Genomic DNA, 55,969 nt, shown 5'->3' on the forward strand with positions numbered 1-55,969 from the left:
AGGGGCGGACAGCCCGGCACATTTCAACCAATTCATAAAAACAAATCGGTATCAACAAACTTGGCACACTATTGAGTTCTCAAACAACAGACACATTCGAATATTCTCGAAACAATTCAACAAATTGAATTCATATTTCGTATTTCTTCGCTGCGATGTTTCAATCTTATTTCATTCATTCTCGCTTTTGCAAATCCGGTTGTTTTCCCGGAATTCACTCTGTCGGAATAAATCCGCCCAGACAAAAGCGAAGCATTTCTTCAACCCACGCTCTGCGTGACCAAGAATTGCTTCTTATTAGTTGGGGGTTTGTCACCACTCAGCGGCGGCGACTCAGAAAACAATACACGCCCCTCCGCGGCCGTGCAAATCGGCTGCGGAGGGGCGTGCATGTGGCAAAGAGGGGGTGGCGTCTGCCTTGGTTACGGAACCAGGACTTCGACAGTGGCCAGGTTCTTCTTGCCCCGGCGGAGCAGCAGGTACTGCCCGTGCAGGAGCTCGTCCTCGGAAATTACGGCTTCAGGATCCAGCACCTTTTCGTTGTTCACGTAGGCGCCCCCTTCCCCCACAGTGCGCCGGGCAGCAGACTTGCTTTCCGAAAGCCCGGAGGCAACAAGGAGATCGATGATTCCGAGTGCGTCCACCTGGACCGTGGCGGACGGAAGCTCGGACGTCGCCGCCTGGAGCGTGGACTTGTCCAGTGCAGCCAGGTCACCGTTCCCAAAAAGGGCGGCCGAGGCGGCGATGACTTTTTCGGTGGCTTCCACCCCGTGAACGAGGGACGTCACTTCGAAGGCGAGCTTCCGCTGTCCCTCACGGGCAAAGGGGCGCTCGGCAACAGCCGTGGCGATGTCCTCAATCTCCGCGCGGCTGAGGAAGGTGAAGACCTTCAACCGGTCCACCACATCCGCATCGGCAGTGTTGAGCCAGAACTGATAGAAGGCGTAGGGGCTGCACATCCCGGCGTCGAGCCAGATGGCGTTGCCCTCACTCTTGCCGAACTTGGTGCCGTCGGAGTTGGTGATGAGCGGAGTGCCCAGCGCGTGGACGCTCTTGCCCTCCACCTTGCGGATCAGTTCCGTTCCGCTGGTGAGGTTGCCCCACTGGTCCGAACCGCCGGTCTGCAGCACGCAGCCGTAGTCCCGGTAGAGCTGCAAGTAATCCATGCCCTGCAGGATCTGGTAGCTGAACTCCGTGTAGCTGATGCCTTCATCGGAGTTCAGGCGCGAAGCGACGGCGTCCTTGCGCAGCATGGTGCCCACCCGGAAGTGCTTGCCCACCTCACGGAGGAAGTCGATGGCGCTCAGCGGCGCGGTCCAGTCCAGGTTGTTCACCATCCGGGCAGCGTTGTCCCCGTCGAAGCTGAGGAACCGCTGCACCTGGCCCTGAAGGTACCCCACCCACTCAGCCACCGTTTCCTTGGTGTTGAGCGTACGTTCCGCCGTGGGACGGGGATCGCCGATCATGCCGGTGGAGCCGCCCACGAGTCCCAGCGGTTTGTGCCCGGCCAGCTGCAGCCGCCGCATCACGAGCAGCTGGACCAGGTTGCCCAGGTGGAGGCTTGGCGCGGTGGGATCGAAACCGCAATAGTATGTGACCGGTCCACCGGCGAGGAGCTTTTCCAGCTCTGCTTCGTCGGTGGAGACGTGGACCAGGCCACGCCATTTCAGCTCCTGCCAGATGTTGGCAAAAGTGGGGTCGTTCTGCTGCGATTCGACGCTGTTGATTTCTGACACGCTTTCTAAGTTAGCAGTACCGGATCAGCGGACGATGCCGGCGGGTACCGGTTCTCCGGCTATCAGCCGCAGCCGCTGGGTGGCACGGGTCATGGCCACGTAGAGGTCGCCCACCTTGCCGTGCTCGTGATTGAGCATCCTGGCAGGCTCCAGGACCACCACGCCGTCGAACTCCAGGCCCTTCGCGTCCCGCGGACTGATGACCACGATGTCCTGTTCATAGCTGCCGGCGCCCGTGCCGATGCGCCGCCCATAGGCCGCGCGCAGGGCTGCGGTGGCTTCCGGCAAAAGGTCACCTTCGGCAATGACAGCCAGCAGGCCGCCGTCGAGCGCTGCAAGTTCCTCCGGCAGGACCTCCACGAGCCGGTCGACCAGGGTGCCCGGCTCCACTTCGTCAATGATGGGCGACCAGCGCCCTTCCCGGACTGCCTTCGGCGCAGACACCACCAGGCCGGCGGCGTTGGCCATCCGCACCGCGGCCTCGGCGATCTGGGACGGGGTGCGGTAGTTGACCGTCAGCTCCTCCAGCTGCCACCGGTCGCCGAACATCGGGGCAAGGGCACCCTGCCAGGAATTGGCACCGGCCACAGAGCTGGTCTGGGCAATGTCCCCCACAATGGTGAAGGACTTCAGTGGGCAGCGCCGGACCAGGAGCCGCCACTGCATGGGCGAAAGCTCCTGGGCCTCGTCCACCACGATGTGCCCGAAAGCCCAGGTGCGGTCGCTGGTGGCACGCTCCGCAGCCGTCAGCCTGGCCTCGCGTTCCTGGTTCTGCTCCACCAGGTCTTCGGCCGTCATCAGGGCGTCCACCCCGGCAGTTTCCATGTTGACGAGCGTCTGCTTGGCGTTCGCCAGGTCGCGGGCACGGTCGTGCTCCTGCTGTGCCAGCCCCCGTCCCGCCGCAGGATCCAGCTCGCCGAGCAGTTCGGCGGCCTCGTCCAGCAGGGGCACGTCGGATTCGGTCCACGGCGCATCCACGGGACGCAGCAGCAGTGCCCGTTCCGCCGACGAAAGCTTGGGAGTGCAGAACTCCAGGATCGCCGGCTTGCTGAACAGCTCGGAGATCAACTTCTCCGGCGTCATGGGCATCCAGCACAGGTTCAAGGCGATCCGCACGTCGCGCGCCGTCCGGACGTCCTCGGCCAGGTAGGAGCGGTCGGCGTTGTTGCCGATGTTGCCTGCCTCGACGAGGTCGGTCAGCTGTTCGGTCAGCTCCCGGAGCAGGATTTTGACGAAGGTCACCCGTGCCTCGTTGTGCGGCTTCCCGGTGGACCGGGCGCGTTCGCGGGCGCGGCGGACCTGCCGGGGGGTCAGCACCAGCTTCCGTCCGTCCACCTGCAGGATCATGTTCTCGCCGGGAATCCGCTGCCTGTTGGACACGGCATTGGCCACGATGTCCACCATGTCCAGGCGACCCTTGATGGCTGCGACGGCGGCGTCCGGTTCCGGGACGGCCTGGATGCCGGGCATCAGGCGGCCGAGGCTGGCCATGACCACGCCGGTCTCACCCAGCGATGGCAGCACGCGTTCGATGTACTTCATGAACGACGACGACGGGCCCACCAGCAGCACGCCTGCGCTCTTGAGCCGGTCGCGGTGGGTGTAGAGCAGGTAGGCGGCGCGGTGCAGCGCCACGGCCGTCTTGCCCGTGCCGGGCCCGCCCTGGACCACCAGGGCACCGGAGATGGAGGAACGGATGATGCGGTCCTGCTCCGACTGGATGGTGCTGACGATGTCCGACATCCGGCCGGTCCGCTTGGAGTTCAGCGCCGCGAGCAGTGCACCCTCGCCCTGCAGCGATTCGTTGTCCGCCAGCATCCCGGCGTCCAGGACGTCGTCCTCGATGGCCTTGACCTCGCGGCCCTGCAGGATCAGGTGCCGGCGGCGGCGCACTCCCTGCCGGTCGAAGGCGGTGGCCTGGTAGAAGTGCCCGGCTTCGGGCGCGCGCCAGTCCACCATAAGCCGCTGAAGGTCCTCGGTGGTGAGGCCGATGCGGCCGATGTACTGCGCTTCGCCCGAGTCCAGGTCCAGGCGTCCGAAGACCAGCCGGTCATCCACCGCATCCAGCTGTGCCAGGCGGTCCTCATACAGGGCGGCGAACGCGTCACGTTCAGAAACGTTCTGCATGGTGCCTACGGCCCCGGCCCGGCGGACCTGCGCCAACTGCCGGCGCTTTTCCTCGCGGAGCTCTTCCAGCCGGGCATACAGGCCGGCTACATACTCCCGTTCGTGGGCCAAATCGGCGTCAAGCATTTAACGTTCCCCTATCGCAAAAGACAGACCGTCCATTCTACAACCATTTCCGTTAACGCTGGTGAAACTTGGCTGCGGCGGCCGCCCGGGGCCCGTTTTTCGGTTTCCTGGGCTGGGCGGCCTTGTATTTGGAGACCGTGGGGTCCCCGGTGATCCAGAAGCGCCACGAGTACTCATCAGAGCCGCCTGCTCCTGCCACACCCACCCGGGGGCCGGAACTGACGTGCACGGCCGGCCCGGACGGAAGCACCAGCCCGAACGGTGGTGCCAGGGCATCCCGCCCGCTGTCCGCCGTCGTTAAGCCCAAGGCTTTGGCGAGCCGCGCGGGACCGCTGGCGAGGTCCGCCGCGTTCTTTGACGTGGGCCGGCGCCGTTGCGCCAGCTCTACCCCGTCGACGATCTCCCCGGCACGCAGGAGCAGGGCCGAGGCTACCCCGTCCGGCCCGCACACGATGTTGGTGCAGTGGTGCATCCCGTAGGTGAAGTAGACGTACAGATGCCCGGCGGGGCCGAACATCGGCGCGTTGCGGGGCGTGGGGCCGCGGTACGTGTGCGATCCAGGATCAGGGTGCAGGGAATCCTCCGGCCCCAGATAGGCTTCCACCTCGGTCAGCCGGACGGAGACGGGTCCCTCGCGCGAATCGTGCGTGAGCACAGCACCGAGCAGCTTCGGGGCCAGCTCGCGGGCGTCGCCCGCGAGCTTTTCCCGCAGCGGCGGACCGGCCGGTAAGGGATTTTCGCTCATGGCCAGACCTTACCCATATCCGCGCAATCCAGCCGCAATGCACTGCCGGGCGGGCCACGGCCGTGTCCGATTTCCGCTAGTAGGGGCGTCCGGCGGCTGGCAGGATGGAGTAATGGACTTCTGGCAGCGCTACCGGGCAATCGATGCCCGGGACACCCGTTTCGACGGGCAGTTCTACACTGCCGTGCGGACCACGGGCATTTATTGCCGTCCCTCGTGCCCGGCCCGGACGCCCAAGGCCGCCAACGTCACCTTCTACGAGACGTCCGCTGCAGCGCACGACGCCGGCTACAGGGCATGCAAGCGGTGCCTTCCGGAGGCGGTTCCCGGGACCCCCGCCTGGAACCTTCGCCAGGACGTCGCCGGCCGCGCCATGCGCCTGATCAACGACGGCGTGATCAACCGGGACGGCGTGGAAGGCCTCGCTGCCCGGCTGGGCTATTCCTCCCGCCAGCTCAACCGGATCCTCGTGCAGGAACTGGGTGCCGGGCCGCTGTCCCTTGCCCGGGCCGGACGGGCCCAGACAGCCCGCACCCTGCTGGTTTCCACGTCCATGAAGCTCGCCGACATCGCATTCGCTGCCGGCTTCAGCAGCGTCCGGCAGTTCAACGAAACCATGCTGGACGTTTTCGACATGACCCCTACGGCCTTGCGCCTGACCGGGCGGACCACAAAATCCGCGATGGGGTCCACCGCGCTGACCCTCAGCCTCCCCTACCGCAAGCCGTTCGATCCCGGCATTTTCACGTTCCTGGCGGTGCGTGCCATCCCGGGAATCGAGGCAGGGACGGCTGCGTCCTACGCCCGGACCCTGCGGCTGCCGCACGGCGACGCCCGCTTCCGGGTGGAGTACGACGCCGGCGCCCTGGAGCGGCCCCTGACCCTCACCATCGGCGCGGTGGACCTTCGCGACCTGCCGGCGCTGCTGAGCCGCGTCCGCAGGTTGTTCGACCTTGACGCCGATCCCGAAGCCATCGACGGCGCCCTCGCGGAGGACAGCCGGCTCGCCAACGCAGTGGCGGAAGCGCCGGGCATCCGGATGCCCGGCGCGCTGGATCCGCAGGAACTGCTGGTGCGGGCGATGGTGGGGCAACAGATCACCGTGGCTGCCGCCCGCACCGCCTTGACCCAGCTGTCCGCAGCGGGCCGCCCCAGCACCGTCCCCGGCGACGGACTGGACCGGCTGTTCCCCACGCCGTCGGAAATTGCGGAGGCGGGACACCTGCTGCGCGGCCCCCGGCGGAGGACGGAATCACTCCTCAACGCCGCCGCCGCCATGGCAGAAGGCAGGATCGACCCGGGCTACGGCAACGACCTTCCCGGCCTCACCGCCATGCTGCTTCCGCTGCCCGGTGTGGGACCGTGGACAGTGGGCTATGTGGCAATGCGGGTGATTGGCGCCCCCGACATTTTCCTTGCCAACGACGCCGCCGTCCGGAACGGGATCCGGGCCCTGTCCACCGGCAACACCGGACTGAGCCCGGACTTCCAGGAACTCAGCCCCTGGCGCTCCTACGCCACCATGCACCTGTGGCGGGCTGCCGCCGCACCCAAAAGCCTTGTTCTGAATAACGTTTCCCTGAAAGTGATGCCATGAAAGCCCAGCTGCTCGAGATGCCCACGCCGGACGGCCCCTTCACCATCCTGGCCCGGGACGGCGTGGTTCTGGCCTCCGGCTGGACTGCCGATGTCACCGAACTGACGGGGCAGATCCACCCGGCCCTGCTGCCGTCATCCATGGAGGCGGTTTCGGGGCTGGGTGCAGTTTCGCTTGCGGTGGAGGCCTTCTACGACGGCGATCCGGGCCCCGCCATGGACGTGCCGGTCCTGCAGCAATCGGGGCCGTTCCGGGCCCACGCCTGGGATGTCCTCCGGCAGGTCAAACCAGGTTTTCCGGTGACGTATAGGGAGTACGCCGCCTTGGCGGGCAATCCCAAAGCTGTCCGGGCCGCCGCCAGCGCCTGCGCCTTCAACGCCGCTGCACTGTTTGTTCCCTGCCACCGCGTCATTCGGACTGACGGCTCGCTTGGCGGGTTCCGCTGGGGCCTGCGGGTGAAGGAAAGCCTTCTGGCCCGCGAAGCGGTTTGAGCTATTTGGGGGCGGGTGTGCCTGCCGGCCAGGGCAGCAGCCCGGGCAGGTCGGTGCCGTCGGCCGCGGCAGAAGCCCGCAGGCTGCCCAGGGATGGCTCGCGGCCGGCCAGCCACGCGGCAATGTCCGTGAGCATGCCGCTGATCACGATGGAGCGGTTGCCGCTCCCGATGCTGACGGGCGGCAGGCCCAACGGCTGCAGCACCAGCTTGTCCTCCGGCGGTACCCGGGCCGCGAGGAAGTCGAACAGGTGGTCGCAGAACTGCCGGCTCCACGTTTCCGGTCCCCTGCCGGTGTCCAGGTCCGAGGCATGGATGACGAGTTCGCGCCAGAGCGCCAGGCCGCCGTCGAGCACCACTCCCCCGCGGTAGGTGATGGGGGCCCACCACCCGATGCGGTGGGCCGAGGAATCCTTGACGTCCGGCAGCGCGTCAAAGGCCTTGAGCGCCCGTTCCAGGGCGCCGGCCAGGTCCGCGAGGTGGGTGGCGGCGTCATGTCCGGCAGCCATCTCGATGGCCCTGTTCCGGCCCTCCATGCCGCCGTCGTACAGCTCGATGGTTTCGCCGCGGGCTGCATACTCGAGTTGCCGGGCCATGGCATTCGAGATCCCGGTGAGGTGGGCCAGGACATGCCCCCGTGTCCAATTAGGAAGGGCGGAGGGAGCCCGCACGTCCTCGTCAGTGAACTTTGCAGCATCAGCGGCCACGGTGTCGGCGGCCTTGTGGAGCCATGCGAGCAGGTCATCGGGTACGGGAGCTGTCATGGCGCCCATCCTAGCCCGGACGGTTGCCGTCGGGACCGAGGCGGTGCCGCACGTGCTCGCCGTCGTTGCTGGCCTGCCAGAACTCGTACTCCGTGGGCTGGACCGCGTAGAGCTGCCAGTGCGGGTTGGTACTGCCGTCGGCTCGTGGCCGCTCTGCCCAGTCAACGGCGGACGCCTCCGCCGACAGTTCCACGACGGGACCCGCCACCCGGACCTGCCGGCCCTGGGAGGGCCAGTAGAAGTTCATGGCCGCCCGCGGTGCCTCCGCAAGCTCCCGGCCCTTCCGGGACGTGCGGGACGTGGCGAAGTGCCAGCCGTCGTCGTCAATGTTTTTCAGGATCAGCATCCGGGAGGACGGTTGTTGCCCATCCACCGTGGCGAGGCTGAATGCGTGCGGCTGCTGCTCCCCCGCGGCCAATGCCCCGTCCAGCCACTGCTTGAACAGCTCCACGGGATCTGCCGGCGCGTTCTCCGGGTCAAAGCCTGGAAGTGACTCCGGAAAGTCGGGAAGCGTGCGGAGGAACTTTCGGAACGTTTCGCTCATGTGCTCAGCTTAAACGCCGCGAGATGGCACTTCACGGCAGTGTTTATGAAAAACATTGCCGCGAAGTGCCATCTCGCGGGGTGGTTAGCCTGCGTACTCCCGGACGCCCGCGAGCTCCGCTTCGAGGGCAACCAGCTGGCGCTCGACGGCGGCCGGTGCGGTGCCGCCCTGGGAGTTGCGGCTGTTGAGCGACCCCTCCGTGGACAGGACCGTCCGGACCTCAGGCGTCAGGTGCTCCGAGATGGCAGCGTATTCCTCATCGGTCAGGTCCCACAGTTCCACGCCGCGGCTTTCAGCCTGCTTGACGGCAGCTCCGGACAGCTCGTGCGCCTCGCGGAACGGAACGCCCTGCCGGACGAGCCATTCGGCAATGTCAGTGGCCAGCGCGAAGCCCTGGGGTGCCAGGGACTCCATCCGCTCAGTATTGAACTTCAGCGTCGCGATCATGCCCGAGACGGCCGGGAGCAGCAGCTCCAGGGTGTCGGCGGCATCGAAAACCGGCTCCTTGTCCTCCTGCAGGTCGCGGTTGTACGCCAGCGGCAGGCCCTTGAGCGTGGCCAGCAGCCCGGTCAGGTTGCCGATCAGGCGCCCTGCCTTGCCGCGCGCCAGTTCGGCTACGTCAGGGTTCTTCTTCTGCGGCATGATCGAGGACCCCGTGGAGTACGAATCATGCAGCGTGACGAAGGAGAACTCCTTCGTGGCCCAGAAGATCACTTCCTCGGAGATCCTGGACAGGTCCACGCCGATCATGGAGCACACCCAGGCGAACTCCGCGAAGACGTCGCGCGATGCGGTGCCGTCGATCGAGTTGTGGGCTGCCGAGTAGAAGCCAAGGTCCGCCGCCACGGCTTCGGGATCCAGGCCCAGCGAGGACCCTGCCAGCGCGCCCGAACCGTACGGGGACACACCGGCCCGCTTGTCCCAGTCCTGGAGCCGCTGCACATCGCGCAGCAGTGCCCAGGCGTGGGCCAGCAGGTGGTGGCTGAGCAGGACCGGCTGGGCGTGCTGCAGGTGGGTGCGGCCCGGCATGGCCACGCCGTGGTGGGCCTTGGCCTGGTCCACGAGGGCGTCCACCGTTGCGAGCACACCGCGGGCGATGATCCGGGCATGGTCGCGCAGGAACATCCGGCCCAGGGTGGCCACCTGGTCGTTGCGGGACCGGCCGGCGCGGAGCTTGCCGCCCAGCTGGACCCCGGCCCGCTCGATGAGGCCGCGCTCCAGGGAACCGTGGACGTCCTCGTCAGACTCCGCCGGCAGGTAGGCGCCCGAAGCAACGTCCTCGTCCAGCTGCGTCAAGGCCGAGAGCATGCCCTCAAGCTCGCCGTCGTCCAGCAGCCCTGCCTTGTGCAGCACGCGGGCATGCGCCTTGGAACCGGCGATGTCGTAGCGCGCCAGCCGCCAGTCGAAGTGCGTGGACTTGCTCAACGCGGCCAGGGCATCCGCGGGGCCGCCGGCGAACCGGCCGCCCCACAGTGCGCCTTCATTTGTTGCGCTGGTCACTGACCTGCGACCCGGATGTCGCGGCCGGAGGCTACCTTGGCGGACATGCCCCACAGCTCGATGAAGCCCTTGGCCATGGACTGGTCGAAGGTGTCACCGGTGTCGTAGGTGGCCAGCGAGAAGTCGTACAGGGAGGTGTCGGAGCGGCGGCCGTTGACGATCGCCTGGCCACCGTGCAGGGTCATGCGGATGTCGCCGGAGACGTACTTCTGGGTGTCCTCGATGAAAGCGTCCAGGGAGCGCTTCAGCGGGGAGAACCACTGTCCGTCGTACACCAGCTCTGCCCAGCGCTGGCCAACCGTGGCCTTGAAGCGGGCCTGCTCGCGCTCGATGGTGATGTCCTCGAGGTGCTTGTGCGCAGTGATCAGTGCCATGGCGCCGGGGGCTTCGTAGATTTCGCGGGACTTGATGCCCACCAGGCGGTCCTCGACGACGTCGATGCGGCCCACGCCCTGGGCGCCGGCACGGCGGTTGAGTTCCTTGATGGCCTGCAGCGGGGTGACCCGGACGCCGTCGATCGCTACCGGCACGCCGGCTTCGAAGGAGATGGTGACCTCATCCGGTGCCGGCGGGAACTCCGGGGTGGCGGTGTAGTCGTAGATGTCCTTGGTGGGCGCGTTCCAGATGTCCTCGAGGTAGCCGGTTTCGACGGCGCGGCCCCAGACGTTCTGGTCGATCGAGTACGGGTTCTTCTTGGTGGTCTCGATGGGCAGGCCCTTTTCCTCTGCGAAGGCGATGGCCTTGTCGCGGGTCAGGGCGAGGTCGCGGACCGGGGCGATGCACTTCAGGTCCGGACCGAGGGTCTGGATGCCGACCTCGAAGCGGACCTGGTCGTTGCCCTTGCCGGTGCAGCCGTGGGCAACGGTGGTGGCGCCGAACTCGCGGGCGGCCTTGACCAGGTGCTTCACGATCACGGGGCGGGAGATGGCGGAGACCAGTGGGTAGTGGCCCTGGTAGAGGGCGTTGGCCTTCAGGGTGGGGACGCAGTATTCGTTGGCGAACTCGTCCGAGGCGTCGGCCACGTAGGCTTCGACGGCGCCGCAGCCCAGGGCGCGCTGGCGGATGGTCTCGAGGGACTCGCCGCCCTGTCCGACGTCCACCGCCACGGCGATGACCTCAGCGCCGGTGGCTTCACCGATCCAGCCGATGGCTACGGACGTGTCCAGGCCGCCGGAATAGGCCAGCACAATGCGTTCAGTCACTTTAAATGCTCCTTGTTGGGGGTTTGTTGGTTGTTGCCTTCAAGCTTATTGCCCGGCTTCCTCTGCCAGTTGCAGGAAGCGGGCGGCGAGGTCGGGACCTCCGAGCGGGTCACGGGAGACCAGCAGGACCGTATCGTCCCCGGCAATGGTGCCCAGGATGGACGGCATCACCGAATGGTCGATGGCCAGGGCCAGGAAGTTGGCTGCACCGGGCGGGGTCCGGAGCACCACGATGTTGGCCGAAGCTTCGGCCGTCACCAGCAGTTCACTGCACAGCCGGGCGAGCCTCGCGTCCAGGATTTCCTGGCTGACGCCGCTCTTCGCGGCCCGCTCGCCCCCTTCGCCGGGGACTGCATACACCAGGACGCCCTCTTTCCCGCGGACGCGGACCGCTCCCAGTTCCACCAGGTCCCGCGACAGCGTTGCCTGGGTGACCTGCACGCCGTCGTCCGCCAACAAGGCGGCCAGCTCGGCCTGGGAACGCACCGATTCACCCGTCAGGATGGCGGTGATGCGCGCCTGGCGGGCGGTTTTGGTGGCCGGGCTGGAGCCCGGCACCGAGGGGCCGGTGGACACTAGAACGTGCTCTCCCCGGTGCCTTCAACGGGTGCAAGACCGTCGACGAATGCCAGGCCGGAGCGGTGCATCAGCCAGGCCATCAGCGCTTTCTGGGCGTGCAGGCGGTTTTCCGCCTCGTCCCACACGATGGACTGGGGACCGTCAATGACGCCTGCCGAAATCTCGTAGCCGCGGTAGGCGGGCAGGCAGTGAAGCACGACGGCGTCTTCCGCAGCCTGTGCCATGGCCGCCTCGTCCACGGAGTACTCCCGGAACAGCTGCAGCCGGGCTTCCTTTTCCGTTTCCTGGCCCATGGACACCCAGGTGTCCGTGGCCACCACGTCGGCGCCCTTGAGCGCTTCTGCTGCATCCGTGGTGATCAGGACCGAGCCGCCCGTCTGGGCGGCGCGCTCCTCGGCAGCGGCCACGATGTCCGCGGCGGGCAGGTACCCTTCGGGCCCGGCGATACGGACGTGCATTCCAGCCGTCACCCCGGCCAGCAGGTAGGAGTTGGCCATGTTGTTGGCGGCATCACCCAGGTAGCTCATGGTGAGGCCCTTGAGTTCGCCCTTGTGCTCCTTGACGGCCAGCAGGTCGGCCAGGAGCTGGCACGGGTGGTAGTCGTCGCACAACGCGTTGATGACGGGGACCTTCGAGTTTTCCGCCATGGCCACCAGGCCCGAGTGTGCACCGGTACGCCACACGATGGTGGAGACCATCCGTTCCAGGACCTTGGCGGTGTCCTCCACGGATTCCTTGTGGCCGATCTGCGCCTCGCCGGGGTTAATGATCAGGGCGTTGCCGCCCATGTCCGCGATCCCCGTGGCGAAGGAGACGCGGGTCCGGGTGGAGGTCTTGTCGAAGATCACGGCGACGGTCTTGCGGCCGTTGCCCTCCGCCGCGAAGGGCTGGACGCTGTAGGGCGCAGCCTTCATGCGCGCGGCAAGCTCCAGGACCTCAGCCTGTTCGGCCGGGCTGAGGTCGGTGTCCTTGAGGAAGTGCCGGGTGGTGTTCTTCGCAGGGGCTGCGCTGGTGGAAACGGCAGAAGTCACTGGGCGTCCTTAGCTTTCTGGAGGATTGCCGGCAAGGCGGCGAGGAAGGAGTCGGCCTGTGCCGTGGTGAGGACCAGCGGCGGTGCCAGGCGGATGGTGCGCGGTCCCGGGCTGTTGACGATGAAGCCGGCATCCAGCCCGGCCTGCACCACGGCCGGCGCCACGTCGGCGTCAAGGTCGAAGCCAATCAGCAGGCCTTCGCCGCGGACTTCGGTGACGCCCGGGACGGCCGCCAGCGCGGAGCGGAGGTGCTCCCCCACCAGGCGCACGTTGTCCAGCACATGCTGGTTTTCGATGGCGTGCAGCGTGGCGAGGGCCGCCGCGGTTGCCACGGGGTTCCCGCCAAAGGTGGTGCCGTGCTGGCCCGCGGACAGCAACGACGACGTCTGCTCGCCCATCGTCACCAGGGCACCGATGGGGAAACCGCCGCCCAGGCCCTTGGCCAGAGTGACTGCATCGGGCATGATCCCGGCGTCCTCGCTGGCAAGCCACTTGCCGGTCCGGCCGATGCCGGTCTGCACCTCGTCCAGGATCAGCAACGCTCCTACCCTGGCGGTCAGCTCGCGGGCTGCCCGGAGATATCCGGGCGGCAGGGGGCGCACGCCCGCCTCGCCCTGGATCGGCTCCAGGAAGACTGCTGCCACGGTTTCGTCTACAGCATCCTTCAGCGCCTCGACGTCGCCGAACGGAATGTGGACCACGCCGCCGGGCAGCGGCTCGAACGGCGTCCGGTACGCTTCCTTGGCGGTGAGGGCCAGCGCTCCCATGGTCCGGCCGTGGAAGGCCCCCTCAAGGGCAATGATTTTAGTCCGCTTCGCCTCGCTGCCACCCCTGTTGCGGCGGGCAAGCTTAAAGGCGGCTTCATTGGCTTCGGTTCCGGAGTTGGTGAAGAACACCTTGGACCCGGCAGGAGCGTTGGTGAGGGCCAGGAGCTTTTCGGCCAGCGCGATCTGGGTGGGGCTGGTGAAGAAGTTGGAGACGTGCCCCAGCGTGGCCAGTTGGCTGGCGATAACCGAGGTGACGAACGGGTGGGCGTGGCCTAAGGCGTTGACGGCGATGCCGCCCAGCAAGTCCAGGTATTCCTTGCCGTCCGCGTCCCAGACCAGGCAGCCGGCACCGCGGACCAGGACGCGCTGCGGGGTGCCGAAGACGCCCATCAGGGAGGTGGAGTAGCGGGCCAGCCACTCCGAACCGGCGTGGCCGCTGGTTTCCACCAGGTCGGTCAACGGGGTTTCGGCCAGCTCAGCCACCGGGGCCTTCTGATTCTGGTTCATGCGTTGGTCTCCTCGTCCGGAACCACCTGGGTACCGATTCCGGCGGTCGTGAAAGTCTCAAGAAGCATGGAGTGTGGCAGGCGGCCGTCCACGATGTGCGCCCGTTCCACTCCCTCGTCAATGGCCTTGAGGCACGCTGCCATTTTGGGAATCATGCCTGATTCGAGTTTCGGCAGCATCCCCCGCAGCTCGGTGGCCGTGATGGAGGAGATCAGCGAGGACTTGTCCGGCCAGTTGGCATAGAGTCCCTCGACGTCGGTCAGGATCACCAGCTTGGACGCACCCAGCGCGGAGGCCACCGCAGCGGCGGCGGTATCGGCGTTGACGTTCAGCACCTGGCCGGTGGGCTGGAACCTGGCGGCACCGGGGACGCCGTCGCCGCCGTCGACAATTTCCGGGGCGACGGTGGAGATCACGGGGATGCGCCCGGCGTCGAGGATGTCTTTGATCCCGGCGGGGTCGACGCCGACCACCTCGCCGACCAGTCCAAGGTCCACTTCTTCGCCATCCACCACTGTCCCGGTGCGGACGGCGCGCAGCAGGCCGCCGTCCTCCCCGGACATGCCGACGGCGTAGGGCCCGTGGGAGTTGATAAGCCCCACCAGTTCCCGTCCCACCTGTCCGGTGAGCACCATGCGGACCACGTCCATGGCTTCAGGGGTGGTGACGCGGAGCCCGCCCTTGAATTCGGATTCGATGCCAAGCCGGCCCAGCATGGAGTTGATCTGCGGCCCGCCGCCGTGAACCACCACGGGGTGGATCCCCACGTGGTGGAGGAACACGATGTCCTCGGCGAAGGCGCGGCGCAGGTCATCGTTGACCATGGCGTTGCCGCCGTACTTGATCACCATGGTGGTGCCGGCAAAGCGCTGGATCCAGGGCAGTGCCTCGATCAACGTTCCGGCCTTTGCCTGGGCGTCGGACATGCTGGTGGTCTCGCGCGTCTGGGTGTTCATGCTGTCGCTTCCGCAGAGGTTCCGGTGATGGGCCAGTGCACCTAGCTGGAGTAGGCGCTGTTCTCGTGCACGTAGTCGTGGGTGAGGTCATTCGTCCAGATCGTGGCTTCGGCGTCGCCGGCCTGCAGGTCGATCTCCACCAGGACCTCGCGCGGCTCAAGGTCCACCAGGCCGCGGTCGTCGCCGATGCTGCCGTTGCGGCAGATCTGGACGCCGTTCATGGCCACGTTGAGCTGGTCCGGTTCGAAGACGGCGTCAGTGGTGCCGACCGCGGAGAGCACGCGGCCCCAGTTGGGATCCTTGCCGAAGATCGCGGCTTTGAAGAGGTTGGACCTGGCAACGGAGCGGGATACTGTCTCGGCATCCGCTTCACTTGCCGCGTTGAAGGTCCGGATGGCGATGTCATGGCTGGCGCCTTCGGCGTCGGCGATGAGCTTCCGCGCCAGCTCGGCGCAGACCTGCGTGAGACCGGCGGTGAAAACCTCGGCCGAGGGCACGGCCCCGGAGGCGCCGGAGGCCAGCAGGACCACGGTGTCGTTGGTGGACATGCAGCCGTCCGAGTCGGCCCGGTCGAACGTGACGCGGGTGGCGTCGCGGAGGACGACGTCGAGGAGTTCCGGCTGCACCACCGCGTCCGTGGTGAGGACCACCAGCATGGTGGCCAGGCCGGGAGCAAGCATGCCGGCTCCCTTGGCGATGCCGCCGATGGTGAACTCCTGGCCGTCGGAGTCCGTGCCAATGAACAGCGCGGACTTGGGGACGGAGTCCGTGGTCATGATGGCGGTGCCGGCGGCCGGGCCGCCGTCGGTGCTGAGGGCCGCGGCCGCAGCCTCAACCCCGGGGAGGATCTTGTCCATGGGAAGCTGCTCGCCGATCAGGCCGGTGGAGCAGACAAAGACGTCGGTGGCGGAAATGCCCAGTACTTCTGCCACCTTTTCGGCCGTGCTGTGCGTGTTCTGGAAGCCGGTGGGCCCGGTGCAGGCGTTGGCGCCGCCGGAGTTGAGGACCACGGCGTCCACCCGGCCATCGGAGACCACCTGGCGGGACCAGTGGACGGGCGCTGCAGCCACCCGGTTGCTGGTGAACACGGCGGCAGCGGCTTTTTCGGGCCCGTCGTTGACCACCAGGGCCAGGTCAGGCTTGCCGGAGGCCTTCAATCCGGCGGTAACGCCGGCGGCCCGGAATCCCTGGGGTGCGGTGATGGTCACGGGGCTACTCCCTGCAGGTTGAGGCCGGCGGTTTCCTGCAGGCCGAGTGCGATGTTCATGGATTGGACGGCGCCGCCGGCCGTTCCCTTGGTGAGGTTGTCGATGACGCAGGTGACGATCACGCGGCCGGTGTGGGCGTCGAAGGCCAGCTGCATCGCGGCATGGTTGGATCCCTGCACGGACTTGGTGGTGGGCCACTGGCCCTCGGAAAGGACGTGCACGAACGGTTCGTCGTCGTACGCGTCAGTCCACGCCTGCCGCAACTGCGCTGCCGTGGTACCGGCTTTCACGCGGGCTGTTGCGGTGGTAAGGATGCCGCGGCTCATGGGGGCCAGCGTGGGGGTAAAGGAGACGGTCACCCGCCCGCCTGCAGCATTGGACAGGCCCTGCTCGATCTCGGGAGTATGGCGGTGTCCGCCACCCACGCCGTAGGGGCTCATGGAACCCATGACTTCGGAACCGATCAGGTTTACCTTGGCTGCCTTGCCGGCACCCGAGGTGCCGGACGCGGAAACGATGACGACGTCGTCGGGCTCCAGAAGGCGGGCCGCGAACCCGGGCGTCAGGGCCAGCAGGGCCGACGTCGGGTAGCAGCCTGGAACGGCGATGCGGGTGGCGCCCTTAAGCGCCTCGCGCTGGCCCGGAAGCTCCGGGAGTCCGTAGGGCCACGTTCCGGCGTGGGCCGAGCCGTAGAACTTTTCCCACGCTGCGGGGTCCTCCAGGCGGTGGTCGGCGCCGGCGTCGATCACCACCGTCCCTTCGGGCAGGCGCGCGGCGATTTCGGCGGAGGCACCGTGCGGCAGGGCCAGGAAAACCACGTCATGCCCTGACAGGTTCTCCACGCTGGTGTCTTCGAGGATGCGGCTGGCAAGTCCGTGCAAGTGGGGCTGCAGTTCGCCGAGCCGGGAGCCGGCGTTGCTGTGGGCCGTGATGGCGCCAATGGTGACGTCCGGATGGCCGGCCAGGAGGCGGAGGACCTCTCCCCCGGCGTAGCCGCTGGCGCCCGACACTGCAACAGAAATAGTCATGACCCCGACTATACAGCAATAGTTATGCATGAGCACCGATATTTATGCATGGCATATTTATGGATGGCTTGTCGGCTGAGGGAGAAGTGTCCCTAGGATGGTTCCGGCAGCCGGGGCCGGAAAAGCCGGGCCCGGGGAAGGAGAGCAATGACGCATGCAATCGTCGCACGGCAGGCAGGCGGCCCGGAAGTCCTTGAGTATGCGGATGTTGAGCGGCCCGTCCCTGGTCCGGGCCAGCTGCTGGTGAAGGTGGCAGCGGTCGGAGTCAATTTCATCGAAACCTACCAGCGGGGCGGCATGTACCAGGTGCCCTTCCCTTTCACGCCCGGATCAGAAGCCGCGGGAACGGTCGAGGAGGTGGGTGAGGGGGTCGAATCCTTCACCATAGGCAGCCGGGTGGCCACGGCGGAAGGCTCGCGGTGTTATGCCGGATACACCCTGATCGACGAAGCCAAAGCCCTCCCGGTGCCGGACGGGGTGGATGACCTCACCGCCGCAGCACTGCCGCTCCAGGGCATGACCGCCCACTACCTGATCAACTCCTCCTTCAGGGTGGAGCCCGGACACACGGTGCTGACGCACGCGGGCGCCGGCGGCGTGGGCCTGCTGCTGACCCAACTGCTGAAGGAAAGGGGCGCCCGGGTCATCACTACTGTTTCCTCCGGCGCCAAGGAAGAACTTGCCCGGGCTGCCGGGGCAGACCATGTGCTCCGGTACGACGGATTTCCCCACCACGTCCGCGAGCTGACCAACGGGCAAGGTGTTGATGTGGTGTACGACGGCGTTGGCCGCAACACCTTTGACGGTTCCCTGTCCTGCCTGCGGACGCGCGGAATGCTGGTCCTGTTCGGGGCCGCCTCCGGAGCGGTTCCCCCGGTGGATCCGCAGCGCCTTAACGCCGGCGGATCGCTGACGCTGACCCGGCCGACCCTGGGCCACTTCCTGCTCAACCAGCAGGAACGGCGCTGGCGGTCCGGGGAGATCTTCGCCGCCGCAGCCAACGGAAGCCTGAAGGTCCGCATCGGTGCACGCTACCCGTTGTCCCAGGCCGCCCAGGCGCACCGCGACCTGGAAGCACGGAACACCACCGGCAAAGTGATCCTGATCCCGTAGTGGCTGCCGCCACAGAAAAGGTGAACAAAAAGGTGAACGCAAGGCCTGCAGGAATGGAAGGTTCGGTCATCCCGGACATCTTCTGTTCATCTGGCACGGGCAGAATGCCGGGGTGACTCAGCAGCAGGTCCCCCTTGAGGACGTCCATCCCTCCCGTGACGTCCCGCCCGGCGGACAGCCCTCAGGGGAAGCCCCAAGGTACGCTCCCCAGCTGCCGGGGTCCCTGGCTGCGCCCCCGGAGCGGACCCTCATCGACATCCTGCAGGACAGTGCAGCCCGGCATCCCGACGCTTCAGCCCTGGACGACGGCCACCGCTCGCTCAGCTACTCGCAGTTGATGGGAGAAGTCCGGGCGGCGGCCAGGCGGCTGCACCAGGCCGGCCTGGGTGCCGGCGACAGGATCGGCGTGCGGATTCCGTCCGGCACCAATGAACTCTACGTTTCCATTCTCGCGGTACTCCTGGTGGGCGCGGCCTACGTTCCCGTCGACGCGGACGATCCCGACGAACGTGCCCGGCTGGTCTTCGGCGAGGCCCGGGTGGCGGGCGTCCTGGAGGCCGGCGGCGTACTCCGGGAATCCACCCTGGACGGTCCCGCCCGCACAGTTCCTTTTGCCGGCGCCCGCCCCCCTGTCCCTGATGATGACGCCTGGGTCATCTTCACGTCCGGTTCCACCGGCACCCCGAAGGGCGCGGCCGTCAGCCACCGGTCAGCGGCAGCCTTCGTGGATGCCGAAGCGCGGATCTTCCTGCAGGATGAACCGCTGGGACCGCAGGACCGGGTCCTGGCGGGCCTTTCGGTGGCGTTCGACGCCTCCTGCGAAGAGATGTGGCTGGCGTGGCGGCACGGGGCCTGCCTGGTCCCTGCCCCGCGGGCGCTGGTGCGGACCGGCATGGACCTGGGCCCGTGGCTGATCAACCACGGGATCACCGCCGTCTCCACAGTCCCCACGCTTGCAGCGCTGTGGCCCGCCGAAGCGCTGGAGAACGTCCGCCTGCTGATCTTCGGCGGCGAAGCGTGTCCGCCTGAGCTGGCCACGCGCCTGGCAGTGGCGGGGCGTGAAGTCTGGAACACGTACGGCCCCACGGAAGCAACCGTGGTGGCGTGCGCGGCCCCCCTGGGCGGGCCGGGTCCTGTGCGGATCGGCCTGCCGCTGGACGGCTGGGACCTGGCGGTGGTTGACGGAAACGGCGTGCCGGTGGCCGAGGGCGAGGTGGGTGAGCTGATCATCGGCGGAGTGGGCCTGGCCCGCTACCTGGACCCGGCCAAGGACGCAGAGAAATATGCACCGATGCCGGGCCTGGGCTGGTCGCGTGCCTACCGGTCAGGAGACCTGGTGCGTTATGAGCAGGCAGGCCTGATATTCCAGGGCCGGGCGGACGAACAGGTGAAGCTGGGCGGGCGCAGGATTGAGCTTGGCGAAATTGACGCAGCCCTGCAGTCCCTCCCGCAGGTGGCCGGAGCTGCCGCGGCAGTCCAGACGACGGCGGCCGGCAACCAGATCCTGGTGGGCTACCTCGCGCCCGTCGCCGGGCAGGACCTTGATCTGGCCGCTGCCCGGGACCAGCTCTCGGCCAGCCTGCCCGCCGCGCTGGTCCCCCTGCTCACCCTGGTGGAATCGCTGCCCACAAAGACCAGCGGGAAAGTGAACCGGCATGCCCTGCCCTGGCCCCTTGCCGGGGCCGGCGCAGCAGAGGCCGATGCGGCATCCCTGAACCTGCCCGACGATGCCGCCTGGATCGTGGAGCAGTGGAGCGCAGTGCTGGGCAGCCCGGTCACGTCCCTCGACGCCGATTTCTTCGCCTACGGGGGAGGATCATTGTCGGCGGCCCAGCTCGTGTCCGCCCTCCGCGTCCGCTACCCCACCGTCACCGTGGCGGACATTTACGCGACGCCCCGGGTGGGTGCCCTGATCGAGGTGGCACGGCAGTCCCGGCCGGAGGGAGACGCAGGCCCTGCTCCCGAGCGTGCAGTACGGCCAACAGCCCGGAAATCCCAGGTTTTCCAAACCCTCATGGGCGTTCCGCTGCACGTGCTTGTGGGCATGCGCTGGCTGACGTATGTCATGGCCATCAACAACCTGCTCGCCGTGCTCGCAGGATTCGCCGCTGCTCCCACCGTTTCGTGGTGGTGGGTGGGCGTCTCCTGGCTGGTGTTTGTGAGCCCTGCCGGGCGGATGATGATTTCTGTCGGTTCGGCACGGTACCTGCTGCGCGGAGTCAAGCCCGGAACATACCCGCGCTCCGGGAAGGTCCATCTGCGCCTCTGGCTCGCCGAACAAATCCAGGACCTGGCCGGTGCCATCAGCCTCGCCAGCGCACCCTGGGTTCCCCACTACGCCAGGGCGCTGGGCGCAAAAATCGGCAAGGACGTCCAGCTCCACTCGCTGCCGCCCGTCACCGGGCTGCTGTCGCTGGGCAACGGAGCCAACGTGGAACCGGAGGTTGACCTCTCCGGCTGGTGGATCGACGGCGACAGCGTCCACATTGGTGCCATCCGCATCGGATCCGGGGCCACGGTGGGGGCCCGCAGCACCCTGATGCCCGGCGCCTCCGTGGGAGCTGGCGCCCAGGTGGAGGCCGGGTCCGCAGTACTGGGCAAGGTCAAGGCAGGCCAGCTGGTAGCCGGCTCCCCCGCCCGGCGGCAGGGCAAGGCAAAACATGCGGTGCCCGATGCCCCGTCCCCGGGCCCCTTCGCGGCGCGGCTGTGGTTTGCCGGCTTCGCCGCAGCGTCGGCCGCCCTGGCGGTGATCCCCTATGTGTCAGCGGCCGCCGCGCTCTGGGTGGCTTTCCTCTTCATCCGGGGCAGCGCCTCGCTGTCGGATGCCCTGCCGCAGCTGCTGCCGGCCCTTCCGCTGGCCTCCCTGGCATGGTTCCTCACCAATGCCGTGCTGATCCTGGCCGTCACGCGGCTGCTGAGCATCGGCCTTACCGAGGGGTATCACCGGGTGCGCAGCCGCGTCGGCTGGCAGGTCTGGGCTACCGAGCGCGTCCTGGACCTGGCCCGGGACCTGCTGTTTCCCATCTACGCAAGCCTTTTCACGCCCGTGTGGCTGAGGCTGCTCGGGGCCAAGATCGGCAGGAATGTGGAAGCGTCCACCGTCCTGCTGATTCCCGCAATGACCACGGTGGGCGAGGGTGCGTTCCTGGCCGATGACACCATGGTTGCCTCCTACGAACTGGACAGCGGCTGGCTCCGGGTGGCTCCGGCCAAAATCGGCAAACGTTCCTTCCTGGGCAATTCCGGAATGACGGCCGCAGGACGCAGCGTCCCCAAGAATTCCCTGGTGGCTGTCCTCTCGGCGACCCCCGCGAAGGCGAAGTCGGGCACCTCCTGGCTGGGCAGCCCGCCCGTCCGGCTGCGGCGGACAGCCATCGCCTCCGACGACTCCCGCACGTTCCAGCCACCGCTGAAACTCAAACTGGCCCGGTCCCTGTGGGAACTGGGCAGGTTCGTGCCGGTGGTGCTCACGGTGGGAATCGCCGTCGGCACCATGCTTGCCTTTGACTGGCTGGCCGCAACCTTCAGCTATGGTGCGGCTGCCATCCTCAGCGGCGTTGTGATGCTCCTGGCCGGGGCTGTGGCGGCCGCTGCGTCCGTCATCGCCAAATGGATCCTGGTGGGACGGATCCGTGCCGGCGAGCACCCGCTGTGGAGTTCCTTCATCTGGCGCAACGAGGTGGTGGACACCTTCATCGAACTGGTCAGCGCACCCTGGTTTGCCCGCGCCGCAACCGGCACCCCCGCCCTGGTCTGGTGGCTGCGTTCCCTGGGCGCGAAAATCGGCTCCGGCACTTGGTGCGAGAGCTATTGGCTGCCGGAAGCCGACCTGGTGACGCTGGGCAGGAACGCCACGGTGAACCGCGGATGCGTGGTGCAGACGCACCTTTTCCACGACAGGGTGATGAGCATAGACGCTGTTACGCTCGAAGACGGGGCCACCATGGGCCCGCACGGCGTCATCCTCCCGCAGGCAAGTGTTGGCGCAGGCGGAACCGTGGGACCGGCGTCCCTGGTGATGCGCGGCGAAACAGTCCCGGCCGCAACTTACTGGATGGGCAACCCGGTCAGTCCGTGGCGCGGGCCCGCAGCACCCCCTGCCTAAAGCAAGCAAAGGTTATCCATGAGTTCTCCAGTATCAGCCGCCGGCGGCCAGGTCCCCGTGTACAGGGACGCTGCCCCCGACCCTTACCTGCCCGGCTCCGGCACCGATGCCTTCACCGTGGACCGCTACGAACTGGAGCTTGACTACAGGGTCAGCACCAACCGGCTCAGCGGCAGGGCTGTGGTGCACGGCGTGACCCGGGTGCCGACGTCGGCCATCGTCCTGGACTTCACCGGCCTGCGGGCCACGAAGGTGCAGCTGGACGGCCGGAAGGCGGCCAGGTTCAGCCAGCGGCCGGAACAACTGGTGGTGGCCGCGCCTTCCCCGCTGCAGCCGGGGCAACAGTTCACGCTTGAGGTCCGTTACGAGGGCAATCCGTCACCGCGCAGGGGCCTGTGGGGCGAGGTGGGCTGGGAGGAGCTGTCCGACGGTGTCCTGGTGGCCGGGCAGCCGAACGGAGCGCCCTCCTGGTTCCCGTGCAACGATCACCCCAAGGACAAGGCCAGCTACCGGCTCACCGTGACCACCGACGCCGGTTACCGCGCCGTATGCAACGGCGTCCTGCAGTCGCGCACCACCCGCTCCAGCCGCGAGACGTGGGTTTATGAGCAGGCCGAACCGATGCCCACCTACCTGGCGACGGTGCAGATCGGCCGCTACGGCGTCCTCGAACTCGATACGGGCAGGCATGCTGCCCCGGTGCCCCAGCTCGTTGCCGTACCCGCCGCTTTGGCCGGCCGTGCACGGGCCGGACTGACACTGCAGCCGGCCATGATGCGGACCTTCATCGACTGTTTCGGACCGTACCCGTTCCCCGGTTACACCGTGGTGGTGACGGAGGACGAGCTGGAAATCCCGCTCGAAGCCCAGGGCATGTCCATCCTCGGCCCCAACCACCTGGACCGGGACTGGGAATCGCAGCGGCTGATCGCCCATGAACTGTCGCACCAGTGGTTCGGCAACTCCTTGACGGCGGCCTCATGGCAGGACATTTGGCTGCACGAGGGCTTTGCCTGCTATGCGGAATGGATCTGGTCGGAGGAAGCCGGGGTCATGCCCGTCGCCGCCCGCGCCGAAGCTGCATGGCGCCGCCTGGCGGCGGACGCCCAGGACCTCCTGGTCGGTGATCCGGGACCGCAGCACATGTTCGATGACCGCGTCTACAAGCGGGGAGCGCTGGCCGTGCACGCCGTACGGCTCGCATGCGGCGACCTCGCATTCTTCGCCCTGCTCCAGGAGTGGACCGCCCGGCACCGCCACGGGTCCGTCTCCACCCATGACTTCATCCTCGCAGTGGACCGGGCCACCGCCCTGGACACGGAGGCTTTGCTGCACCCGTGGCTGTATGAAGAAGTCCTGCCGCCCCTGCCGGTGCGCTGACGCCACCTACGGGGAAAGCGCGACGGCGGCCGCCAGGCGGGCGGGCAGCCCGGTCCCGGCCGGGTCCAGGTCCCGTACCTCCGGGCGCGCCAGGACGTCCACCGACGACGGTGCGGTGCGCAGCCCGTCCCCCGTCATTTTCAGCCAGGCTTCCTTGCGCGCCCACAGCCGCGCCCTCGCCGCAAGCAGGTCCCCGCCGGCGAGGGCGCGTAAGCTGTGCTGCTCGGCGGCGCTGAGTGCCAGTGCCGGGAACCCGTCGAAGCCGGTGCGGGCCGGATCCTCCACGTCCGTTCCCACCCGGAGTCCGGGTTCAGGGTCAACCACAGCGGCGAGCAGTGTCCAGCCCGCCGCCCGGGACAGGCTGAGGGCCAGCGGTGCCGGCACGCCGCCCAGCAGGTAACCCGGGCGGCCGTGGCTGACGTCGGGTCCCGCGCCGCAGCAGGGGCAACTGTAGGAGGCCGCCAGCTGCGTCGCGTGCACGGCCAGCAGTTCGGCCGCGAACAGCCGCTGCGCGAGCCGCCCCGCCAGGAAGCAGTCCCCGGCTGCCGGCTCCATGGCCCGGGCCCTTGCCAGCTCGGAACCATCGAGCATGGATTCAGCGTCACGGCGGGCTTTCCCGGCTTCCCCGGGCAGCAGAAAGGGCGGGATGGCCCGCACCACAAGCTGCGACACCATGCACCGCCCTTTCAGGAGCTCTCCGCCGGAACGGCTGCTACCGCTGGACTGCCCCGAACCGTTCGCCGGCCAGAGCTACGGCACTTTCCCGGGCGGCGGAGGCTTCGTCCGCCGTGAGGGTCCGGTCCGCAGCACGGAACCGCAGCCCGAAGGCCAGCGACTTCATGCCGTCCTCAATGCCCTTGCCTGCGTAGACGTCGAAGAGTGCAACGTCCTCCAGCAGTTCACCGGCGCCTTCGCGGAGCGCAGCCAGGACCTCGTCCGCCGGCACATCCGCCGGAACCACAAGGGCAACATCCTGGGTGGCTACCGGGAAGGCCGAGATGTGGCGGGCCACAATCACGTCCGGCGCGGCCTCGAACAGGGCATCGGCGTTGATCTCGAGTGCCACCGAGCGGGCAGGCATGTCCGCGGAAGCGAGCAACTTGGGGTGCAGTTCGCCTGCGTACCCCACCACGTCCCCCGTGCGCAGCGACAACTGGGCCGCACGGCCTGGATGGAACGCCTGGTGGCTGCCCTGGGTGACAACGAGCTCAACACCCAGGACGTCGCCGGCAAGCCGTGCGATGTCCAGGGCGTCAGCCCAGTCCCACGCACGCGGGGCGTGCTCCGCGGCGGCCGGCGAATCATGGCCGGTCAGGACGGCGGCGAGGTGGAAGGGCTGCGCCGGGACGCCGTCGTACAGCGCATCCAGCACCTCATCGGCGGGCTTGGCACCAAGCGGCGGGATGGAGGCGGTTCCCAGGTTCTCGCCGGGCAGGAACACCAGCCCGGATTCGAACAGAGCCAGGTCGCGGAAGCCCCGCGAATGGTTGCGCTTGGCCACCTCGATCAGGCCGGGCAGGATGGACGTCCGCAGGAAGCCCTGTTCCTCGCTGATCGGGTTGGCAAGCTTGACGGCGCTGCGGGCAGCACCCCCTTCAGCCACACCGAAGGTGTCGTTGGCCGCCTTGGAAACGAACGGGTAGGACAGGACCTCGGTGAGGCCGGCGTCCGCCAGTGCCTGGATCAGGCGGCGGCGCTGCTGCTGCACGCGGGTCAGGCCCCGGCCGGGAGGGGCCACCGGCAGGGTGGCAGGAATGTTGTCGTAACCCACCAGGCGCGCAATTTCCTCGGAAAGGTCTTCCTTGGTCTCAAGGTCGTTCCGCCAACTCGGGGCCGTAACGGTCCAGCCGCCGTCGTGCTTCACCACTGCCGCGCCCAGGTCCTCGAGGGACGTGACAATCTGTTCTTCCGTGAAGTCGATGCCGATCCTCGCGGCAGCGAAGGCAGCGGGCAGCTCTATGGTCACGGTGTCCGGAGCGGTTCCGACGTCAGTGCCGGTTTCGTCGGCGATGCCGTCGCCCAGTTCCACCAGGAGGTCCACCACACGCTGCGCGGCGATGCCGGCAACCTGCCAGTCCACCCCGCGTTCGAACCGCTTCGAGGCTTCGGAGGGCAGCTTGTGCCGGCGCCGCGACCGGGCGATGGACACCTCGTCGAAGTGCGCCGCCTCCACGAGGATGTTCGACGTCGAGTCGCTCACCTCGGTGGCCGCCCCGCCCATGACGCCGGCGATGCCGATGGCGCCGGAGTCGTCCGTGATGAGCAGGTCCTCGGCGTCAAGGGTGCGTTCCTTGCTGTCCAGGGTGGTGATTTTCTCGCCGGCTGCGGCACGGCGGACCACGATGTCGCCGGACAGCGTGTCCAGGTCGTAGCAGTGCGTGGGCTGGCCGAGCTCGAACATGACGTAGTTGGAGATGTCCACCGGCAGGGAGATGGACCGCACGCCGGCCAGCCGCAACCGGGAAACCATCCACGGCGGGGTGGGCCGCGTGGCGTCCACGCCGCGGACTGTGCGTGCCACAAAGCGGTCGCAGCCCGGCTTGCCGTAGATGGGTGCGTCATCGTTGATCTTGACGCCGTAGCCGCCGGAAAGTTCAGCCGGGGCCTGGACCTTGCCGGCCGGGTCCGTGAACGTTGTTCCGGTGGCATGCGCGTACTCGCGGGCCACACCACGGATGGAGAAGGCGTAGCCGCGGTCCGGGGTGACGTTGATTTCCGCGGCCTGGTCGTAGAGGCCCAGGAGCTCCATGGCATCGGTGCCGATTTCCGGGTCCAGTCCGATGCGGGACAGGACCAGGATGCCGTCGTGGTCCTCGCCGATGCCCAGCTCGCGCACCGAAGCGATCATGCCGGCGGACAGGTGGCCGTACGTCTTGCGGGCAGAGATGTGGAAGTTTCCGGGCAGCACGGCGCCGGGAAGGGTGACCACCACTTTGTCGCCTTCCACGAAATTGTGGGCGCCGCAGATGATGCCCTGCACGCCGGACGGGTCAATGCCGTCTCCGGTGAGGGTCTGTTCCTTGCCCTCGGGGACAACCCGGACCTGGCACCAGTTGATGGTCTTGCCGTTGGTCTGCGGTTCCTTGACCAGGCTCAGGACCTGGCCCACCACGATGGGCCCCTGCAGGGTGTCTGTGGGACGGTGGACGTCCTCTTCTTCGAAACCGACCTTGACCAGCTCGGCCATCACGTCTTCGGCCGTTGCCCCGGCCGGTACCTCTGCGAATTCACGCAGCCAGGAAAGTGGGATACGCACTGTTAGATCTCCATCCCGAAGTGCTCGCTGAAACGTACATCGCCTTCGATCATGTCGCGCATGTCGCCCACCTCGTTGCGGAACATGAGGGTGCGTTCGATGCCCATGCCGAAGGCAAAACCTGAATAGACGTCCGGGTCGATGCCGGCCGCCCGGAGGACGTTGGGGTTGACCATGCCGCAGCCGCCCCACTCGATCCAGCGCGGACCGCCCTTCGCACCCGGGTGCCAGATGTCCAGCTCGGCGGACGGCTCGGTGAACGGAAAGTAGTTGGGGCGCAGCCGGATGGAGGCTTCGTCGCCGAACATCTGCCGGGCGAAGTGCTCCAGGGTGCCGCGCAGGTCCGCCATGCTCAGGTTCCTGTCGATGGCCAGGCCCTCGAACTGGTGGAACACCGGGGTGTGGGTGGCGTCCAGCTCGTCGGTGCGGAACACCTTGCCGGGGCACAGCACATAGATGGGCAGCTCGCGTTCCAGCATGGAGCGGACCTGCACCGGTGAGGTGTGCGTGCGCATGAGCAGGTGGGCCTCCGGGGGCTCCACGAAGAAGGTGTCCTGCATCTCGCGCGCGGGATGGTCCGGCTTGAAGTTCAGGGCGTCGAAGTTGAACCATTCCGATTCCACCTCGGGGCCTTCGGCGATTTCCCAGCCCATGCCCACGAAGATGTCCGCAACGCGGTCCTGGAGCGTGGAGAGCGGGTGCCGGGCACCGGCACGACGGCGGCGCGGAGCCGCCGTGACGTCCACGGTCTCCTCCAGGAGGATGCGTGCGTCATTCTCGGCCTCGAGGACTTCGGTGCGGCCGGCGAGCGCCTTGTTGACCCGCCCGCGGGATGCGCCCATGAGTTTTCCGGCGAGCGCCTTCTGGTCTTTGGGCAGCTTGCCGATTTCACGGTTGGCAAGGCTCAGTGGGGACTTCTCCCCCGTGTGCGCCAGCCTCACCGCCTTCAGCTCGTCAAGGGTGGCCGCACCGGCAATGGCGGTGATGGCCTGGTCTACAGCGGCGTTGATGGCGGCTTCATCCGTGGGGTTCGGAATGGCGGCGCCCGGCAAAGTTTCAGTCATCTACTGTTCTTAGCTACGAGTCGTGGCTGCCGGCGAGCGGAGCAGCCCTGCGCGGTCTCCCGGCGGCGCGTCCGTCACTGGCAGGTCATGGATGAATGCCCTCAAATTCAGTTCATTCAATGACCAGGTCAGGGCACACCGGCAAAACCGGCGGCCACTGCCCTCCAGTCTAATTGAACCCTCCGGCTACCATGGCCTCATGACACTGCGGCAGCGCCCGGGCTCCCTGCCACCCCTGACCGCTGCCCAGCGGTTGAGGCAGGCCGCGAACCTCATCAACGGCAGTACGGTGCTGGGTGTGGCCGTCGCAGCTGCCGCCCGCACCCGCCTCAGCAGGGGTCCGCGCGGCCTCATCCTCGCCGCGGGCTATCGGTGGCGGCTGCCCTTTGCACGGGCGTTCACGTTGGGAAACGTGGTTCTCTGCAGGGACCCGGCGAACGATCTGCTGTCCTTGCCTGACCTGTTGGGCCATGAGGAAAGGCACTGCAACCAGTACGCCTGGTGCCTGGGGGTTCCGTTCATCCCGCTGTATCTCGCCGCCGCCGGGTGGTCCGTCCTGCGGACCGGGAATCCCGGGACGGCCAATATCTTTGAGCGGCACGCCGGACTGGTTGCGGGAGGCTACCCCTCCGCCGGTTCCACCCGCTCCCTTCTTCCAATCAGGTTGCTCGAATCTGCCCGGCACACCTTTCCGCGGGGACGGGGCTGGCCGTCCAGGCTCCGCCGACGGCCCGCCCGCTTACCGGAAAGCGGGGCCTGATCATGGGCAGGGAGAACCATGAGCGGCAGGGCGGCGCCGGCACTATCACGGTGACGGGCACCGGCTGGGCAGAAGCAGCCCCGGACCTGATGCTGGTCTCCATCGGCGTGGAGTGCCGCGCCGATTCGGTCGCGGCCGCCTACTCCGGCGCAGGGGAAGCCCTGGCTGCAGTGACCGGCGTCTTCCGCAGTGCCGGCGTTGCTGCCGCCGACACCCGGTCAACCGGGCTTACCGTGCGCGCCGACCTCGTCTGGCGCGAGGGCGAAGGCCAGCAGGTTGCCGGTTACGTTGCCGGCAGCACTTTAAGCATCCGGCTTCGGGACCTGGCGTCCGCATCCGGCACCATATCTGAAGCTGTCCGCGCGGGCGGCAACGACGCCAGGCTTAACGGCCTGCAGTTGACCCTCTCTGACGATTCAGCCGTCAGGGAGCAGGCGCGCGCGGCGGCGTGGCAGGATGCGCTCCGGGCCGCCAGGCAGTTTGCCGCCCTGGCGTCTGCCACTTTGGGACCTGTGGTTTCGGTAACTGAACACAATCCGGCACAGGGCCCGGTGCCGCTGGCCGGGATCCAGCGGGCCAGCGCCGTGGAAAGCCTGGCTATTGAACCCGGGGAAAGCCGGGTGGAAACAGCGGTGACTGTGGTCTGGGAACTGCACGCTGACGATCCGCCAAGCCAGGTATGGCCTTGACTTTTATTCGAACATGTTTTCGAATAGGTGGCATGAGATGGGACGCACAAGCACTGGTGCCGGCACCGGCGGAGGAAACCAGCGGACCCGCTCCGGCGCTCCTCCCGCTCGCCGGGCTGGTCCGATCGGTGACCACTCCCGAGTTTGCCGGCATCACTTTCCATGAGGTCACTGCGAAATCGGTGCTCAACAAAGTACCGGCGGGGTCCCGCATGCCGTTCGAGTGGACGGTCAACCCATACCGCGGCTGCAGCCACGCCTGCGTCTACTGCTTCGCACGCAAGAGCCACACCTACCTGGACTTCGACGCCGGCCTGGACTTCGACAGCCAGGTGGTGGTCAAGGTCAATGCCGCAGAAGTACTCCGCAAGGAACTTGCCAAACCGTCCTGGGGCCGCCATCAGGTGGCACTCGGCACCAACACGGATCCATACCAGCGTGCGGAGGGCCGGTACCGGCTCATGCCGGGGATCATCTCCGCCCTTGCGGATTCCGGTACACCCCTGTCCATCCTGACCAAGGGCACACTGCTGGCGCGGGACATCCCGCTGCTGAAAAGCGCTGCCACCCAGGTTCCAGTGGGCCTGGGAATCTCGCTGGCCATGACCAATGAAGCCCTGTCCGAGGCTATTGAACCGGGCACGCCGGGTCCCCGGGCACGGCTGAAGCTGGTTTCCCGGCTTCGCGAGGCCGGCCTTCCCTGCGGCGTGATGGCCATGCCCATCCTCCCGTGGCTCTCGGACAGCGACGAAGCGCTGGATGCGCTCTTCGCTTCCCTGGCTGCCGCGGGGGCTACGGGGGTCACCGCAGGTGCGTTGTACTTGAAGCCCGGCACCCGGGAATGGTTCATGAAGTGGATTGCGGCCAACCATCCTGAGCTGGCAGGCCGCTACCGTCGCCTTTACGAATCGGGCTCCTACGCGTCCAAGGAGTACCGCACCTGGCTTGCCGGGAAAGTCCGCTATTTCAAGGCACGGCACGGCTTCTCCCATTCGTCGGGATTCAGCCACCGGGACCTGGACGATCCACGCGTTGAGGAAGCTGAATACCCCGCAGGCATCATTCCGGAAGCTCCGGCCGGCAGCCTTCTCCAGGGGCCAGGCCGGGCTCAGGGACAAGCAGGACAGGCAAACCAGGAAGCTTTGTTCTAGCTGCCGCTCCAGCCGGCTGTCCGGCCGGCAGGAACGGCCAGCGTTGCCAGCAGCGCCCGGACAATCGGGAAGTCCGCAGGAATCCAGGGCAAGCCCAGGACCGTGTCCGGATCCGCCAGCGGCACCCAGCGCAGTTCATCGTGGTCTTCCAGGGGCGTGGGCTCCCCATGCGTGACTTCCGCGAACCAGACCCGCATGGCAGCGCGGTCATTCAGCGGCCATCCAAAGGCGTCCTCCCCCGGAAGTTCGGACCCCAGCCGGACAGCGACGCCCAGCTCCTCGGACAGCTCCCGTATCAGGGCCGCTTCCGGGTCCTCGCCCGGCTCCACCTTGCCGCCCGGAAACTCCCAGAGGCCAGCGAGCTTCTCCGGTGCGCTGCGCCGGGCCACCAGCAACATGGCCGGTTCCGCCAAGCGGTCCACCACGGCTCCGCCCACCACCTGTATCAGTCCAGTCACCGCATCATTCTATGGGGGACAATGGGAGCAGCCGGGCAACTCATCCCGGCACTGGGAATACTCCTCACCGGTCAGGGGTTTCCGAACAGGGGTCCAGGTCCCTCCGCCCCATCGCCGTGGCAACACTCCTTCCAGCAGAATTCCTCCTCGAAATGCAGGCACATGAGCAGCGCCCTCCAAACGTCCACGGCAGCCCCCACCACCTCCCGCAACCTGGCGATGGCCATTATTGCCCTTGCCATGGGCGGCGTGGGCATCGGTGTCACCGAGTTCACCATGATGGGCCTGCTGAAAGAGGTGGAGCAGGGTTTGGGGATCAGTACGCCGGAGGCGGGGCACCTCATTTCCGCCTACGCCCTGGGGGTGGTGGTTGGAGCGCCCCTGCTTGCCGCGGTGGGTGCCAGGCTCCCCCGCAAGCACCTTGCGCTCGGCCTCATGGTGTTTTTCACCGTGGCCAACCTGGCGTCGTTCATCGCCCCCGACTACGGGACCATGCTGGTTTCCAGGTTTGCCGCCGGACTGCCGCACGGGGCCTTCTTCGGAGTGGCGGCCGTCATCGCCGCTTCCCTGGTTCCGCCCTCCAAGCGCGGCTGGGCCATCTCCATGGTGATGGCGGGCCTCAGCATCTCCAACGTTATTGGTGTGCCGTTCGCCACCTGGCTGGGCCAGACCTACGGCTGGCGGCTGCTCTTTGTCCTGGTGGGCTTCATCGGCCTGCTGACTTTGGCATTGGTGTGGCGGTTCGTCCCCTTCCAGCCAGCCCATCCGGACGCGAGCATCGTCAGGGAGCTGGGTGCGCTGAAACGGCTGCAGGTGTGGCTGGCCATCCTGATCGGCGTTGTGGGCTTCGGCGGTTTCTTCGCCACCTACACCTATATCGCCCACACCATGACCCTGGTAGCAGGGATCCCATCGTCGCTGATTCCCGTGGTGGTGGCCCTCTACGGCCTGGGCATGGTGGCCGGAAACATCGTGGGCGGACGGATCGCCGACAAGTCGGTCATGGGAACCCTGTACAAGGTGCTCCCGGCCATTGCGGTGGCGCTGGTGGTCTACGCCGTGGCAGTCCAGTGGCCGTGGTCAGCCTTCGTGATGGTGTTTGTGGTGGGTGCGTCCGGCTCCATGCTGATTCCTGCGCTGCAGACCAGGCTGCTGGACGCCTCACCGGATGCCCCTTCGCTGGCGTCGTCACTGAACCACGCGGCGCTGAACGTGGCGAACGCCCTGGGTGCTTTCCTCGGCGGGCTCGTGATCGCGCTGGGCTGGGGATACGTTGCCCCGGCGCTGGTAGGTGCCGTCCTTGCCATCCTCGGCTTCGGCGTCGCCGTCGTCAGCGGAGTCCTGGAACGCAGGAAGCCGCTGGCCGCGTAATTCAGAGCCAACCCGTTACCAAACGGGAGCTCACCCAGGCGGCCCGACATGTTATTTTGCCGCCCGCTGCCAGCAGGATCTGGTTGCCCGAGGCGCTTTCGCAGAGGTCATGGGCAGGCCGTAAGCCTGCTGACATTAAGGTGCCGTTATGTTAGCTTGAGGCTCATCGGGACTATTAAATCCCGGTAACCATAAGGAGGAGACATGGGTTTTCTTGCGTGGATTATTCTCGGCCTCATTGTAGGGGCCATCGTTAAAGCGGTCATGCCCGGGCGGGTCGGCGGCGGTTGGGTCACCAGCCTGGTTCTGGGTGTGGTGGGCGCCATCGTTGGCGGCTGGATCGGCAGCCTCCTGTTCAACAGGGGCGATCTTGCCTTCTTTGACCTCGGCACCTGGATTCTCGCTATCGTCGGCGGCCTGGTCGTTGCCGGCATCTACGGAGCCATCACCGGACGCGGAAAAGCCACCCGCGCACCCTGATGCTTTCCGTTATCTGAAATTTCATGGCACCAAGGCCCCGGACAATCCGGGGCCTTTATTCATGCCACCGCACGCCCGGCGAAAGGCCTAGGCGGTGGCGTCAGCAGGCAAGTGCTGGGAACGCGCACTCGCGTAGAGGCAAACGGTGGCAGCAGTGCCAAGATTAAGGCTTTCAGCGGCCCCGTACACCGGGACGGCGACCCGATGGTCGGCCAGCGCAAGCTCATCCGCGGAGAGCCCTTGCGCCTCGTTGCCGAACAGCCAGGCGGTGGGTGCCGCCAGGTCATAGGTGGATTCGGGGCCGGCGCCGGTCAGGCGGCGGCGGGCGTTTTCGTCCTGCAGCGCATCCAGGTTCAGCGGCCCGTAACCGTCAGCGGCCAGGACACCGATTCCCCGGGCCTTGCAGGCTGCCACGAGCCCGGCAACGTCAGCGCCCAGCACCACAGGGAGGTGGAACAGGGAGCCCGCTGTCGACCGCACGGCCTTGGGGTTGTAAATGTCCACGCTGGAAGAAGTCAGGACCACGGCATCAGCCCCTGCGGAGTCCGCGGCGCGCAGAACGGTGCCCGCGTTTCCTGGGTCCCGCACCTGGCAAAGCACCGCGATCAGGCGGGGCCCGGCGTCGAGCACTTCCTCCAGCGCCACATCGACGAAGCCGCACACCGCGATGATGCCCTGCGGGTTGACGGTGTCCGCCATGGCCGCGAGGACCTCGTCAGTGGCCAGCCGGGCGTTGGTTCCTTCTGCGAGTTCCTCGAACTCCGGAAACCGGTCAAGGCAGGCCTCGCTGGCGAAAACTTCCGTGACAATTCCCGGGGCCCCCGCGGCGAGGCGCTCCTGGTGAAGCTTTAACGCCTCCCGCACGGCCTGGGGCCCCTCCGCAAGGAACTGTCCACGCTTTAAACGGGCCGGGCGCCCTGCAAGTTTCGCCACATCCCGGACCCGATCAGCTCGGGGATTGGAGAGTGGAAAATCTTGCGGGCGCCCGGTTTCGTTCATATAAGAACTGTAGTGGCTGGTGCCACCCGTTCCTGAACTTGCCCCTCACGGGGAGCATCGTTGCTAGGCAACAACCTTCTTGGCGGAGGTGTCGGCCGGCAGCGAGTCCTTGGCAACCTGGACCAGCGCGGCGAAAGCGTTGGCGTCGGAGACGGCCAGCTCGGCCAGCATGCGGCGGTCAACCTCAACCTCAGCGGCCTTCAGGCCCTGGATGAGGCGGTTGTAGGTCAGGCCGTTGGCGCGGGAAGCCGCGTTGATGCGCTGGATCCACAGGCGGCGGAAGTCGCCCTTCTTCTTCTTGCGGTCACCGTAGCTGTACACAAACGAGTGCAGCAGCTGCTCTTTGGCCTTGCGGTACAGGCGTGAACGCTGTCCACGGTAGCCCTTTGCGCGTTCAAGGATAACCCGGCGCTTCTTGTGGGCGTTGACCGCCCTCTTCACACGTGCCACGTGCGTACTCCTTCGAAAATCTGATCCCAAGCATCTACTGCCGGTTTCCCGGCGGCCTGAGAAGGCTGTTTGGCAGGTGACTGACAACCAGGCGGCTGTCAGTCAAAGGACTTGGAAATTAGATGCCGAGCATCTTCCGGATGACCTTGGCGTCGCCCTTGAAGACGATCTTGTCGCCGGCAAGGCGACGGGTCAGCCGGGAGGACTTGTGCTCCAGGTAGTGGCGGCGGTTGGCCTGCTGGCGGCGCAGCTTGCCGCTGCCGGTCAGCTTGAAGCGCTTCTTAGCACCGCTGTGGGTCTTCATCTTCGGCATGGGAACCGATCTCCTTACGTATCCGCAGGCTATGCCTGCAGCTTCATCGCGCAGCCGCCCCTGCGGGCGGCATGCTGGTTGCTGACTGCCGGAGGGCGGAACCTCCGGCAGCTGTGAACTAAGTGGTCTTCTTACCTGCCGGCTTCGGCACTGCCTTGGGGGCAGGACGCGCTGCGGGCTTCGGCGCAGCAGGCCTGGCCACCGGCTTCGGCGGAGCAGGAACTGCTGCAGGCTTGGGCGCCGCAGTTGCCGGGGCAGCTGCGGGCTTATCCGCCACAGGCTTGGGAGCCGGCGCGGCAGCCTTGGGGGCTTCCTGCTTGGGAGCTTCCTGCTTCGGGGCTTCCTGCTTGGGAGCCGGCGCGGCAGCCTTGGGAGCTTCCTGCTTGGGAGCTTCGGCGACCTTCGCGGGGGCTTCGGCTGCGGCAGGCTCGACGGCGGGTGCCGGCGTCTGCTCGGGGGCCTCGGCCGGTGCTTCGGGTTCCGTGGAGACGGTGAAACCCTCAGGCAGCAGGTCCGCCAGGGACTGCGTCAGGGGGGCCTGCTCGTCACCGGAAACATCGATGCGTCCGGACGCCTTGGCTTCGTTCTGCGCCTTCGCTTCGGCACGCTGCGTTGCACGGCGTGCCTCGGCCTTGGCTTCAGCCTTGTTCTTCAGCGGGCCCACCACCATGACCATGTTGCGGCCGTCGATGCGGGGGCTGGACTCCACCACACCAACTTCGGCGACGTCGTCGGCGAAGCGCTGGAGCAGGCGGATGCCCATTTCCGGACGCTGCTGCTCACGGCCGCGGAACTGGATCATGGCCTTGACCTTGTCCCCGGCGCCGAGGAAGCGCAGTGCATGTCCGCGCTTGGTCTCGTAGTCGTGGGTATCGATTTTCAGGCGGAAGCGGATTTCCTTCAGAACGGTGTTCGTCTGGTTCTTCCGGGCTTCACGTGCCTTGACCGCGGCCTCGTACTTGTACTTGCCGAAGTCCATCAGCTTGCACACCGGAGGCTTCGCCTGAGGTGCAACTTCAACGAGATCAAGGTCGGACTCGGCAGCCAGACGCAGGGCATCCTCAATACGGACGATGCCTACCTGTTCACCTGCAGGGCCGACCAGCCGCACCTCGGGGACGCGGATACGCTCATTGATTCTTGGCTCGCTAATGTTAAAGCTCCTGTTTTTGTTGTGGAATCCGGCAAATAGAGAAGGCCCCCAACTGCCGGAGCAATCGAAGGCCTCTGAACGGTTGGTGATGCCGGTCCCGCGAAAGGACAGCATGCAAGGTCCCCGGCGAACGCCGGCGCCTTGCCCAACCAGGTACCCGGCAACCTTGCGTCCCGGAGATGTTCAAGGAGAACACTCGGAACAGCGGCTGACGCGGGTGGGAGAGAACTCCGCTTGCAAACTGCATGCCATTCTACAGAAAAAATTCCCGTCAACGCAGCGAAGCGCCGGTGGGAACCTTGTCTCTGAAATAACGACATCCAGTTGGTCTGTGTCAAGCTTACCAGTATGAGCACCCCAGACAGTAATTCATACGTTTTCGAGTCCGCCGACGCCAGCGGCGATGTCTCCCAGCAGATCCGCGACATTTCCGAGGTACCGGCCATTGAGGTCATCACCACCGCCGCCGTCCACCTGATGAGCGCCGCAGCCGTCAAGCTCGGGCTTGCCGCGGAGGACAACGCCGAGGAACTGAAGGACCTGGACGAGGCCCGGAAACTGATCACTGCGCTGGCAGGCCTGGTGACCGCAGCTGCGCCCGAGATCGGCTCCCAGCATGCAGGACCCTTGCGCGACGGACTGCGTTCGCTCCAGCTTGCCTTCCGCGAAGAATCCCTGATCCCGGATGCCCCCGGGAAGGGCCCGGGCGAGAAGTACACCGGCGCCGTCAACTGATATCAACGTAATGACACCGGCTGACTGACGCCTTAAGGCCGAAGCAGCCACGACGACGGCGGGCCGACCTCGAGGGGTCGGCCCGCCGTCGTCGTTGGCACAGGCCTACTGCCCCACTTCCGGTGAGGCGGAACTCCATCCGTTGACCCACAGCAGCCGTGGGCTGGGAAGGTCAGGCGGCCACCCTGCGGCGGCGGAGCTGGAGAACCAGGCCAACGAGGCACAGCAGGACGCCCGCAACCCCCACGGACACGAACCCGCCGGACGGACCCATGCCGTCGATGAAGATCCCGGCGAGCGGCGCGCCCAGGGCAACCCCGGCGGTCAGCGCCGAGCCATACCAGCCCATGGCCTCCCCGCGGCGCTCCTCGGATACCAGGTCCGCCACTTTCTCGGAGGCTGAGGACAGCACCGGAGCACACAGGAGTCCCGGCAGGATCGAGAACAGGGCCAGCGTCCAGGTGTCGTGGGCGAATCCCATGGGGATGGTCAGCGCCGCCATGCCGAGCAGCAGGACAATCGGCGCGACGGGCCGGTGCATGGCGCCGTAGACAAGCCCGCCCACCACTGACGCGGCGCACCAGAACAGGAAGACAATGCCGATTTCGCTCTGGCGCCCGCCGGTTTCCAGGGCTGCCACGATACCCACGTCGGTGCCGCTGAGCACCATTCCGGCGCCAGCCGCCACGGCAAAAAGCGCGGCCACGGTGGCGGTGAACCAGGCGAAGTTGCGGGCCACCTTGCTGCGGAGTCCGGGCGTCGCCGTGGCTCCGGCCGGTACCAGCTCGGCTGCCGCCTCCTGCACGTGGGCCGGGGCGGAGGACACGACGACGACTTCCGCGGCATGGCGCTGGTCAGCGGCACACTCCGCGCTCTGTTCCGGGCTGCGGGTGGGCGGATTGAACCAGATCAGGAAGAGTCCGGCCAGTGACGTGGAGACGCCCACCACCGTCAGGCCTGCGGTGGTGTAGCCGCTGGTGGCGACCACTGCGCCCGCGGCCGGGCCGATCATGAACACCATCTCGGTGGTGATGGCGTCGAGGGCGAACGCGGTACGCCGCTGGTCGCCGTCGGCCAGCACCCCCAAGGACTGCCGGACCACGCTGAAGATGGGCAGGGTGAGCAGGCCGCCCACGAATACCAGCGGCAGGAGCCACTGGTAGGACACGTGCGGAACGATGGACCAGATCACCGTCTCAGAGATGACGGACGGAATCAGGGCCCGTCGCAGGCCGGCGGTGTCCACGCGCCGGCCCCGCCAGGGGGCACCAAGGGCGATGCCGATGGTCATGACGGCCGCTGCCGCGCCGGCGGCGGCATATCCCTCGCCGAGGGTCAGGACAATGTGGAGGGTCAGCAGGACTCCGGCAGCTGAATGCGGGATACGGGCAACCATGCCCACAAGGAGCAAACGCCGGATGGGCCGGACGGCGAGCAACTCCCGGTAGAGAGCGAAATTCACGAGGTGATCCTTACGTCTGCCGCAGCGGACCGGGGGTCACCCCGCACGGCTGCCGGCTACTGTGCTGCGCGCCGCAACTTGATCTCGATTGAGTCGACCCGCTCCCCAAACAATACATTCCGTGCCCACTGGGCCTGGAGTCCCGCCACCAATTGCTGAACCCCTGCCGCGTCCAGGCCGTCTTCGAGGTAAAGCACCACCTGCAGCTCGGGTCCGGCTCCTCCGCCCGGCATGACGGACCCACCGGCCGCACGGGACGCCACTCCCCCGCCGGGCAACAGCTCGATGCGCCGGACAGCGGGAAAATCCGCCGCGGCCCGGCCCATTTCCGCCGCAAGTTCCCCATCCATGTAGGAGGGAGTCCAGTCCTGCTGCTGGGCAAGGGCCCACACCGCAGGCCGGCGGACCACAAAGGTGACCTCGGCCCCGGGATCCAAAACCAGGAGTTCGGCGCCCTCAGCCACCGCAGACAAGGCAGCACGGGCTGCATAGACGGCTACCGGCCGGGCGTCCGGATGCCAGCTGGCCAGCGCCGCAGCCGAGGTGAACGCGGGCATGGCGGTCCGGCCGTCTGCGGCTTTCAGGGTGACCAAAGCCATGTCCGCCTGCTTGTCCGCGTGCAGGCCGTGGACGGATTCCCCTTCTTCGGCGAGCTGGGCAACGATGGGAATGAAGACCCGAGCCGTGGCCAGGGAAGCGACGACGGCTGCTTCGTCCGCTGTTCCTGCCCGGAGGTCCGCGAGGGCGGCGAGGTAACGGGCGTCGGCCGTTCCGTCGTCGTCCTCGAAGTTGTGGATCTTGGCGTCGTCGCCCGCGAGGCTGCGGCCCGCCCATGGTTGGCCCGCGGAGTCAGTGGCACCTCCCGCTCCTGCCAGTGCTGCCGCGATGTGCCCCGGAAGTTGGCGCGGTGCGGGTGCTTCGTGGTTGGCCATGCTGCGACTGATTCCTTAGGGAGGGCCCTAGCGGCGGCCGGCGACGTCGAGGGCTTCGGGAAGTGTGAAGGCCCCGGCGTACAGCGCCTTGCCTACGATTGCGCCTTCGACCCCGAGCGGCACGAGCGAACGCAGGACCTTCAGGTCGTCCAGGCTGGAGATGCCGCCGGAGGCCACGACGGGCTTGCCCGTCTTCTCCACCATCTGGCGCAGGAGTTCGACGTTGGGACCCTGGAGCGTGCCGTCCTTGGTAACGTCGGTGACGACATACCTGGAGCAGCCTGCCTCTTCAAGGCGGCCCAGGACCTCCCAGAGGTCCCCGCCTTCCTTGGTCCAGCCGCGGCCGGCAAGGGTGGTCCCGCGGACGTCCAGGCCGACGGCGATCTTGTCGCCGAAGCGGTCGATGGCCCGGCGGGTCCAGTCAGGATTTTCCAGGGCGGCGGTGCCCAGGTTTACGCGGGCAACGCCGAGGTCCAGGGCAGCTTCGAGGGTTTCGTCATCGCGCAGCCCTCCGGAGAGTTCCACGTTGATGTCCAGCCGGCCCACCACTTCCCGGAGCAGTTCAGCGTTGGATCCCCGGCCAAAAGCGGCATCCAGATCCACCAGGTGCACCCATTCCGCGCCCTGCTGCTGCCAGTTCAACGCGGCCTCCAGCGGAGTGCCGTAACTCGTTTCGCTGCCTGCTTCGCCCTGGACCAGCCGGACGGCCTGCCCGTTCACGACGTCGACGGCGGGCAGCAGTTCAAGAACCGGCAGATCGTTAGCGGTGGTCATCTTCATCCTTCAGGGTTGGGGCAGGGCGGGCCGGGCCGTCAGTTGGCCGGCAGCGTCAGCAGGTAGGCGGCAAGCAAAGCCATGCCTGCCAGGACGTAAAACGATATTTGGGTCCAGAGTGGCTTGTGCTGCTGCCGGAAGGACAGGGCACCGCCCACCAGCAGGCCGGCGAGGGCCATCAGGACAACGGACCACAGCATCTAGGCGTTGCCGCCGGCCGGCTCTGAAGTGTCGCCGGTGGCCGGATTCTCCGCAGCCGGGGCATTGCCGCCGGCAGCGGGTCGGTGCAGGGCCTCCACCCAGTTCCGCAGCAGCCGGGAACCGGCATCGCCGGACTTCTCCGGGTGGAACTGCGTGGCACAGAGCGGGCCGTTTTCGACCGCCGCGATGAACGGGGCGCCATGCTCCGACCAGGTGACCAAGGGCGCCGCCATCCGCGGCTGGATGACGTCGAAGTTCCATTCCTGCACTCCATAGGAGTGCACAAAGTAAAACCGCTCGTTTTCAACCCCGGCGAAGAGCTTGGAGCCCTCCGGCACCTTCACCGTGTTCCAGCCCATGTGCGGCACCACGTCCGCCGGCAGGAGCTCGACTTTCCCGGGCCACTCCCCGATTCCTTCGGCCTCGGTGCCATGTTCGACGCCGGCCTCGAAAAGCACCTGGAGGCCAACGCAGATACCGAGGACCGGGCGGCCGCCGGCAACCCGCCTGCCGATAAGGCGGATGCCGTCCACGGCCTTGAGTTCCCGCATGACGGTTTCAAAGGCGCCGACGCCGGGGACCACCAGGCCGTCGGCGTTCAGGACATCCTCGGGCTTCGCGCTGAGGACCACCTCGGCACCGGCCCGTTCCAGGGCGCGCACGGCCGACCGGACGTTGCCCGAGCCATAGTCCAGGACGGTGACCGTGGGCTTTCCCTCCGGCGAGGGCAGCTTCCGGGACGCAGAGGGATCGATGATGGCCCCGTCTTTCAGGACCTGGCCGCTCACAGCGCGCCCTTGGTGGACGGGATGCCTTCAACGCGGGGATCCGGCTCCACGGCAGCGCGCAGCGCCCGGGCGAACGCCTTGAACTGCGCTTCCACGATGTGGTGCGGGTCGCGGCCCGCGATCACGTTCATGTGCAGGCAGATCCCTGCGTGCAGCGTGATGGCTTCGAAGACGTGCCGGGTCAGGGAGCCTGTGAAGTGGCCGCCGATGAGGTGGTACTCCTGACCGGCCGGCTCGCCGCCGTGCACCAGGTAGGGCCGCCCGGAAACGTCCACGACGGCATGGGCCAGCGCTTCGTCCAGGGGAACGGTGGCTTCGCCGAACCGGCGGATCCCGGCCTTGTTGCCCAGGGCGGTCCGCAGCACCTCACCGAAGGTGATGGCGACGTCTTCCACGGTGTGGTGGACATCGATGTGGATGTCGCCGGTGGCCTTCACCGTCATGTCGATGAGCGAGTGCTTGCACAGCGCCGTGAGCATGTGGTCGTAGAACGGCACGGACGTGTCGATGTCCGAGATGCCGGTGCCGTCGAGGTTGATTTCCACGAGCACGGACGACTCGCTGGTGGCACGCTCCATGCGCGCAGTCCGGGAGGCGGCCGCGTTCGAACCGGTGGAACTCATGGTCAGGTGTCCTTTAAGGCAGAAGGTTTGATTCGGGGGCGCCCAGCGCCCGGTACGTCAAGTCTAGGCTGGAAGGGCAGCCTGGCTTGCAAGGATGCTTTCCAGGGACGTGAGGAAGGCTGTGGTTTCGGTCTCAGTCCCGGCGGTCACGCGCAGGTGGCCGGGGATTCCGACGTCCCGGATGAGCACACCGGCGTCCAGCAGCTGCTGCCAGACGTCGTGGGGCCGATCCAGTCCGCCGAAGAAGACGAAGTTGGAGTCCGAGGCAGCGGGCTTGAGGCCCATCCTGGTCAGTTCCGAGACGATCCGGTCACGCTGCCGCTTGATGTCATCAACATCGGCCATCAGTGCCTCGCGGTGCTGCAGGGCGGCCAGGGCCGTGGCCTGGGTGACGGCGGACAGGTGGTAGGGCAGCCGGACGAGGCGCAGGGCGTCCGTGACCTCGGGTGCTGCGGCCATGTAGCCCAGCCGGGCACCGGCCAGGGCAAAAGCCTTGCTCATGGTCCGGGTGACAATGAGCCGCTCGCGCCCCGGCAGCAGGGTCAGGGCACTCGGCGTGCCGTCGTGGGCAAATTCGTGGTAAGCCTCGTCCACGATCACGATTGTCTGGCTGGCCTCACCGGCGGAATAGACGCCCTCCACAACATCCAGTCCCAAACCCGTGCCGGTGGGGTTGTTGGGCGAGCTCAGGAAAACGATGTTTGGCTGCAGTTCCTTGACTTGGCGTGCTGCGGATTCGGCACTGAGGCCGTACCCTTCGGCGCGTTCGCCTGTGATGTATTCAGTGTCGGTGCCGCTGGCGAGCAGCGGGTACATCGAATACGTGGGAGGGAAGCCCAGCGCCGTACGGCCCGGACCGCCGAATGCCTGCAGGATCTGCTGGAGCACCTCGTTGGAACCGTTGGCCGCCCAGAGATTGGTCTCATCCAGTCCATGCCCCAGGTACTCGGCCAACGCCTGCCGAAGCTCGGTGAACTCCCGGTCCGGGTAGCGGTTGAGCCCGGCGGCGGCCTCCGTTACCGCGGCGGTGATGGCGGCCCGTACGTCCGCGGGAACACCATGGGTGTTTTCGTTGACGTTGAGAAGGATGGGGACATCCAGCTGAGGCGCCCCATAGGGGGTCAGCCCGCGGAGGTTGCTGCGGAGGGGAAGCCGGTTCAGACGCTCAAGCTGGTCATTCACCTGAACAGTTTAGTGGCCGTTCCGGAGACCGGAAAATGTGACGGCCCCCTGTTCGCGCTCAGCGTGCACGGACCTCTGCGGCTTCAGCGGGTGGGGACGTAGAGCTGCTGCCCGGGGAGGACTGCTCCGGCCGGGAGGTTGTTGAGCTGGACGATGTCCGCAATCACATCGCGGGCGTCCCGGTCAGGGGCAACAGTGCCAGCGATGGCCCACAGCGACTCACCGGGCTGGACGGTCACAGTGACGGTGGGGGTCACCGACAGGTCCTCCGGCGCATCGGACGCCTTGGCGGGCGAGTTGAAGAATCCCGCCAGGGAAAGCAGCAGGGCAGCCAACAGCACCAAGGGAATCCCAATCAGGACAATCTTGCCCCGGCGCGTCAGGCGCAACGGCGGCAGGGGCGCCGGCTTGCCCGGAGACTCCGGCGTACCCGCCGGCACCTGCGCGGACCGGGACCTGTCCCGCTGCGACAGAAGCTGGTGTGCTGGCTGATGGGAATGAACGCGCGGACCCTTGGCCTGCGAAGCGGATATAGCTGACATGAACTGAGCCCTCCTGGACCGTACTGTGCTGCCCGACCTTGCTGCTTCTATGTCCCGCTCCGCTGCTGCACCGCCGGCACTCCGGCTGGTTCTTCGAAAAACGCACGCTGTATTCGAATGATGCAAGCTTCGAGTAGAACACATGTTCGAACTTTGCTCCTTCAGTTTTAGCACCTATCAACGAACAATGTCGAGACTCGCTAGAACAAATGTTTGAAAAAGCAATGTGGCTGGCCTAGTTTTGAAGGAAAGAACAACCACCCTTGAAGTTGATCAGCAGGGTCTGACATTGAGGGAAGCTCACCCAGTCCGGCGCAGCGACAAGCCCGGTGGCAACCGAAAGGCATTGGCGAATATGGCAGCAGCAGCCACCGGGGGCAGGGCAGCCCCGCAGCCGAAGAAGACCGCCAAAGGGTTGACCCCCCGGCAGAAAAAAATCCTCGAAACCATCCAGCGCTCCGTCAATGACAACGGCTATCCGCCGTCCATGCGTGAAATCGGCGATACGGTGGGGCTCGCAAGCCTCTCAAGCGTGACGCACCAGCTCTCGCAGCTGGAGAAACTGGGATATCTCCGCCGGGATCCGAAGCGGCCGCGCGCCATGGAGGTGCTGATGCCCCTCACGTTAGACGGCGGGGCGGCCAAGACGGCGAACCAGCCTGCGGCCGCTTCGGCGCCTGGCGCCGGCGCAACAGTCACCGCGCTGCCCACGGCACTGGATACGGCAATGGTTCCCCTGGTTGGCCGCATTGCTGCCGGCGGCCCCATCCTGGCGGACCAGCTGGTGGAGGATGTCATGCCGCTGCCCCGCCAACTGGTGGGCCAGGGCGAGCTCTTTATGCTCAAAGTGGCTGGTGACTCCATGGTGGACGCAGCCATCTGCGACGGCGACTGGGTGGTGGTCCGCCGCCAGGCGGACGCCGCCAACGGCGACATCGTGGCCGCGCTCCTGGACGATGAAGCCACCGTCAAGACCTTCCGCCAGCGTGACGGCCACACATGGCTGCTCCCGCAGAACACGCAGTACGAACCCATTCTTGGCGATCACGCCACCATCATGGGCAAAGTGGTCTCGGTCCTGCGCTCACTCTAGGAACAACAAGGCCTGTTACAGCCAAAAATCCAAAAGACGGCACCTTCCCGGGTTTGAACTGGTCCCGGGGAGCAGTTCAGTTCAGGGAAGGTGCCGTCTTTTCAGTTGGAATCGCCTCAGTTGGACTCCCCTGCCAGCCTCTCAAGGGCCGCCACCGCGGTCTTCCGGTCCGTGGTGGCCCAGAACGGCGGCAGGGCAGCCCGCAGGAATCCTGCATACCGCTCCGTGGCCAGCCGGGAATCCAGAACTGCCACTACTCCCTTGTCGCCGGTGGACCGGATCAGCCGGCCGGCTCCCTGCGCCAGCCGAATGGCGGCGTGGGTTGCCGAGACCGACATAAAGCCGTTTCCGCCGGCTTGGGCCACCGCCCGGGAACGTGCTGTCATGAGGGGATCATCCGGCCGCGGGAACGGAATCCGGTCGATGACCACCAGCCGGCAGGACCCGCCCGGCACATCCACTCCCTGCCAGAGGGACATAGTGCCGAACAGGCAGGTGTCGGGCTCGTCGGCGAACTGCTTGACCAGGGCCGTCATGGTGGAGTCGCCCTGGCAGAGGACGGTCATGCCCAGCTTGGGCCGGAGGGCCTCGGCGGCTTCTTCCGCGGCGCGCCTGGAGGAGAAGAGGCAGAGCGCTCCGCCGCCCGATGCACGGATGAGCGCCTCCAGCTCAGCCAGGGATTCAGGGGACGCACCCCTGCCGGGTTTGGGCAGGTGCCCGGCCACATAGAGGATGCCCTGTTTCGGGTAGTCGAAGGGCGATCCCACGTCCACGCCGGTCCAGCTGGGAGCACCCTCGCCCACCAGGCCCAGCCCGCCGGCGGCCGGTTCGAAAGCGGAACCGATGGCAAGCGTGGCAGACGTCAAAACCACGGTGTGGCCGGCGAAAAGCCCCTCCCGCAACCGTCCGGCGACGGACAGCGGTGCGATGTTGATCAGGGCCGGCGCTGTTTCGTCCGGCTGTGAATAGCCCTGGGCGGGATCAAAGGAGCTGGCGCGTGAAAACCACACCACCTCCCGGTTCTCGCGGGCAGCGAGGAGCCGTTCGCAAAGTTCCAGGATGAGCATCAGGCGGGACCGCGCAAGCTGCCTGCCGCCGTCGGCCGTGGTGCTGCTGTCCCCCTTGGAGTCGGACAGCGCCGCGCGGCAGGCCTCACGCAGCTGGTCGATGCAGTCCAGCTGTTCGTCATTCAGCCCGTTCGGAAGCAGCCCGTTGGGCACGCCCGCGAGGGCGAGCTCAAGATTCGCGGCTGCGGCGTTGAGCGCATCCACCGTGATGGCCGTATGCTTCCGCGCCCCGGAAGCTGCCGCGTGGATCATGGCCACCGAAAGCTGGCCCGACACCGCACCCGTGACCCTGTCCTGGAGTTCATGGGCTTCATCCACCACCACGACGTCGTATTCGGGAAGGACCGCCAGGCCCTCGAAAGCGCTGACAGCCAGCATGGCGTGGTTGGTGACCACAACGTCGGCTTCCGCGGCGTCCTGCCGGGCAAGCTCGCTGAAACACTCCGCAGCCATCGGGCACTTCTGGGCGCCCAGGCATTCCATGGACGTCACCGACACCTGCCGCCACGCCCGGTCCGTTACGCCGGGCAGGAGTTCGTCACGGTCGCCGGTTGCGGTCTTCTCCGCCCATTCACGCAGGCGCACCACTTCTTTTCCGAGCTGGGACGCCGGTCCGCCCACCGTCGCTGCGAAGTGGGGAACGCTGGTGTCCTCCCCCAGCGAAAAGAGCTGGCCCTCGGAAGGTTCCTCGGACGGGAACCCGCCCTCCAGCTTGTGCCGGCAGACGTAATTGGACCGGCCCTTCACCAGGGCCACTTTGACGGGCCGGTCAAGGGCAGGCGTGATGGCTTTGAGGAGCCGGGGCAGGTCCCTGCCCACGATCTGCGTCTGCAGTGCCAACGTTGCCGTGGAGACCAGGGCGGGTTTGTTGCTCTCCAGGGCGTGCGCGATCAGGGGTATCAGGTAGGCCAGCGACTTACCGGTACCCGTTCCTGCCTGGACGAGCAGGTGGTTGCCCGTTTCGATGGCCCGGGCAACCTGTTTGGCCATCTCGTGCTGCCCCGCGCGGCTCTGGCCGCCCATGGCGGCCACGGCCCGGTCGAGCAGTTCGATAACGAACTGCCCGCCGGCCGTGTCCGTGGCTTCGCCGGCCACGGCGTCAGTCATTGCTGATGAATGATTCCAGTTCGGCCGCGAGGCCTTCCCGCACCATCACCACGGCACGGGTACCAGCCTCAACGTGGTCCACGCTGATGATCTCGGCGTCAGACTCGTGGAGCTTGCTGATCAGGTCACCGCGGTTGTACGGAATGAGCAGTTCCAGCTTGACGCTGGGCCGTGGAATGGCGTCGCTGATCGCTTTCAGCAGCTCTGCGATTCCTTCACCGGTGCGTGCCGACACCACCACGTGGCGCGGTTCGCGCTGCTTCAGCCGTTCCACCACGAAGGGGTCCGCCGCATCGGCCTTGTTCAGGACGATGATTTCGGGAACCTTGCGGGCATCCACTTCGCTGAAGACCTTGCGGACTGCGGCGATCTGCCCTTCCGGGTCCGGGTGCGACACGTCCACCACGTGCAGGATCAGGTCGGCGTCGGCGACCTCCTCCAGGGTGGAGCGGAATGCCTCCACGAGCTGGGTGGGCAGCGACCGGACAAAACCCACGGTGTCGGCCAGGGTGTATCCCAGGCCGTCCGCCGTCTCCGCCTTGCGGACTGTGGGGTCCAGCGTGGCGAACAGGGCGTTCTCCACCAGGACGCCGGCGTCCGTCAGCCGGTTGAGCAGCGAGGACTTGCCGGCGTTTGTGTACCCGGCGATGGCCACGGACGGGACGGCATTACGACGGCGGTTGGCGCGTTTGGTTTCGCGGGCAGGCTTCATCGCGGCGATCTCGCGCCGCAGCTTGGCCATGCGCGTGCGGATCCGCCGGCGGTCCAGTTCGATCTTCGTCTCACCGGGACCGCGGGAACCCATACCGGCCGCTGCGCCGCCCACCTGGCCACCGGCCTGGCGGGACATGGACTCGCCCCAGCCGCGGAGGCGGGGAAGCAGGTATTCGAGCTGGGCAAGCTCAACCTGCGCCTTGCCTTCGCGGCTCTTGGCGTGCTGGGCGAAGATGTCCAAAATCAGTGCCGTGCGGTCAATGACCTTGACCTTGACGATGTCTTCAAGCCCGCGCCGCTGGGACGGGGCAAGCTCGGCGTCCACCACCACGGTGTCCGCACCGGTGGACATCACGATGTCCTTGAGTTCCAGGGCTTTTCCGGAGCCCAGGAACGTTCCGGGGTCCGGCTTGGCCCGGCGCTGCACCAGGCCGTCCAGGACCTCGGAGCCCGCCGTTTCCGCGAGGGCTGCAAGCTCCCGCAGGGAGTTCTCGGCGTCGGCGAGGGTTCCGTCGGACCAGAGACCGGCGAGGACCACGCGCTCCAGGCGGAGCTGGCGGTACTCGACCTCGGTGACGTCTTCAAGTTCGGTGGAAAGACCTGCCGTACGGCGCAGGGCGCGGCGTTCCTCGAGGTCCTGCTGGTCGCCGTCGAACGTGGTGTGTTCTTCATCCAGGCGGGAAATGGCCTGGGCCTTGCCCAGCACCTTCCCGTCTCCGCGTTCGTCGGTGGGGGGCGTGCTGAGGTTTTTGGCCGGTACGTCCTTGGAGAGAATCCGGTCGATAACAGCCTGGATTTCCTCAGGACTCATGTCCTGGGCGGCAGAATCGGATCCGGTGTTGGGCTGGCTGGTCATGGTCTCCTTTGAAGGTTCGGCATTTCCAGAATAGTGCCGATTGCTGGTCTGTGGGGAAGTATTCGCGCTGGGCTGACGGCCTGCGGTCATGCGGTTCTCCTGGGAAGTTTTTGCGCCGGCGCCCGGGAAGGGACGGCGGCGGACGTGCCGCACCAAAGACGGGCGGCGGAACGGAACGGTCCGGAAAAACGGCGAGAGGACCAGCGGAATGCTGACTTTCGAGTGTTGTCCGGCTGCCGGAGCAAACGGGGATGCGTCTGGTCCGGTGCACAAGCGGAAGGAAAAACCTGCATCGCTGCGGGACAGGCTGTCGCGGAAGGACAGGCTTCGGGACGGGCTTTGCCCGTGCCGGCTACTCGAAGATCAGGAACATGCCTCCCAGATTAGCAGAGCGTGGTTGGGGGCAGTTTCCCATTACGCTGCAAGTGGAACTACTCTGGCCAGTTATGGAGTCCGCACACTATTTCAGCGCATCGCCCGCCGGCCCCTTTACCCGCAAGCCCCTCGCTGTTGAACTGGCCGGTGAAACGCGCAGGCTGCAGACTTCCACCGGCATCTTCAGCCCGGACGGGATCGACAAGGGAACGGCCATCCTCCTGGCCGAAGTTCCGGCGCCCGCCCCCACGGGAAACCTGCTGGACATTGGCTGCGGCTGGGGCCCCATCGCCCTCACCATGGCCCTGCGGGCACCGCACGCCCAGGTTTACGCCGTGGACGTCAATGAGCGGTGCATCGCGCTGACCAACGAAAACGCCGCCGCGTTGGGCCTGTCCAACGTTGTTGCCAGCACCCCGGAGGCAGTGGACCCGGACGTCCGCTTCGACACCATCTGGTCCAATCCCCCCATTAGGATCGGCAAGGATGAGCTGCACAGCCTGCTGACCCTGTGGCTGCCACGGTTGGCGCCGGGCGGTACCGCCTGGCTGGTGGTGCAGAAGAACCTGGGATCGGATTCCCTTCAGCGCTGGCTGGCGGCCGAACTCGGCAGCGCCTTCACCGTGACCCGGGAATCAACGTCAAAGTCCTTCCGGATCCTGAAGGTCAGGAAAGCGTCCCGGTTGCCACAATAACGGCCGGGCCGCTGAGCTCGACATGCTCGTGCCCTCCGGGGCCGGCGAAGAACTTGACGCCCACCACTCCTCCGGGGACGTGGACGCGCCAGGTGTCAGGTGCTTCGGCACCGGCCCAGTGCCGGATGGCGACGGCGGCGGCGCAGGCTCCGGTACCGCAGGACTGGGTCTCCCCCACACCGCGTTCGTGGACCCTCATGGTGACGGACCCGACGCCATCGTGGACCAGCGGTTCGGACGGAACAACGAACTCCACGTTGGTGCCGTTGGCAGGAACGGGCTCGACGCCCGGCGGAGTGAACAGCCGGGTTCCCGCCAGTTCCGACAACTCGGCAAGGGCAACGACCGTGTGCGGATTGCCCATGCTGACGGACAGTGCCGGGCGCGGAACTTCAAGGCCTTCGGCGGTCACCAGGGAATCCATGGCCTTGGCAGTGGCCTCACCGGGAAAGATGAATTCCCAGGGACCCATGTCCACCGCGTAGTCATCGCCGGTACGGACCACCGTCTTGGCCCCGCCCCGCGTGCCGATGGTGAGGGCACCGCCGTCGGGAAGGTCGATGAGGCCCTCCGAGCGGAGGAAGTGGACGAAAACGCGGACGCCGTTGCCGCACATCTCCGAGAGTGAGCCATCGCCGTTCCGGTAGTCCATGAACCACTCTGCCTCGGGGGTGCCGGCCAGCAGTTCACGCCCCTCGGGGAGGAACCGCGAGGGCACCGCCCGGATGAGGCCGTCGCCGCCTATGCCGCGGTGCCGGTCGCACAGCGCCGCAACCTGGTCGGCCGTGATGTTGTGGGCACCCTCGGGATCGGCTACCAGGACGAAATCGTTGCCTGTGCCGTGCCCCTTCGAGAAGCGGAGTCCGCCGAGCGTACGGAAAGCGGGCGCGGTGGTCTCTGCCAGGGTTGCATCCATGGATCCAAGGGTACCGGCCGTGCCCGGCGGGCTGGAAACCGGCTACCGGCAGAGCGCCGCGGCCCGGTCGAGCAGGTGCGTGTCCTGCCAGTCCAGCCAACTGATCCGGGGGTCGGCACGGAACCAGGTGAGCTGGCGGCGTGCGAACTGGCGGGTGGCGACGATGGTGTCTTCCGCTGCCTCTACTTCGGTCGCTGTACCGTCGATCACCTGCAGGAACTGGGAGTAGCCCAGCGCCCGGGGTGCTGTTTTTCCTTTGCGAAGCCCCTGTGCGTCGAGCCGCCGCACCTCGGCCAGCAAACCGTTGTCCACCATCGCATAAACCCGCCGCGCCAGACGCTCCCGGAGTGCCTCGCGGTCCACAGCAAGGCCGATCTGCACGGCGGGCTGGACGTACTCCCGCTGCGGCATGAAGGAGCTGAAGGGACGGCCGGTCAGTTCATATACCTCCAGGGCCCGGATGATCCGTCTGTCATCGGACAGCCGGCCGGCCGAGACCGGGTCCACTGCATGGAGCCGGGCGAGGAGAGCGGACGTACCCTGGGCAGCGAGGTCTGCCTCCAGCCGCTGGCGCAGCTGCGGGTCGGTTCCCGGGAATTCCAGGACATCAAGTGCAGCCCGCACGTACAGACCCGACCCGCCCACCAGGATGGCCCGCTTTCCCCGGGCGTGGATTTCGCCGATGAGCTGCCGCGCCTGTTGTTGGAAATCGGAGACGCTCGCTTCCTGCGTGACGTCCAGGATGTCCAGGAGATGGTGCGGTACTCCCCTGCGTTCGGCCTGGGTGACCTTCGCGGTGCCGATGTCCATGCCGCGGTAGAACTGCATGGCGTCGGCATTGACCACTTCGCCGTCCAGCTCAAGGGCAAGGCTGACGGCCAGGTCAGACTTGCCGGAACCGGTGGGGCCAACGACGGCGATGACTGGCGGGGTGCCCACCGGTCAGCGCGTGCGCAGCGGCAGCGACGGCATGCCGAGGGAGACTCCCGTGCGGCCGGCACCGGAGCCGGGTGCAGGCGAGCCGCAGGAATCCGCCTGTGACCTGTCCCAGGCGTCACCGGCTCGTGACCGGCGGAGGCTGTAGTCCCCGATGGTGGGGTCGGCCACGAGGTGGAAGGCGGCAGCCTCGGTGATGGTGACTGTTACGAGGTCCCCAGGACGCGGGGCCGGCGCCCCGTCAGGGACGGAAAAGTGCACCAGCCGCTGGTCCTCGGACCGGCCGGACAACCGGTGGGTTTCCCCGGCCTTCCGTCCGGACTGCGCGGTGACCATGACTTCCACGCGGCGGCCCAGCTGCTTCCGGTTTTCTTCTGCGGCGATCCGGTCCTGCAGGGCGGTGAGCCGTTCGAAGCGTTCCTGGACTACTGCCTTGGGCAGCTGGTCCGGCAGGTCCGCGGCGGGCGTACCCGGACGCTTGGAGTACTGGAAGGTAAAGGCGGTGGCGAAACGGGACTTCTCCACCACGTCCAGGGTGGCCTGGAAGTCTTCCTCGGTCTCCCCGGGGAAACCGACAATGATGTCCGTTGAGATGGCGGCGTGCGGGATCTTTTCGCGCACCTTGTCCAGGATGCCCAGGAATTTCGTTGACCGGTAGGAGCGCTTCATGGCGCGCAGGATGCCGTCAGAGCCGGACTGCAGCGGCATGTGCAGCTGCGGCATGACATTTGGGGTTTCTGCCATGGCGTCGATGACGTCGTCAGTGAATGCTGCGGGGTGCGGGCTGGTGAACCGCACGCGTTCCAGGCCTTCGATGTCGCCGCAGGCCCGCAGGAGCTTGGAAAAGGCCTGCCGGTCACCGAACTCCACGCCGTAGGAGTTGACGTTCTGGCCCAGGAGGGTGACCTCGATGGCGCCGTCGTCCACGAGGGCCTGGATTTCGGCAAGGATGTCGCCGGGGCGCCGGTCCTTCTCCTTACCCCGGAGAGCGGGCACGATGCAGAACGTGCAGGTGTTGTTGCATCCCACCGAAATGGACACCCAGCCCGAGTAGACGGAGTCCCGCTTGGTGGGAAGCGTGGACGGGAAGACGTCCAGGGATTCCAGGATTTCCAGCTGGGCTTCGTTGTTGTGCCGGGCCCGGTCCAGCAACGCAGGCAGGGCACCCACGTTGTGGGTGCCGAAGACGGCGTCCACCCAGGGCGCCTTTTTGAGGATGGTTTCGCGGTCCTTCTGGGCAAGGCATCCGCCCACCGCGATCTGCATTCCCGGGTTGGCCGCCTTCACGGGTGCCAGGATGCCCAGGTTGCCGTAGAGCTTGTTGTCGGCGTTTTCACGCACCGCACAGGTGTTGAACACCACAACATCCGCCTGCTCGCCGTCGGCGGGGATGTAGCCGGCGTCCTCGAGCATTCCGGCCATCCGCTCGGAGTCGTGGACGTTCATCTGGCAGCCGAACGTCCGCACCTGGTACGTGCGCGGCTTAAGCCCGCCGGACAGCACAGCGGGTGCGTTCTCTTCGGAGGAGTTGGCGCCGGAAAGGGGGGAAGGAATGGTCAAACTCACCTGTTAAGGGTACCGGCTTCCCGGCTGGTCATTGTCGGGAGCGGCGTGGGAATCGAGGACCTCACCGACGATCCGGAATGCCTGGGATGGCTGGTAGCCCTTGCGCGCGAGCATGGACGCCAGGCGCCGGGTTGCCTTGTCCCGCTCAGCCCGGTCGCCGAGGTCCGTCCCTGGACGGATCTTCCGTTCCACCAGGGTCCGCGCCGCAGCTTCCTCGTCGGCGTCAGAGAGCTGCTCCAGCGCTGCGCTGGCAGTCTCCTGGTCGATGCCCTTCTCAGCGAGTTCACGCCGGAGCGCGCCCTTTGCCAGCTTCCGGGACTGGGAGCGACTACGGACCCACATGTCGGCGAATTCGGCGTCATCAACCAGCCGGACTTCCTCGAACTTGTCCAGCACCGCCTCGGCGACGTCTTCCGGGATGTTCCGTTCGGCGAGTTTGCGTGCCAGCTGCAGCCGGCTCTTGGCGGAAGCAGTCAGCTGGCGGTAGACGATGGCCTGCGCAACCGACACCGGATCGGGCTCGGCATCGCCAAACCCCGGAGCCTCAGGATCCTCGAACCCGCCCGCCACCCCTTCAACAGGGGTGGCCCGGCGGGCACCGCGTGGGCGGCCTCCGGCACTCCGGTGCCGCCGCTCCCGTTCACTTCCCGTCAACTGCTAGAACCCGTCGACGGCCTTCAGCTTGGGCGAGTCCTTGGATTCGGGCTCCGCCGGCTTCACGCCGACACCAAGCTTTTCCTTGATCAGGCGCTCGAGTTCCGCTGCCAGTTCCGGGTTGTCGCGGAGGAACCGCCGCGAGTTCTCCATGCCCTGGCCGAGCTGGTCGCCATCGTAGGTGAACCACGAGCCGGACTTCTTGATGATGCCGTGCTCAACACCCATGTCGATGATGCCGCCCTCACGTGAAATGCCCTGGCCGTAAATGATGTCGAACTCGGCCACCTTGAAGGGCGGGGCCATCTTGTTCTTGACGATCTTCGCCTTGGTCCGGTTGCCGACGGAATCGGCACCTTCCTTCAGGGTCTGGATACGGCGTACGTCGATGCGGATTGAAGCGTAGAACTTCAGGGCCTTACCACCGGTGGTGGTTTCAGGGGAGCCGAAGAAAACACCGATCTTTTCGCGGAGCTGGTTGATGAAGATGGCGGTGGTCTTGGTCTGGCTCAGGCGGCCGGTGATCTTACGCAGGGCCTGGCTCATGAGGCGTGCCTGGAGGCCCACGTGGCTGTCGCCCATGTCGCCTTCGATTTCGGCGCGGGGCACCAGGGCTGCGACGGAGTCAATGACGATGACGTCCAGGGAGCCCGAGCCGACCAGCATGTCCATGATCTCCAGGGCCTGTTCACCGGTATCCGGCTGTGAGACGAGGAGGGCATCCGTGTCCACGCCCAGCTTGGCCGCGTACTCCGGGTCCAGGGCGTGCTCGGCATCGATGAACGCCGCGATACCGCCCTGGCGCTGGGCGTTTGCCACCGCGTGCAGGGCAACGGTGGTCTTACCGGAGGATTCCGGTCCGTAGATCTCCACGACGCGGCCGCGGGGCAGGCCGCCAATTCCCAGGGCGACATCCAGTGCGATGGAACCTGTGGGGATGACTTCGATCGGGGCACGGACTTCATCGCCCAGGCGCATGACCGAGCCCTTGCCGAACTGCTTGTCAATCTGGGCAAGTGCTGCTTCCAGCGCTTTTGCACGATCCGGGGCTGCCGCCATGGTTGACACCTCTAATGCTTTCTCGATGGTGGCCTCAGCGGCCGTTTATTGGTCATCTCTGACGCTAAGGGGACCCACTGACATTCCTGCCGGATGACGACGGCTATGTGGATAACCCGTTATGGAAAGCATAGCTTTATCCGAACAGGTATTCGAACAGCGGCGCGGCGTGTCAGGGGAAATGCCGGTGATGGACAACCGGCAGGGACTGCTAGTCCCGAAGGGGTTTGATGTCGCGTCCCAGCCGTCGTTCCGCAGGAACATCCTGGACATCACAGACGGCGAGCCACACCTTGCGCGGTTCCACACCGGCGGCCAGTGCCTGGTCTGCAGTCCGGCTGCCTACGCCGGCCAGGACCAGGGTGCTGCTCAGCACGCGGGAGTACCCTGCACCGAATTCGTCATCCATGAGCCGCCAGTAGTCGCTGATTCGCATCCGAAAATTCTCTCACGCTCCGGGACCCTAGAATTGTTGCCATGAGCAACTCCCCCGATGCACTGCCGGACAGGCGCCCAGACGAAGCGACAGTCGATGCTGCGCTGCAGAACGTCGAACACCAGATCAGCCTGTTCTGGCGCCGGGCGCGTGCCATCTCGAACCAGTTGTCCCGCCAGGTCCACCCGGACATGGAGCCGGCAGCCTACGGCCTGCTGACCGTCATCCGGCGCGAGGGCCCCATCCGGCTCACCGACCTTGCCATGAACATCGGCGTGGGCAAGCCGTCCGTCAGCCGCCAAATTGCGTTCCTCGAAAGCATCGGGCTGGTGTCCAAGGAGGCAGACCCGCTGGACGGCCGGGCGCAGTCAATCCGGCTCACGCCAAAGGGCGAGGAGAAGATGCACCAGGTACAGGACGCCCGGCGGCAGGTTTTCCGTGAGCGCCTGGGCGAATGGCCGGTGCAGGACCTGGAAGAACTGGCGCGCTATATGGCGATGCTGAACTCCACCTACGAGCGGGACGGGTTCCCCAAAGACGGGCCTGCATCAGCCGGAGGCCGGGACTGACGAACCGGTCCTATGCCGGACAGGAACGATGAAGCCCCTGGCCTACGGCCAGGGGCTTCATGTATTCCAGGGCCCACTTCGCGTGGGGACTGCCCTTACCGGGCGCCGGAGAGAAGACCGGTGGAAAGTTCGTCGTTGAGCTCGTTGTTAAGGTCGCTTTCAAGGTCGCGGCCGTAACGCTGAGAGAATTCCTGGGGAACGGTGTCCGGAACGGCAACGCCTTCGGCTACTGCCACACGGTCGCTGACTTCACGGAGCATGCTAGACAACGGAACATCCAGGGCCGAGCAGATCGAGGACAAAAGCTCGGATGACGCTTCCTTCTGGCCGCGCTCCACTTCACTGAGGTATCCCAGGGAGACACGGGCGCTGTGCGAAACTTCACGGAGCGTGCGCCCCTGACGCTGGCGGACATCGCGCAGGACATCACCAATTTCGTGACGAAGTACAACCATCTTGCGCTCCTTCTGTTCGCTCTTAGCCTGATCGGCGAGGCCCACATCCTTCCAGCGGACAACGCCGTTTACGGATACGGGCTGCTTTACCATCTGTATCGCCTTGCTCCCTCATTGGTCAGGTCCGCCGTGGAGCGAACCGTCGTGGTGTTTTCATCCTAGGCGCCTCCGCTCTTCGGAAGCGACACAATGTAATAACTAATCGGTACCGGCTTTTGTTCCCGGTAACTTTACGCCCGGTAACTTCGCCGGGACAAGGGCATCCGGAACGCCGGTCAGGACGACAGCGCTTCGAGCAGCCGTTCAAGGGCAGCCCCGCATGCCTGTCCACGGATCTCAGCCCGGTTGCCGTCAAAAACATACTCGAAGGCTGACGTGCCGGCGGCCGTGGCGATGCCGATGTACACGGTGCCCACCGGCTTCCCATCGTGTCCTTCCGGACCGGCTACCCCTGTTGTGGAAAGACCAACGTCGGCGCCCAGCACCGTGCGGGCTCCGGCCGCCATGGCGCCTGCAACGTCCCCGTCCACGGATCCAACGCTGGCCAGCAGGGCGGACGGGACGTTCAGGACCGATTGCTTGA

The 55,969-nt window shown here is 66.6% G+C and carries 53 protein-coding genes (1 of these 53 cut by a window edge); 14 read left to right on the top strand and 39 right to left on the bottom strand.

Annotated elements, in window-relative coordinates:
* Positions 1 to 422: 422 nt before the first annotated feature.
* Genes tyrS through ACZ9BC_RS16175 form a run of 3 tightly spaced genes read right to left on the bottom strand, consistent with a single transcriptional unit; the run spans position 423 to position 4,734 of the window.
* Positions 423 to 1,736, bottom strand: coding sequence for a tyrosine--tRNA ligase (tyrS, locus tag ACZ9BC_RS16165; protein WP_476246823.1), 1,314 nt, complete (start codon positions 1,734 to 1,736; stop codon positions 423 to 425).
* Between the two features lie 24 nt (positions 1,737 to 1,760).
* Positions 1,761 to 3,989, bottom strand: a complete 2,229-nt coding sequence (locus ACZ9BC_RS16170) for a HelD family protein (protein WP_476246824.1) — start codon at positions 3,987 to 3,989, stop codon at positions 1,761 to 1,763.
* Positions 3,990 to 4,041: 52 nt separating this feature from the next.
* A complete protein-coding gene (locus ACZ9BC_RS16175) occupies positions 4,042 to 4,734 on the bottom strand; it encodes a DNA-3-methyladenine glycosylase (RefSeq protein ID WP_476246825.1) in 693 nt (230 codons plus the stop codon).
* Positions 4,735 to 4,846: 112 nt separating this feature from the next.
* Between ACZ9BC_RS16175 and ACZ9BC_RS16180 the strand changes: the two genes are divergently transcribed.
* Complete coding sequence (locus ACZ9BC_RS16180) at positions 4,847 to 6,331, top strand: AlkA N-terminal domain-containing protein (protein WP_476246826.1); 1,485 nt, start codon at positions 4,847 to 4,849, stop codon at positions 6,329 to 6,331.
* A complete protein-coding gene (locus tag ACZ9BC_RS16185; protein WP_476246827.1) occupies positions 6,328 to 6,822 on the top strand; it encodes a methylated-DNA--[protein]-cysteine S-methyltransferase in 495 nt (164 codons plus the stop codon). Before ACZ9BC_RS16180 ends, ACZ9BC_RS16185 begins: the two co-directional genes overlap by 4 nt.
* 1 nt (position 6,823) lies before the next feature.
* Here ACZ9BC_RS16185 and ACZ9BC_RS16190 read toward each other — a convergent pair whose 3' ends face one another.
* From ACZ9BC_RS16190 to argC, 10 genes are all read right to left on the bottom strand, one after another.
* On the bottom strand, positions 6,824 to 7,585 hold the full coding sequence (locus ACZ9BC_RS16190; protein ID WP_476246828.1) for a maleylpyruvate isomerase family mycothiol-dependent enzyme: 762 nt from the start codon (positions 7,583 to 7,585) through the stop codon (positions 6,824 to 6,826).
* A gap of 10 nt (positions 7,586 to 7,595) precedes the next feature.
* Positions 7,596 to 8,129 carry a pyridoxine/pyridoxamine 5'-phosphate oxidase gene (locus ACZ9BC_RS16195; protein ID WP_476246829.1) on the bottom strand — a complete coding sequence of 178 codons (534 nt, stop codon included), beginning with the start codon at positions 8,127 to 8,129 and terminating at the stop codon, positions 7,596 to 7,598.
* Between the two features lie 84 nt (positions 8,130 to 8,213).
* On the bottom strand, positions 8,214 to 9,629 hold the full coding sequence (argH, locus tag ACZ9BC_RS16200) for an argininosuccinate lyase (protein WP_476246830.1): 1,416 nt from the start codon (positions 9,627 to 9,629) through the stop codon (positions 8,214 to 8,216).
* A complete protein-coding gene (locus tag ACZ9BC_RS16205; RefSeq protein WP_079595447.1) occupies positions 9,626 to 10,831 on the bottom strand; it encodes an argininosuccinate synthase in 1,206 nt (401 codons plus the stop codon). Before ACZ9BC_RS16205 ends, argH begins: the two co-directional genes overlap by 4 nt.
* 45 nt (positions 10,832 to 10,876) lie before the next feature.
* Positions 10,877 to 11,407, bottom strand: coding sequence for an arginine repressor (locus ACZ9BC_RS16210; protein ID WP_476246831.1), 531 nt, complete (start codon positions 11,405 to 11,407; stop codon positions 10,877 to 10,879).
* Positions 11,407 to 12,441 carry an ornithine carbamoyltransferase gene (argF, locus tag ACZ9BC_RS16215; protein ID WP_476246832.1) on the bottom strand — a complete coding sequence of 345 codons (1,035 nt, stop codon included), beginning with the start codon at positions 12,439 to 12,441 and terminating at the stop codon, positions 11,407 to 11,409. The genes ACZ9BC_RS16210 and argF overlap by 1 nt, the downstream gene beginning before the upstream one ends.
* On the bottom strand, positions 12,438 to 13,715 hold the full coding sequence (locus ACZ9BC_RS16220) for an acetylornithine transaminase (protein WP_476246833.1): 1,278 nt from the start codon (positions 13,713 to 13,715) through the stop codon (positions 12,438 to 12,440). Before ACZ9BC_RS16220 ends, argF begins: the two co-directional genes overlap by 4 nt.
* A complete protein-coding gene (gene argB, locus ACZ9BC_RS16225) occupies positions 13,712 to 14,671 on the bottom strand; it encodes an acetylglutamate kinase (protein WP_079595451.1) in 960 nt (319 codons plus the stop codon). The genes ACZ9BC_RS16220 and argB overlap by 4 nt, the downstream gene beginning before the upstream one ends.
* A 41-nt stretch (positions 14,672 to 14,712) precedes the next feature.
* On the bottom strand, positions 14,713 to 15,879 hold the full coding sequence (gene argJ / locus ACZ9BC_RS16230; RefSeq protein ID WP_476246834.1) for a bifunctional glutamate N-acetyltransferase/amino-acid acetyltransferase ArgJ: 1,167 nt from the start codon (positions 15,877 to 15,879) through the stop codon (positions 14,713 to 14,715).
* Positions 15,876 to 16,907 carry an N-acetyl-gamma-glutamyl-phosphate reductase gene (gene argC, locus ACZ9BC_RS16235; RefSeq protein ID WP_476246835.1) on the bottom strand — a complete coding sequence of 344 codons (1,032 nt, stop codon included), beginning with the start codon at positions 16,905 to 16,907 and terminating at the stop codon, positions 15,876 to 15,878. Before argC ends, argJ begins: the two co-directional genes overlap by 4 nt.
* Before the next feature lie 147 nt (positions 16,908 to 17,054).
* On the opposite strand from argC, the gene ACZ9BC_RS16240 reads away from it, so the two are divergent.
* The 3 genes from ACZ9BC_RS16240 (at position 17,055) to ACZ9BC_RS16250 (ending at position 23,505) form a co-directional block, all read left to right on the top strand.
* Positions 17,055 to 18,020: a quinone oxidoreductase family protein gene (locus ACZ9BC_RS16240; RefSeq protein WP_476246836.1), complete on the top strand. Its 966-nt coding sequence runs from the start codon at positions 17,055 to 17,057 to the stop codon at positions 18,018 to 18,020.
* Positions 18,021 to 18,132: 112 nt separating this feature from the next.
* On the top strand, positions 18,133 to 22,125 hold the full coding sequence (locus ACZ9BC_RS16245) for a Pls/PosA family non-ribosomal peptide synthetase (protein WP_476246837.1): 3,993 nt from the start codon (positions 18,133 to 18,135) through the stop codon (positions 22,123 to 22,125).
* A gap of 18 nt (positions 22,126 to 22,143) precedes the next feature.
* Positions 22,144 to 23,505: a M1 family metallopeptidase gene (locus tag ACZ9BC_RS16250; RefSeq protein ID WP_476246838.1), complete on the top strand. Its 1,362-nt coding sequence runs from the start codon at positions 22,144 to 22,146 to the stop codon at positions 23,503 to 23,505.
* Between the two features lie 6 nt (positions 23,506 to 23,511).
* Here ACZ9BC_RS16250 and ACZ9BC_RS16255 read toward each other — a convergent pair whose 3' ends face one another.
* Genes ACZ9BC_RS16255 through pheS form a run of 3 tightly spaced genes read right to left on the bottom strand, consistent with a single transcriptional unit; the run spans position 23,512 to position 27,825 of the window.
* The gene (locus tag ACZ9BC_RS16255) at positions 23,512 to 24,180 is read right to left on the bottom strand and encodes a 4'-phosphopantetheinyl transferase family protein (RefSeq protein WP_476246839.1); all 669 of its coding nucleotides are present in this window, start codon (positions 24,178 to 24,180) and stop codon (positions 23,512 to 23,514) included.
* 37 nt (positions 24,181 to 24,217) lie between these two features.
* Entirely contained in the window at positions 24,218 to 26,761 is a 2,544-nt protein-coding gene (gene pheT / locus ACZ9BC_RS16260; RefSeq protein ID WP_476246840.1) for a phenylalanine--tRNA ligase subunit beta, read from the bottom strand.
* 2 nt (positions 26,762 to 26,763) lie between these two features.
* Positions 26,764 to 27,825: a phenylalanine--tRNA ligase subunit alpha gene (pheS, locus tag ACZ9BC_RS16265; RefSeq protein WP_476246841.1), complete on the bottom strand. Its 1,062-nt coding sequence runs from the start codon at positions 27,823 to 27,825 to the stop codon at positions 26,764 to 26,766.
* A gap of 199 nt (positions 27,826 to 28,024) precedes the next feature.
* Between pheS and ACZ9BC_RS16270 the strand changes: the two genes are divergently transcribed.
* The 3 genes from ACZ9BC_RS16270 to ACZ9BC_RS16280 are packed head-to-tail and all read left to right on the top strand — an operon-like array spanning position 28,025 to position 30,425.
* The gene (locus ACZ9BC_RS16270) at positions 28,025 to 28,585 is read left to right on the top strand and encodes a hypothetical protein (RefSeq protein ID WP_476246842.1); all 561 of its coding nucleotides are present in this window, start codon (positions 28,025 to 28,027) and stop codon (positions 28,583 to 28,585) included.
* A 2-nt stretch (positions 28,586 to 28,587) separates the two neighbouring features.
* A complete protein-coding gene (locus tag ACZ9BC_RS16275) occupies positions 28,588 to 29,274 on the top strand; it encodes an SIMPL domain-containing protein (RefSeq protein WP_476246843.1) in 687 nt (228 codons plus the stop codon).
* Between the two features lie 32 nt (positions 29,275 to 29,306).
* Positions 29,307 to 30,425 carry an Rv2578c family radical SAM protein gene (locus ACZ9BC_RS16280; RefSeq protein WP_476246844.1) on the top strand — a complete coding sequence of 373 codons (1,119 nt, stop codon included), beginning with the start codon at positions 29,307 to 29,309 and terminating at the stop codon, positions 30,423 to 30,425.
* Here ACZ9BC_RS16280 and ACZ9BC_RS16285 read toward each other — a convergent pair.
* The gene (locus ACZ9BC_RS16285) at positions 30,422 to 30,883 is read right to left on the bottom strand and encodes a (deoxy)nucleoside triphosphate pyrophosphohydrolase (protein WP_476246845.1); all 462 of its coding nucleotides are present in this window, start codon (positions 30,881 to 30,883) and stop codon (positions 30,422 to 30,424) included. The two genes, ACZ9BC_RS16280 and ACZ9BC_RS16285, sit on opposite strands and share 4 nt — an antisense overlap.
* 162 nt (positions 30,884 to 31,045) lie before the next feature.
* On the opposite strand from ACZ9BC_RS16285, the gene ACZ9BC_RS16290 reads away from it, so the two are divergent.
* Entirely contained in the window at positions 31,046 to 32,254 is a 1,209-nt protein-coding gene (locus tag ACZ9BC_RS16290; RefSeq protein ID WP_079595462.1) for an MFS transporter, read from the top strand.
* 204 nt (positions 32,255 to 32,458) lie between these two features.
* Positions 32,459 to 32,734, top strand: a complete 276-nt coding sequence (locus ACZ9BC_RS16295; RefSeq protein ID WP_009358633.1) for a GlsB/YeaQ/YmgE family stress response membrane protein — start codon at positions 32,459 to 32,461, stop codon at positions 32,732 to 32,734.
* A gap of 87 nt (positions 32,735 to 32,821) precedes the next feature.
* Here ACZ9BC_RS16295 and ACZ9BC_RS16300 read toward each other — a convergent pair whose 3' ends face one another.
* The 4 genes from ACZ9BC_RS16300 to infC form a co-directional block, all read right to left on the bottom strand.
* Positions 32,822 to 33,733: a TrmH family RNA methyltransferase gene (locus ACZ9BC_RS16300; protein ID WP_476246846.1), complete on the bottom strand. Its 912-nt coding sequence runs from the start codon at positions 33,731 to 33,733 to the stop codon at positions 32,822 to 32,824.
* A gap of 63 nt (positions 33,734 to 33,796) precedes the next feature.
* Positions 33,797 to 34,183 (bottom strand): 50S ribosomal protein L20, encoded by a 387-nt coding sequence (gene rplT / locus ACZ9BC_RS16305; protein WP_050055645.1) that lies wholly within the window; start codon positions 34,181 to 34,183, stop codon positions 33,797 to 33,799.
* A gap of 118 nt (positions 34,184 to 34,301) precedes the next feature.
* Positions 34,302 to 34,496, bottom strand: a complete 195-nt coding sequence (rpmI, locus tag ACZ9BC_RS16310) for a 50S ribosomal protein L35 (protein ID WP_009358635.1) — start codon at positions 34,494 to 34,496, stop codon at positions 34,302 to 34,304.
* 118 nt (positions 34,497 to 34,614) lie between these two features.
* The gene (gene infC, locus ACZ9BC_RS16315; protein ID WP_476246847.1) at positions 34,615 to 35,607 is read right to left on the bottom strand and encodes a translation initiation factor IF-3; all 993 of its coding nucleotides are present in this window, start codon (positions 35,605 to 35,607) and stop codon (positions 34,615 to 34,617) included.
* Between the two features lie 390 nt (positions 35,608 to 35,997).
* Between infC and ACZ9BC_RS16320 the strand changes: the two genes are divergently transcribed.
* Entirely contained in the window at positions 35,998 to 36,384 is a 387-nt protein-coding gene (locus ACZ9BC_RS16320; RefSeq protein ID WP_079595872.1) for a DUF1844 domain-containing protein, read from the top strand.
* A gap of 172 nt (positions 36,385 to 36,556) precedes the next feature.
* Here the strand turns inward: ACZ9BC_RS16320 and ACZ9BC_RS16325 are convergent, their stop codons facing one another.
* The 8 genes from ACZ9BC_RS16325 to ACZ9BC_RS16360 all read right to left on the bottom strand — a co-directional run bounded on the left by ACZ9BC_RS16325 (position 36,557) and on the right by ACZ9BC_RS16360 (position 42,888).
* Positions 36,557 to 37,846, bottom strand: a complete 1,290-nt coding sequence (locus tag ACZ9BC_RS16325; RefSeq protein WP_476246848.1) for an MFS transporter — start codon at positions 37,844 to 37,846, stop codon at positions 36,557 to 36,559.
* 56 nt (positions 37,847 to 37,902) lie between these two features.
* Entirely contained in the window at positions 37,903 to 38,778 is an 876-nt protein-coding gene (locus ACZ9BC_RS16330) for an SseB family protein (protein ID WP_476246849.1), read from the bottom strand.
* A 27-nt stretch (positions 38,779 to 38,805) separates the two neighbouring features.
* Positions 38,806 to 39,552, bottom strand: a complete 747-nt coding sequence (priA, locus tag ACZ9BC_RS16335; RefSeq protein WP_079595466.1) for a bifunctional 1-(5-phosphoribosyl)-5-((5-phosphoribosylamino)methylideneamino)imidazole-4-carboxamide isomerase/phosphoribosylanthranilate isomerase PriA — start codon at positions 39,550 to 39,552, stop codon at positions 38,806 to 38,808.
* Positions 39,553 to 39,590: 38 nt separating this feature from the next.
* Positions 39,591 to 39,752 carry a hypothetical protein gene (locus ACZ9BC_RS16340; protein ID WP_181884810.1) on the bottom strand — a complete coding sequence of 54 codons (162 nt, stop codon included), beginning with the start codon at positions 39,750 to 39,752 and terminating at the stop codon, positions 39,591 to 39,593.
* Positions 39,753 to 40,541, bottom strand: a complete 789-nt coding sequence (gene hisH, locus ACZ9BC_RS16345) for an imidazole glycerol phosphate synthase subunit HisH (protein WP_476246850.1) — start codon at positions 40,539 to 40,541, stop codon at positions 39,753 to 39,755.
* Positions 40,538 to 41,164 (bottom strand): imidazoleglycerol-phosphate dehydratase HisB, encoded by a 627-nt coding sequence (hisB, locus tag ACZ9BC_RS16350; protein ID WP_275727779.1) that lies wholly within the window; start codon positions 41,162 to 41,164, stop codon positions 40,538 to 40,540. The genes hisH and hisB overlap by 4 nt, the downstream gene beginning before the upstream one ends.
* 63 nt (positions 41,165 to 41,227) lie before the next feature.
* Complete coding sequence (locus ACZ9BC_RS16355; RefSeq protein WP_476246851.1) at positions 41,228 to 42,346, bottom strand: histidinol-phosphate transaminase; 1,119 nt, start codon at positions 42,344 to 42,346, stop codon at positions 41,228 to 41,230.
* Between the two features lie 83 nt (positions 42,347 to 42,429).
* Complete coding sequence (locus ACZ9BC_RS16360; protein WP_476246852.1) at positions 42,430 to 42,888, bottom strand: LysM peptidoglycan-binding domain-containing protein; 459 nt, start codon at positions 42,886 to 42,888, stop codon at positions 42,430 to 42,432.
* Positions 42,889 to 43,243: 355 nt separating this feature from the next.
* Here ACZ9BC_RS16360 and lexA point away from each other — a divergent pair, with 355 nt between their 5' ends.
* Positions 43,244 to 43,981: a transcriptional repressor LexA gene (gene lexA / locus ACZ9BC_RS16365; protein ID WP_079595471.1), complete on the top strand. Its 738-nt coding sequence runs from the start codon at positions 43,244 to 43,246 to the stop codon at positions 43,979 to 43,981.
* A 116-nt stretch (positions 43,982 to 44,097) separates the two neighbouring features.
* Here lexA and ACZ9BC_RS16370 read toward each other — a convergent pair whose 3' ends face one another.
* Both ACZ9BC_RS16370 and hflX read right to left on the bottom strand, forming a co-directional pair.
* Entirely contained in the window at positions 44,098 to 46,155 is a 2,058-nt protein-coding gene (locus ACZ9BC_RS16370) for an ATP-dependent DNA helicase (RefSeq protein ID WP_476246853.1), read from the bottom strand.
* Positions 46,148 to 47,725, bottom strand: coding sequence for a GTPase HflX (hflX, locus tag ACZ9BC_RS16375; protein ID WP_476246854.1), 1,578 nt, complete (start codon positions 47,723 to 47,725; stop codon positions 46,148 to 46,150). The genes ACZ9BC_RS16370 and hflX overlap by 8 nt, the downstream gene beginning before the upstream one ends.
* A gap of 446 nt (positions 47,726 to 48,171) precedes the next feature.
* On the opposite strand from hflX, the gene ACZ9BC_RS16380 reads away from it, so the two are divergent.
* The gene (locus ACZ9BC_RS16380) at positions 48,172 to 48,795 is read left to right on the top strand and encodes a class I SAM-dependent methyltransferase (protein ID WP_476246855.1); all 624 of its coding nucleotides are present in this window, start codon (positions 48,172 to 48,174) and stop codon (positions 48,793 to 48,795) included.
* On the opposite strand, the gene dapF is transcribed toward ACZ9BC_RS16380, so the two are convergent.
* The 6 genes from dapF to ACZ9BC_RS16410 form a co-directional block, all read right to left on the bottom strand.
* Positions 48,767 to 49,711 (bottom strand): diaminopimelate epimerase, encoded by a 945-nt coding sequence (gene dapF / locus ACZ9BC_RS16385; RefSeq protein WP_476246856.1) that lies wholly within the window; start codon positions 49,709 to 49,711, stop codon positions 48,767 to 48,769. The genes ACZ9BC_RS16380 and dapF overlap by 29 nt on opposite strands.
* Positions 49,712 to 49,753: 42 nt before the next feature.
* The gene (miaA, locus tag ACZ9BC_RS16390; protein WP_476246857.1) at positions 49,754 to 50,650 is read right to left on the bottom strand and encodes a tRNA (adenosine(37)-N6)-dimethylallyltransferase MiaA; all 897 of its coding nucleotides are present in this window, start codon (positions 50,648 to 50,650) and stop codon (positions 49,754 to 49,756) included.
* 3 nt (positions 50,651 to 50,653) lie between these two features.
* A complete protein-coding gene (miaB, locus tag ACZ9BC_RS16395) occupies positions 50,654 to 52,213 on the bottom strand; it encodes a tRNA (N6-isopentenyl adenosine(37)-C2)-methylthiotransferase MiaB (RefSeq protein WP_476246858.1) in 1,560 nt (519 codons plus the stop codon).
* A gap of 3 nt (positions 52,214 to 52,216) precedes the next feature.
* The gene (locus ACZ9BC_RS16400) at positions 52,217 to 52,723 is read right to left on the bottom strand and encodes a regulatory protein RecX (protein ID WP_115525043.1); all 507 of its coding nucleotides are present in this window, start codon (positions 52,721 to 52,723) and stop codon (positions 52,217 to 52,219) included.
* Between the two features lie 147 nt (positions 52,724 to 52,870).
* Positions 52,871 to 53,926, bottom strand: a complete 1,056-nt coding sequence (gene recA, locus ACZ9BC_RS16405) for a recombinase RecA (protein ID WP_079595873.1) — start codon at positions 53,924 to 53,926, stop codon at positions 52,871 to 52,873.
* 211 nt (positions 53,927 to 54,137) lie between these two features.
* Positions 54,138 to 54,362 (bottom strand): DUF3046 domain-containing protein, encoded by a 225-nt coding sequence (locus ACZ9BC_RS16410; protein ID WP_115525025.1) that lies wholly within the window; start codon positions 54,360 to 54,362, stop codon positions 54,138 to 54,140.
* A gap of 41 nt (positions 54,363 to 54,403) precedes the next feature.
* Between ACZ9BC_RS16410 and ACZ9BC_RS16415 the strand changes: the two genes are divergently transcribed.
* Positions 54,404 to 54,931 (top strand): MarR family winged helix-turn-helix transcriptional regulator, encoded by a 528-nt coding sequence (locus ACZ9BC_RS16415; protein ID WP_476246859.1) that lies wholly within the window; start codon positions 54,404 to 54,406, stop codon positions 54,929 to 54,931.
* Between the two features lie 95 nt (positions 54,932 to 55,026).
* Here ACZ9BC_RS16415 and ACZ9BC_RS16420 read toward each other — a convergent pair whose 3' ends face one another.
* Both ACZ9BC_RS16420 and ACZ9BC_RS16425 read right to left on the bottom strand, forming a co-directional pair.
* Positions 55,027 to 55,479 (bottom strand): helix-turn-helix domain-containing protein, encoded by a 453-nt coding sequence (locus tag ACZ9BC_RS16420; protein ID WP_079595481.1) that lies wholly within the window; start codon positions 55,477 to 55,479, stop codon positions 55,027 to 55,029.
* Positions 55,480 to 55,661: 182 nt separating this feature from the next.
* Positions 55,662 to 55,969, bottom strand: partial view of a CinA family protein gene (locus ACZ9BC_RS16425; RefSeq protein ID WP_115525026.1) — the 3' portion only. It continues 172 nt past the right edge of the window; 308 of the gene's 480 nt are visible here — the last part of the coding sequence; the start codon falls outside the window, past its right edge — the gene reads right to left on this strand; the stop codon is at positions 55,662 to 55,664.

The organism is Pseudarthrobacter sp. TE3704 (assembly GCF_056279405.1).

Excerpts from the sequence above, each read along its gene's own strand:
- ACZ9BC_RS16170 (WP_476246824.1), bottom strand. The coding sequence starts at position 3,989 with ATGCTTGACGCCGATTTGGCCCACGAACGGGAGTATGTAGCCGGCCTG.
- ACZ9BC_RS16175 (WP_476246825.1), bottom strand. The coding sequence starts at position 4,734 with ATGAGCGAAAATCCCTTACCGGCCGGTCCGCCGCTGCGGGAAAAGCTC.
- ACZ9BC_RS16180 (WP_476246826.1), top strand. The coding sequence starts at position 4,847 with ATGGACTTCTGGCAGCGCTACCGGGCAATCGATGCCCGGGACACCCGT.
- ACZ9BC_RS16185 (WP_476246827.1), top strand. The coding sequence starts at position 6,328 with ATGAAAGCCCAGCTGCTCGAGATGCCCACGCCGGACGGCCCCTTCACC.
- ACZ9BC_RS16190 (WP_476246828.1), bottom strand. The coding sequence starts at position 7,585 with ATGACAGCTCCCGTACCCGATGACCTGCTCGCATGGCTCCACAAGGCC.
- ACZ9BC_RS16195 (WP_476246829.1), bottom strand. The coding sequence starts at position 8,129 with ATGAGCGAAACGTTCCGAAAGTTCCTCCGCACGCTTCCCGACTTTCCG.
- ACZ9BC_RS16220 (WP_476246833.1), bottom strand. The coding sequence starts at position 13,715 with ATGAACCAGAATCAGAAGGCCCCGGTGGCTGAGCTGGCCGAAACCCCG.
- argB (WP_079595451.1), bottom strand. The coding sequence starts at position 14,671 with ATGAACACCCAGACGCGCGAGACCACCAGCATGTCCGACGCCCAGGCA.
- argC (WP_476246835.1), bottom strand. The coding sequence starts at position 16,907 with ATGACTATTTCTGTTGCAGTGTCGGGCGCCAGCGGCTACGCCGGGGGA.
- ACZ9BC_RS16240 (WP_476246836.1), top strand. The coding sequence starts at position 17,055 with ATGACGCATGCAATCGTCGCACGGCAGGCAGGCGGCCCGGAAGTCCTT.
- ACZ9BC_RS16250 (WP_476246838.1), top strand. The coding sequence starts at position 22,144 with ATGAGTTCTCCAGTATCAGCCGCCGGCGGCCAGGTCCCCGTGTACAGG.
- ACZ9BC_RS16255 (WP_476246839.1), bottom strand. The coding sequence starts at position 24,180 with ATGGTGTCGCAGCTTGTGGTGCGGGCCATCCCGCCCTTTCTGCTGCCC.
- pheS (WP_476246841.1), bottom strand. The coding sequence starts at position 27,825 with ATGACTGAAACTTTGCCGGGCGCCGCCATTCCGAACCCCACGGATGAA.
- ACZ9BC_RS16270 (WP_476246842.1), top strand. The coding sequence starts at position 28,025 with ATGACACTGCGGCAGCGCCCGGGCTCCCTGCCACCCCTGACCGCTGCC.
- ACZ9BC_RS16275 (WP_476246843.1), top strand. The coding sequence starts at position 28,588 with ATGGGCAGGGAGAACCATGAGCGGCAGGGCGGCGCCGGCACTATCACG.
- ACZ9BC_RS16280 (WP_476246844.1), top strand. The coding sequence starts at position 29,307 with ATGAGATGGGACGCACAAGCACTGGTGCCGGCACCGGCGGAGGAAACC.
- ACZ9BC_RS16290 (WP_079595462.1), top strand. The coding sequence starts at position 31,046 with ATGAGCAGCGCCCTCCAAACGTCCACGGCAGCCCCCACCACCTCCCGC.
- ACZ9BC_RS16295 (WP_009358633.1), top strand. The coding sequence starts at position 32,459 with ATGGGTTTTCTTGCGTGGATTATTCTCGGCCTCATTGTAGGGGCCATC.
- ACZ9BC_RS16300 (WP_476246846.1), bottom strand. The coding sequence starts at position 33,733 with ATGAACGAAACCGGGCGCCCGCAAGATTTTCCACTCTCCAATCCCCGA.
- rpmI (WP_009358635.1), bottom strand. The coding sequence starts at position 34,496 with ATGCCGAAGATGAAGACCCACAGCGGTGCTAAGAAGCGCTTCAAGCTG.
- ACZ9BC_RS16320 (WP_079595872.1), top strand. The coding sequence starts at position 35,998 with ATGAGCACCCCAGACAGTAATTCATACGTTTTCGAGTCCGCCGACGCC.
- ACZ9BC_RS16330 (WP_476246849.1), bottom strand. The coding sequence starts at position 38,778 with ATGGCCAACCACGAAGCACCCGCACCGCGCCAACTTCCGGGGCACATC.
- priA (WP_079595466.1), bottom strand. The coding sequence starts at position 39,552 with ATGACCACCGCTAACGATCTGCCGGTTCTTGAACTGCTGCCCGCCGTC.
- ACZ9BC_RS16340 (WP_181884810.1), bottom strand. The coding sequence starts at position 39,752 with ATGCTGTGGTCCGTTGTCCTGATGGCCCTCGCCGGCCTGCTGGTGGGC.
- hisB (WP_275727779.1), bottom strand. The coding sequence starts at position 41,164 with ATGAGTTCCACCGGTTCGAACGCGGCCGCCTCCCGGACTGCGCGCATG.
- ACZ9BC_RS16360 (WP_476246852.1), bottom strand. The coding sequence starts at position 42,888 with ATGTCAGCTATATCCGCTTCGCAGGCCAAGGGTCCGCGCGTTCATTCC.
- lexA (WP_079595471.1), top strand. The coding sequence starts at position 43,244 with ATGGCAGCAGCAGCCACCGGGGGCAGGGCAGCCCCGCAGCCGAAGAAG.
- ACZ9BC_RS16370 (WP_476246853.1), bottom strand. The coding sequence starts at position 46,155 with ATGACTGACGCCGTGGCCGGCGAAGCCACGGACACGGCCGGCGGGCAG.
- hflX (WP_476246854.1), bottom strand. The coding sequence starts at position 47,725 with ATGACCAGCCAGCCCAACACCGGATCCGATTCTGCCGCCCAGGACATG.
- ACZ9BC_RS16380 (WP_476246855.1), top strand. The coding sequence starts at position 48,172 with ATGGAGTCCGCACACTATTTCAGCGCATCGCCCGCCGGCCCCTTTACC.
- dapF (WP_476246856.1), bottom strand. The coding sequence starts at position 49,711 with ATGGATGCAACCCTGGCAGAGACCACCGCGCCCGCTTTCCGTACGCTC.
- recA (WP_079595873.1), bottom strand. The coding sequence starts at position 53,926 with ATGGCGGCAGCCCCGGATCGTGCAAAAGCGCTGGAAGCAGCACTTGCC.
- ACZ9BC_RS16410 (WP_115525025.1), bottom strand. The coding sequence starts at position 54,362 with ATGCGAATCAGCGACTACTGGCGGCTCATGGATGACGAATTCGGTGCA.
- ACZ9BC_RS16415 (WP_476246859.1), top strand. The coding sequence starts at position 54,404 with ATGAGCAACTCCCCCGATGCACTGCCGGACAGGCGCCCAGACGAAGCG.
- ACZ9BC_RS16420 (WP_079595481.1), bottom strand. The coding sequence starts at position 55,479 with ATGGTAAAGCAGCCCGTATCCGTAAACGGCGTTGTCCGCTGGAAGGAT.